Source organism: Gillisia sp. CAL575 (assembly GCF_000403785.1).
Lineage (GTDB): Bacteria > Bacteroidota > Bacteroidia > Flavobacteriales > Flavobacteriaceae > Gillisia.
Genome location: NZ_APHJ01000021.1, coordinates 576,713 through 634,383, shown reverse-complemented (window position 1 = coordinate 634,383; position 57,671 = coordinate 576,713). Strand labels below are relative to the sequence as shown.

The 57,671-nt window shown below is 34.0% G+C and carries 56 protein-coding genes (2 of these 56 running past the window's edge); 38 read left to right on the top strand and 18 right to left on the bottom strand.

Features of this window, described 5'->3' with window-relative positions; translation table 11 throughout:
* The 7 genes in view from I130_RS05600 to I130_RS05570 are tightly spaced (at most 13 nt apart) and all read left to right on the top strand, a layout consistent with a single transcriptional unit that may run on beyond the window.
* On the top strand, nucleotides 1-9 hold the final stretch of the coding sequence (locus I130_RS05600; RefSeq protein ID WP_034920323.1) for a M23 family metallopeptidase. It extends 861 nt beyond the left edge of the window; the window shows 9 of its 870 coding nt (coding positions 862-870); its start codon lies off the left edge, out of view; its stop codon occupies nucleotides 7-9.
* A 6-nt stretch (nucleotides 10-15) separates the two neighbouring features.
* Nucleotides 16-1,506, top strand: a complete 1,491-nt coding sequence (locus I130_RS05595) for a GH3 auxin-responsive promoter family protein (protein WP_034920321.1) — start codon at nucleotides 16-18, stop codon at nucleotides 1,504-1,506.
* Nucleotides 1,507-1,517: 11 nt separating this feature from the next.
* Nucleotides 1,518-3,203 (top strand): DUF6909 family protein, encoded by a 1,686-nt coding sequence (locus tag I130_RS05590; RefSeq protein ID WP_034920318.1) that lies wholly within the window; start codon nucleotides 1,518-1,520, stop codon nucleotides 3,201-3,203.
* A gap of 4 nt (nucleotides 3,204-3,207) precedes the next feature.
* Complete coding sequence (rfbC, locus tag I130_RS05585; RefSeq protein WP_034920316.1) at nucleotides 3,208-3,753, top strand: dTDP-4-dehydrorhamnose 3,5-epimerase; 546 nt, start codon at nucleotides 3,208-3,210, stop codon at nucleotides 3,751-3,753.
* Nucleotides 3,750-4,601 carry a dTDP-4-dehydrorhamnose reductase gene (gene rfbD / locus I130_RS05580; protein ID WP_034920315.1) on the top strand — a complete coding sequence of 284 codons (852 nt, stop codon included), beginning with the start codon at nucleotides 3,750-3,752 and terminating at the stop codon, nucleotides 4,599-4,601. Before rfbC ends, rfbD begins: the two co-directional genes overlap by 4 nt.
* A 13-nt stretch (nucleotides 4,602-4,614) precedes the next feature.
* Nucleotides 4,615-5,604, top strand: a complete 990-nt coding sequence (locus tag I130_RS05575; protein WP_034920312.1) for a UDP-glucuronic acid decarboxylase family protein — start codon at nucleotides 4,615-4,617, stop codon at nucleotides 5,602-5,604.
* A 10-nt stretch (nucleotides 5,605-5,614) separates the two neighbouring features.
* Nucleotides 5,615-6,388 carry a glycosyltransferase family 2 protein gene (locus tag I130_RS05570; protein ID WP_034920311.1) on the top strand — a complete coding sequence of 258 codons (774 nt, stop codon included), beginning with the start codon at nucleotides 5,615-5,617 and terminating at the stop codon, nucleotides 6,386-6,388.
* On the opposite strand, the gene I130_RS05565 is transcribed toward I130_RS05570, so the two are convergent.
* Entirely contained in the window at nucleotides 6,381-7,688 is a 1,308-nt protein-coding gene (locus I130_RS05565) for a phenylacetate--CoA ligase family protein (protein WP_034920309.1), read from the bottom strand. The two genes, I130_RS05570 and I130_RS05565, sit on opposite strands and share 8 nt — an antisense overlap.
* A 90-nt stretch (nucleotides 7,689-7,778) precedes the next feature.
* Here I130_RS05565 and purD point away from each other — a divergent pair, with 90 nt between their 5' ends.
* Complete coding sequence (purD, locus tag I130_RS05560) at nucleotides 7,779-9,053, top strand: phosphoribosylamine--glycine ligase (protein WP_034920307.1); 1,275 nt, start codon at nucleotides 7,779-7,781, stop codon at nucleotides 9,051-9,053.
* Here the strand turns inward: purD and I130_RS05555 are convergent.
* Entirely contained in the window at nucleotides 9,045-9,275 is a 231-nt protein-coding gene (locus tag I130_RS05555; RefSeq protein ID WP_034920306.1) for a DUF6341 family protein, read from the bottom strand. The genes purD and I130_RS05555 overlap by 9 nt on opposite strands.
* Before the next feature lie 45 nt (nucleotides 9,276-9,320).
* Between I130_RS05555 and I130_RS05550 the strand changes: the two genes are divergently transcribed.
* From I130_RS05550 to I130_RS05540, 3 genes are all read left to right on the top strand, one after another.
* Complete coding sequence (locus I130_RS05550; RefSeq protein ID WP_034920304.1) at nucleotides 9,321-10,247, top strand: DUF6427 family protein; 927 nt, start codon at nucleotides 9,321-9,323, stop codon at nucleotides 10,245-10,247.
* Nucleotides 10,248-10,501: 254 nt separating this feature from the next.
* Complete coding sequence (locus tag I130_RS05545) at nucleotides 10,502-11,110, top strand: DUF4254 domain-containing protein (protein WP_034920301.1); 609 nt, start codon at nucleotides 10,502-10,504, stop codon at nucleotides 11,108-11,110.
* A gap of 2 nt (nucleotides 11,111-11,112) precedes the next feature.
* Nucleotides 11,113-12,210, top strand: a complete 1,098-nt coding sequence (locus I130_RS05540; protein WP_083932864.1) for a glycosyltransferase family 9 protein — start codon at nucleotides 11,113-11,115, stop codon at nucleotides 12,208-12,210.
* Between the two features lie 130 nt (nucleotides 12,211-12,340).
* Here the strand turns inward: I130_RS05540 and I130_RS05535 are convergent, their stop codons facing one another.
* Entirely contained in the window at nucleotides 12,341-13,387 is a 1,047-nt protein-coding gene (locus I130_RS05535; protein ID WP_034920299.1) for a ferredoxin--NADP reductase, read from the bottom strand.
* A gap of 96 nt (nucleotides 13,388-13,483) precedes the next feature.
* Here I130_RS05535 and I130_RS05530 point away from each other — a divergent pair, with 96 nt between their 5' ends.
* The 11 genes from I130_RS05530 (at nucleotide 13,484) to atpG (ending at nucleotide 24,539) form a co-directional block, all read left to right on the top strand.
* A complete protein-coding gene (locus I130_RS05530) occupies nucleotides 13,484-14,968 on the top strand; it encodes a DUF5687 family protein (protein ID WP_034920296.1) in 1,485 nt (494 codons plus the stop codon).
* A gap of 10 nt (nucleotides 14,969-14,978) precedes the next feature.
* Nucleotides 14,979-15,698, top strand: coding sequence for an ABC transporter ATP-binding protein (locus I130_RS05525; RefSeq protein WP_034920293.1), 720 nt, complete (start codon nucleotides 14,979-14,981; stop codon nucleotides 15,696-15,698).
* 105 nt (nucleotides 15,699-15,803) lie between these two features.
* Nucleotides 15,804-18,362: a tetratricopeptide repeat protein gene (locus tag I130_RS05520; RefSeq protein WP_034920292.1), complete on the top strand. Its 2,559-nt coding sequence runs from the start codon at nucleotides 15,804-15,806 to the stop codon at nucleotides 18,360-18,362.
* Nucleotides 18,363-18,366: 4 nt separating this feature from the next.
* Nucleotides 18,367-18,795 carry a polymer-forming cytoskeletal protein gene (locus tag I130_RS05515; protein ID WP_034920290.1) on the top strand — a complete coding sequence of 143 codons (429 nt, stop codon included), beginning with the start codon at nucleotides 18,367-18,369 and terminating at the stop codon, nucleotides 18,793-18,795.
* On the top strand, nucleotides 18,743-18,985 hold the full coding sequence (locus I130_RS16415; protein WP_034920287.1) for an AtpZ/AtpI family protein: 243 nt from the start codon (nucleotides 18,743-18,745) through the stop codon (nucleotides 18,983-18,985). Before I130_RS05515 ends, I130_RS16415 begins: the two co-directional genes overlap by 53 nt.
* 503 nt (nucleotides 18,986-19,488) lie before the next feature.
* On the top strand, nucleotides 19,489-20,625 hold the full coding sequence (gene atpB / locus I130_RS05500; protein WP_034920283.1) for a F0F1 ATP synthase subunit A: 1,137 nt from the start codon (nucleotides 19,489-19,491) through the stop codon (nucleotides 20,623-20,625).
* A 45-nt stretch (nucleotides 20,626-20,670) separates the two neighbouring features.
* Nucleotides 20,671-20,865 (top strand): ATP synthase F0 subunit C, encoded by a 195-nt coding sequence (gene atpE / locus I130_RS05495; protein ID WP_034920281.1) that lies wholly within the window; start codon nucleotides 20,671-20,673, stop codon nucleotides 20,863-20,865.
* 82 nt (nucleotides 20,866-20,947) lie between these two features.
* Entirely contained in the window at nucleotides 20,948-21,448 is a 501-nt protein-coding gene (locus tag I130_RS05490) for a F0F1 ATP synthase subunit B (RefSeq protein ID WP_034920280.1), read from the top strand.
* 4 nt (nucleotides 21,449-21,452) lie between these two features.
* The gene (atpH, locus tag I130_RS05485; RefSeq protein ID WP_034920278.1) at nucleotides 21,453-22,007 is read left to right on the top strand and encodes an ATP synthase F1 subunit delta; all 555 of its coding nucleotides are present in this window, start codon (nucleotides 21,453-21,455) and stop codon (nucleotides 22,005-22,007) included.
* 46 nt (nucleotides 22,008-22,053) lie between these two features.
* A complete protein-coding gene (gene atpA / locus I130_RS05480; RefSeq protein ID WP_034920276.1) occupies nucleotides 22,054-23,634 on the top strand; it encodes a F0F1 ATP synthase subunit alpha in 1,581 nt (526 codons plus the stop codon).
* Between the two features lie 44 nt (nucleotides 23,635-23,678).
* Nucleotides 23,679-24,539 (top strand): ATP synthase F1 subunit gamma, encoded by an 861-nt coding sequence (gene atpG, locus I130_RS05475; protein ID WP_034920275.1) that lies wholly within the window; start codon nucleotides 23,679-23,681, stop codon nucleotides 24,537-24,539.
* 220 nt (nucleotides 24,540-24,759) lie between these two features.
* On the opposite strand, the gene I130_RS05470 is transcribed toward atpG, so the two are convergent.
* Genes I130_RS05470 through I130_RS05455 form a run of 4 tightly spaced genes read right to left on the bottom strand, consistent with a single transcriptional unit; the run spans nucleotide 24,760 to nucleotide 31,146 of the window.
* Entirely contained in the window at nucleotides 24,760-26,472 is a 1,713-nt protein-coding gene (locus I130_RS05470) for a hypothetical protein (RefSeq protein WP_034920273.1), read from the bottom strand.
* A gap of 15 nt (nucleotides 26,473-26,487) precedes the next feature.
* On the bottom strand, nucleotides 26,488-27,645 hold the full coding sequence (locus I130_RS05465; protein ID WP_034920269.1) for a DUF4249 domain-containing protein: 1,158 nt from the start codon (nucleotides 27,643-27,645) through the stop codon (nucleotides 26,488-26,490).
* Between the two features lie 16 nt (nucleotides 27,646-27,661).
* Entirely contained in the window at nucleotides 27,662-30,412 is a 2,751-nt protein-coding gene (locus tag I130_RS05460) for a carboxypeptidase-like regulatory domain-containing protein (RefSeq protein ID WP_034920268.1), read from the bottom strand.
* Between the two features lie 2 nt (nucleotides 30,413-30,414).
* Entirely contained in the window at nucleotides 30,415-31,146 is a 732-nt protein-coding gene (locus I130_RS05455) for a hypothetical protein (RefSeq protein ID WP_034920264.1), read from the bottom strand.
* Nucleotides 31,147-31,319: 173 nt separating this feature from the next.
* Between I130_RS05455 and I130_RS05450 the strand changes: the two genes are divergently transcribed.
* From I130_RS05450 to I130_RS05420, 7 genes are all read left to right on the top strand, one after another.
* Nucleotides 31,320-31,763 (top strand): hypothetical protein, encoded by a 444-nt coding sequence (locus I130_RS05450; protein ID WP_034920262.1) that lies wholly within the window; start codon nucleotides 31,320-31,322, stop codon nucleotides 31,761-31,763.
* A gap of 149 nt (nucleotides 31,764-31,912) precedes the next feature.
* Nucleotides 31,913-33,373, top strand: coding sequence for an oligosaccharide flippase family protein (locus I130_RS05445; protein WP_034920259.1), 1,461 nt, complete (start codon nucleotides 31,913-31,915; stop codon nucleotides 33,371-33,373).
* On the top strand, nucleotides 33,370-33,804 hold the full coding sequence (dut, locus tag I130_RS05440; RefSeq protein WP_034920504.1) for a dUTP diphosphatase: 435 nt from the start codon (nucleotides 33,370-33,372) through the stop codon (nucleotides 33,802-33,804). The genes I130_RS05445 and dut overlap by 4 nt, the downstream gene beginning before the upstream one ends.
* Nucleotides 33,805-33,932: 128 nt before the next feature.
* The gene (locus I130_RS05435) at nucleotides 33,933-34,943 is read left to right on the top strand and encodes a sugar phosphate nucleotidyltransferase (RefSeq protein ID WP_034920258.1); all 1,011 of its coding nucleotides are present in this window, start codon (nucleotides 33,933-33,935) and stop codon (nucleotides 34,941-34,943) included.
* Nucleotides 34,944-34,961: 18 nt separating this feature from the next.
* Nucleotides 34,962-36,332 carry a tetratricopeptide repeat protein gene (locus tag I130_RS05430; protein WP_034920255.1) on the top strand — a complete coding sequence of 457 codons (1,371 nt, stop codon included), beginning with the start codon at nucleotides 34,962-34,964 and terminating at the stop codon, nucleotides 36,330-36,332.
* Nucleotides 36,333-37,100, top strand: a complete 768-nt coding sequence (locus I130_RS05425) for a DUF4292 domain-containing protein (RefSeq protein WP_034920253.1) — start codon at nucleotides 36,333-36,335, stop codon at nucleotides 37,098-37,100. It abuts the gene before it with no gap.
* Nucleotides 37,100-38,323: a murein hydrolase activator EnvC family protein gene (locus I130_RS05420; RefSeq protein WP_034920249.1), complete on the top strand. Its 1,224-nt coding sequence runs from the start codon at nucleotides 37,100-37,102 to the stop codon at nucleotides 38,321-38,323. Before I130_RS05425 ends, I130_RS05420 begins: the two co-directional genes overlap by 1 nt.
* A 406-nt stretch (nucleotides 38,324-38,729) precedes the next feature.
* Here I130_RS05420 and I130_RS05415 read toward each other — a convergent pair whose 3' ends face one another.
* Together I130_RS05415 and I130_RS05410 are read right to left on the bottom strand one after the other, a co-directional pair.
* Nucleotides 38,730-39,239, bottom strand: coding sequence for an acyl-CoA thioesterase (locus I130_RS05415; protein WP_034920246.1), 510 nt, complete (start codon nucleotides 39,237-39,239; stop codon nucleotides 38,730-38,732).
* 59 nt (nucleotides 39,240-39,298) lie between these two features.
* Entirely contained in the window at nucleotides 39,299-40,231 is a 933-nt protein-coding gene (locus I130_RS05410; RefSeq protein WP_034920245.1) for an SPOR domain-containing protein, read from the bottom strand.
* Between the two features lie 176 nt (nucleotides 40,232-40,407).
* Between I130_RS05410 and dprA the strand changes: the two genes are divergently transcribed.
* On the top strand, nucleotides 40,408-41,508 hold the full coding sequence (gene dprA / locus I130_RS05405; protein WP_034920244.1) for a DNA-processing protein DprA: 1,101 nt from the start codon (nucleotides 40,408-40,410) through the stop codon (nucleotides 41,506-41,508).
* Here the strand turns inward: dprA and trpS are convergent.
* The gene (gene trpS, locus I130_RS05400; RefSeq protein ID WP_034920243.1) at nucleotides 41,505-42,473 is read right to left on the bottom strand and encodes a tryptophan--tRNA ligase; all 969 of its coding nucleotides are present in this window, start codon (nucleotides 42,471-42,473) and stop codon (nucleotides 41,505-41,507) included. The genes dprA and trpS overlap by 4 nt on opposite strands.
* Nucleotides 42,474-42,545: 72 nt before the next feature.
* Here trpS and I130_RS05395 point away from each other — a divergent pair, with 72 nt between their 5' ends.
* Nucleotides 42,546-43,286, top strand: coding sequence for a lysophospholipid acyltransferase family protein (locus I130_RS05395; protein ID WP_034920241.1), 741 nt, complete (start codon nucleotides 42,546-42,548; stop codon nucleotides 43,284-43,286).
* Nucleotides 43,287-43,298: 12 nt separating this feature from the next.
* On the opposite strand, the gene I130_RS05390 is transcribed toward I130_RS05395, so the two are convergent.
* The 4 genes from I130_RS05390 to recA all read right to left on the bottom strand — a co-directional run bounded on the left by I130_RS05390 (nucleotide 43,299) and on the right by recA (nucleotide 46,755).
* Nucleotides 43,299-44,624 (bottom strand): hypothetical protein, encoded by a 1,326-nt coding sequence (locus tag I130_RS05390; protein WP_034920239.1) that lies wholly within the window; start codon nucleotides 44,622-44,624, stop codon nucleotides 43,299-43,301.
* A gap of 2 nt (nucleotides 44,625-44,626) precedes the next feature.
* On the bottom strand, nucleotides 44,627-45,169 hold the full coding sequence (locus I130_RS05385) for an RNA polymerase sigma factor (RefSeq protein WP_034920237.1): 543 nt from the start codon (nucleotides 45,167-45,169) through the stop codon (nucleotides 44,627-44,629).
* Between the two features lie 23 nt (nucleotides 45,170-45,192).
* Entirely contained in the window at nucleotides 45,193-45,612 is a 420-nt protein-coding gene (locus tag I130_RS05380) for a hypothetical protein (RefSeq protein ID WP_034920236.1), read from the bottom strand.
* A gap of 126 nt (nucleotides 45,613-45,738) precedes the next feature.
* Nucleotides 45,739-46,755, bottom strand: a complete 1,017-nt coding sequence (gene recA / locus I130_RS05375) for a recombinase RecA (RefSeq protein WP_034920233.1) — start codon at nucleotides 46,753-46,755, stop codon at nucleotides 45,739-45,741.
* 367 nt (nucleotides 46,756-47,122) lie between these two features.
* Between recA and I130_RS05370 the strand changes: the two genes are divergently transcribed.
* The 7 genes from I130_RS05370 to I130_RS05340 all read left to right on the top strand — a co-directional run bounded on the left by I130_RS05370 (nucleotide 47,123) and on the right by I130_RS05340 (nucleotide 54,199).
* Nucleotides 47,123-48,154, top strand: coding sequence for a rhodanese-related sulfurtransferase (locus I130_RS05370; RefSeq protein WP_034920229.1), 1,032 nt, complete (start codon nucleotides 47,123-47,125; stop codon nucleotides 48,152-48,154).
* Between the two features lie 117 nt (nucleotides 48,155-48,271).
* A complete protein-coding gene (locus tag I130_RS05365; RefSeq protein ID WP_034920227.1) occupies nucleotides 48,272-49,438 on the top strand; it encodes a stage 0 sporulation family protein in 1,167 nt (388 codons plus the stop codon).
* Nucleotides 49,431-49,916, top strand: coding sequence for a gliding motility lipoprotein GldH (locus I130_RS05360; protein WP_034920224.1), 486 nt, complete (start codon nucleotides 49,431-49,433; stop codon nucleotides 49,914-49,916). The genes I130_RS05365 and I130_RS05360 overlap by 8 nt, the downstream gene beginning before the upstream one ends.
* A 13-nt stretch (nucleotides 49,917-49,929) precedes the next feature.
* A complete protein-coding gene (locus I130_RS05355) occupies nucleotides 49,930-52,251 on the top strand; it encodes a penicillin-binding protein 1A (RefSeq protein WP_034920221.1) in 2,322 nt (773 codons plus the stop codon).
* Nucleotides 52,252-52,423: 172 nt separating this feature from the next.
* Nucleotides 52,424-53,122, top strand: a complete 699-nt coding sequence (locus tag I130_RS05350) for a CoA transferase subunit A (RefSeq protein WP_034920219.1) — start codon at nucleotides 52,424-52,426, stop codon at nucleotides 53,120-53,122.
* Nucleotides 53,123-53,154: 32 nt separating this feature from the next.
* A complete protein-coding gene (locus tag I130_RS05345; RefSeq protein WP_316928444.1) occupies nucleotides 53,155-53,385 on the top strand; it encodes a four helix bundle protein in 231 nt (76 codons plus the stop codon).
* A 160-nt stretch (nucleotides 53,386-53,545) separates the two neighbouring features.
* On the top strand, nucleotides 53,546-54,199 hold the full coding sequence (locus I130_RS05340; RefSeq protein ID WP_034920216.1) for a CoA transferase subunit B: 654 nt from the start codon (nucleotides 53,546-53,548) through the stop codon (nucleotides 54,197-54,199).
* A gap of 78 nt (nucleotides 54,200-54,277) precedes the next feature.
* Here the strand turns inward: I130_RS05340 and I130_RS05335 are convergent, their stop codons facing one another.
* From I130_RS05335 to I130_RS05320, 4 genes are all read right to left on the bottom strand, one after another.
* Nucleotides 54,278-55,270: an acyl-ACP desaturase gene (locus I130_RS05335; protein ID WP_034920214.1), complete on the bottom strand. Its 993-nt coding sequence runs from the start codon at nucleotides 55,268-55,270 to the stop codon at nucleotides 54,278-54,280.
* 152 nt (nucleotides 55,271-55,422) lie between these two features.
* Nucleotides 55,423-56,151 carry a metallophosphoesterase family protein gene (locus I130_RS05330; RefSeq protein ID WP_034920212.1) on the bottom strand — a complete coding sequence of 243 codons (729 nt, stop codon included), beginning with the start codon at nucleotides 56,149-56,151 and terminating at the stop codon, nucleotides 55,423-55,425.
* Nucleotide 56,152: 1 nt separating this feature from the next.
* Nucleotides 56,153-57,289, bottom strand: coding sequence for an ATP-binding protein (locus tag I130_RS05325; protein WP_034920209.1), 1,137 nt, complete (start codon nucleotides 57,287-57,289; stop codon nucleotides 56,153-56,155).
* Nucleotides 57,290-57,331: 42 nt separating this feature from the next.
* Nucleotides 57,332-57,671: the final stretch of an SDR family NAD(P)-dependent oxidoreductase gene (locus I130_RS05320; protein WP_034920207.1), read on the bottom strand. It continues 416 nt past the right edge of the window; the window shows 340 of its 756 coding nt (coding positions 417-756); its start codon lies off the right edge, out of view; it ends in the stop codon at nucleotides 57,332-57,334.

The following is a 57,671-nucleotide window of genomic DNA, read 5'->3' as shown; positions in this document are numbered from 1 at the left end:
TTTGATTAAACTTTTATGTCTATAAAATCCATTGCTGCAAAGATCTTTGCAAAGCACATTCGAAATAAAATTAATAAGTGGGCTTCTAATCCAGAAGCTACACAGAAAAGAGTTTTTAAAGAACTTTTAGATAAAGCAAAGAATACTCAGTTTGGCATAGATCATAATTTTAAAAACATAAACACCTATAAAGAATTTGCATCTAATGTTCCTATTCGAGATTATGAGGAACTAAAGCTGTATGTAGATAAAATGGTTGCTGGAGAGGAAAACATTTTATGGCCAGGAAAGCCACTTTATTATGCGAAAACCTCTGGAACTACAAGTGGAGCTAAATATATTCCTCTTACTAAGGAGTCTATGCCTACACATATTAACGCGGCTAGAAATGCCATTTTGTGCTATATAGCCGAAACTGGTAAGTCTAAATTTGTAGATGGTAAAATGATCTTTCTACAAGGAAGCCCAGAATTAACGGAGAAGTATGGAGTGAAATTAGGCCGTTTATCTGGTATTGTTGCTCATTTTGTTCCTTCCTATCTTCAGAAGAATAGGTTACCTAGCTTAAAAACTAATTGTATTGAAGATTGGGAAACAAAGGTAAGCGCCATAGTTGGTGAAACTAAAGATGAAGATATGACCGTGATAAGCGGAATTCCTTCTTGGGTACAAATGTATTTTGAAAACCTTCAACAAACTACTGGGAAAAAGGTGGGAGATCTGTTCAAGAATTTCGATCTGTTTATTTATGGCGGAGTAAATTACGAACCTTATCGAGCAAAGTTTGAAAATTTAATAGGAAGAAAAGTAGATAGTATAGAATTATATCCAGCTTCTGAAGGTTTTTTCGCTTTTCAGGATAAGCAAGGAGATAAGGGCATGCTACTACAATTAGATTCCGGAATCTTCTATGAGTTTATAAAATCTGAAGAATTTTTTGATGATAACCCAAAACGATTAACTATTGGAGAAGTAGAGGTAGGGGTAGATTATGTAATGATAGTTTCTAATTCAGCTGGTTTATGGGGGTATAATTTGGGTGATACCATTCAGTTTACTTCTGTAAAACCTTATAAAGTGATTGTTTCAGGAAGGATTAAACATTTTATTTCGGCATTTGGAGAACATGTTATTGCCAAAGAAGTAGAACAGGCAATGCAAGAAGCAACAGCAATGACGGGAAGTAGAATTACAGAATTCACAGTAGCTCCTCAAATAACACCAGATGGCGAGCAGTTGCCTTATCATGAATGGTTTGTAGAGTTTGAAAAAGAACCTGAGGATTTTCAGCAGTTTTCAGAGCTTTTGGACAAGTCTATGCAAGAGCAAAATTCTTATTATTTGGATTTGATAGAAGGTAAGATCCTTCAGCAATTAAAAATTAAAAAAATTCCCCAGAATGGATTTCAGCAGTATATGAAATCTATTGGAAAACTGGGAGGACAGAATAAATTACCAAGACTTTCTAACGACAGAAAGATCGCAGAAGTATTGGAAAAAATATAAAGCAATAATATATGGTGAATTTGAAATTGATGGGAAGAACCCGGGCGCAAGAAAGTACTAACGCAATAGAGCGAATGTATATAACAATGCGACATTTATTTAATCGCGGATTTTATAAACCCATGGGAATTTCTGGAGAAACCCTAAGAGAATCTTTGCTCACATTAAGACCTGAAATCTACGGAACTATTGCAGAAGAAAAAGTAGAATTAGACGGGCTTTTATATGTAATAGAGCGCTTACCCGTGGGAATTGAACAGTGTAGATTTATTAATCTTACAAGTGATGAGGGTTATGCAAACTCTCACTTTACACCAATTGTTCCACCAAAAAGAAGACGAAACTGCTATAGAATAGATGAAGAGCAAATGAATATTGAGGTAACTCGTGGAAGATCTGAGATCTATGATATTCTTACCCACCTTACTTTCCTTTTTATAGAATCACATAAAATTATGCGCCGCGTAATTATAGATGAGGAAGGCAGTGTTACAAGAGATTGGATGAAGCTTGAGGCAGCTGTTTTAAAGCCCAGCTTAACTCAGATTGAGCGTGAAATAGCACTTACACATACTGCCAATATTTTGGGAAGAACCTTCAAAGAGGTAACTACCATGTATCCGAAATTTATGATCCCAGAAAATGAAGAGCGTTTTCTGGAAATAATTTATTGGTTAGGAAAACTTGCCATAGACGAAACTATAAATAACAATAAGCGTATTGTAACCTTTAGCCCTGTACTTAGAGAGCGTTTAGGGCATCATATTCATGGAGAGATCTGGGCAGACTCTATCAAACAATATTTGGTAGAGAATAATTTAATGTATAGGCCAATACATATAATTAGTGCGAATATGCACAGTGTGATGAATACTCTTTTTAGTCCAATTGCTTTAGAAAAAGAGTTGAAGGAAAAGAGCTCAATGCAAGTTTATGAGGAACTAAGTAATAGCGGAAATGGACAAATTCGAAATAAAGTAATGAAAGTTGCTTTAGATAACGGAATGAAATTCATTGAAGACACCAGCGGAACCAACATTGATGTGCAGGTTTTTGATACTGCAATGATCAAAGACGGTTATAAAAGTCCAAAGTTTAACGATAAGTCTATTAATGATAAACCTGTTATTGTAGTAATGGATTATGCATTTGGAGAACAAGCCTATGAGACCATGGATGAATTATTAAAACCTTACAGGTATAATGAAGAGGAAATTCATTTAAATGTAGACTCGGTTTCTATTATGGGGAAAGCTGGAATTCTGGATGGAGGAAAAGGAGATATCATGATTCCTTCTGCTCATTTATTTGAAGGAACTGCAGATAACTATCCGTTTTATAATGAACTTAAAAAGGAAGATCTTGAAGGGAATGGGATTAACGTGGTAGATGGTTCTATGATCACGGTACTTGGAACATCGCTTCAGAATCGTGATATTTTGAAATTCTTCCAAGAATCTACTTGGGATGTGGTAGGATTGGAAATGGAAGGAGTACACTATCAAAAAGCAATTCAATCTGCATCTAGATTAAGAGGAAATATTAAGGAAGATGTAAAAGTGAGATATGCTTATTATGCTTCAGATAATCCTCTTAAGACAGGGAGTACATTAGCATCTGGTGGTTTAGGAACTACAGGTGTAAAGCCAACTTATTTGATCACCGAAAAAATATTAGAACAAATTTTTAATTCTTAGTTTAATGAAGTTTGAAAAGACACCTCTAAAAGATTGTTTTATTTTAACTCCGGAGGTTTATCCAGACCATCGTGGTATTTTTTTAGAGAGCTATCATAAAAAGAAATTTAATGAGATCACAGGCTTAAATTTAGAGTTTGTGCAGGATAATCAATCCGTATCTAAGAAAGGGGTGTTACGCGGCTTACATTTTCAATCTGGGGAATTTGCTCAGGCTAAACTCGTGCGTGTAATTTATGGTGAAGTTTTAGATGTTGTGGTAGATTTAAGGCCAGATTCTCCAACGTTTAAAGAGTCTTATAATATTATCTTATCAGATCAAAACCAGCATCAGTTATATATCCCTCAAGGCTTTGCACATGGATTTATCACCTTGTCTGAAACTTCTGTTTTCTCTTACAAGTGTGATCGGTTTTACTATCCAGGCTCAGAGTCTGGAGTGATTTATAATGATCCAGACCTTGCTATAGATTGGAAATTTCCTGAAGATGAGTTAATCCTGTCAGAAAAAGACACTAAATTACCAACACTCAAAGAATTATTTCCATGAAAACTGTATTGGTAACTGGAGCATCTGGACAATTGGGTAAATGTATTCAAAAACTTGCCGCAAAGGAAAACGCCATCGATTGGCTTTTTATGGATTCTTCAGAAATCGATATTACTTCAATTTGTGACCTTAGTATGTGCTTTGGAAGCAAACAAATAGATTATTGTATTAATTGCGCAGCCTATACTAATGTTGAAAAGGCTGAATCTGATAAGGAGAGAGCTTTTGAAATTAATGCTGAAGCAGTAAAAAATTTAGCTGAAATCTGTCGAAAGCATAAAACGGTACTTATTCATATCTCTACAGATTATGTTTTTGATGGTACCAGTACTAACCATTATAAAGAAGACGATAAAACAAATCCAATCAACGTCTATGGCGCTTCAAAATTAAAAGGGGAACAATATATTCAGAGTACAATAGGCTATCATTTTATATTTCGGACGTCTTGGTTATATTCTGAATTTGGTCATAATTTTTACAAGACCATATTAAAAAAAGCTGCAGAAAAGGCTAATTTAAATATTACCACAGCTCAAAAAGGAACACCTACCAACGCAAATCATTTGGCAGAATTACTTGTTCAAATTATAGAAGATGAGAATAAAAACTATGGTTTGTATCATTATAGTAATGCAGGAGAAACGACCTGGCACGGATTTGCAAAAGAGATCTTGAAACTTTCCAATAAATATGATGAGGTTATTTTAAACGAGGATAATTCTTATAAAACTATTGCAGAAAGGCCGGAGTATAGCGTTTTAGATAAAACTAAATTGAAAGCGAATTTCAGGGTAGATATTGCATCCTGGCAAGTTGCAGTTTTAGAATTATATAATAATAATTAGATAAAGATTTTAGATGTCTAAAAGGATATTAATTACTGGAGCGGCTGGATTTTTAGGCTCTCATTTGTGCGATAGATTTATTAAAGAAGGTTATATGGTAATTGGGATGGATAACCTGATTACCGGAGACATGAAAAATATCGAACATCTTTTAAAGATGGAAAACTTTGAATTTTACCATCATGACATCACTAAATATGTGCATGTTGCAGGTGAGCTAGATTATATTTTACATTTTGCTTCACCGGCAAGTCCAATAGATTATTTAAAAATTCCAATTCAGACTTTAAAAGTAGGCTCTGTAGGAGTTTTGCACTTATTAGGATTAGCAAAAGAAAAGAATGCACGAATTTTAATAGCTTCTACTTCAGAAATTTATGGAGATCCATTAGTTCACCCACAAAGTGAAGATTATTATGGAAATGTGAATTCAATTGGTCCACGAGGGGTTTATGATGAAGCAAAGCGTTTTCAGGAATCCATGACTATGGCTTACCATCGTTTTCACGGATTGGAAACCAGAATTGCCAGGATCTTTAATACCTACGGGCCACGAATGAGGTTGAATGATGGTCGGGTAATTCCTGCATTTATTGGCCAAGCTTTACGAGGAGAAGATCTTACTGTGTTTGGAGATGGTTCTCAAACTCGTTCTTTTTGTTATGTAGATGATCAGATAGAAGGAATTTATAGATTGCTTTTAAGTGACTATTCAGATCCAGTGAATATTGGTAATCCTGATGAAATCACCATTAGAGAATTTGCAGATGAAATTATCAAACTTACTAATACCAATCAAAAGATAGTTTGTGAGCCATTGCCAGAGGACGATCCAATGCAACGGCAACCAGATATTACCAGAGCTAGAGATATTTTAGGCTGGGAACCAAAGGTCTCTAGGGAAGAAGGAATGAAGATCACCTACGATTATTTTAAGGGGCTTACTCAAGAGGAATTGTTTAAAAGTGAGCATAAGGATTTCGCTAAGCATATTAGACGCTAAAGATAGCTAAATGGAAGAAACGCCATTGGTATCGGTAATAATGCCCGCATATAACTCGGCTAATTTTATTGCTGAAGCGATTCAATCTGTTTTGCAACAATCATATCTTTATTGGGAACTATTAATAATAGATGATTCTTCTGAAGATAGTACAGTTCAAATTATTGAAAAATTCATATTAGCCGATCCCAGAATTCAACTTTTTCAGAATAAAACAAACCATGGCGCAGGAGTTAGTAGGAATATTGGAATAAAAGCAGCTCAGGGCTCGTTCATTGCATTTTTAGATGCCGACGACCTTTGGCTTACAAAGAAGTTAGAAATTCAGTTAGAGTTCATGAAAAGCCATGATCTGGACATGACCTTTTCTAGTTATTATCTAATAAATGAATCTGGCCATGAGCTTCATAAAAAAATTCAAGCTTTGCCTATTCTTACCTATAAAAAATTACTCAAATCTAATTATGTAGGGAATCTTACTGGAATTTATAAGGTTGAGAAACTGGGGAAGATCTACAGTCCTACATTAAGAAAAAGGCAGGATTGGGCATTATGGCTAAGTATTTTGAAGAGGGTAGAATCTACAAAAGGAATTATAGAACCACTTGCCAAATATCGCATTCGGGAAAATTCAATATCTAATAATAAAAGCTCCCTATTAAAATACAACTACCTAATATACAGGGAATTTTTGAAATATAATAAGCTTAAGAGCTTAGTGAAAATGGGAGTTTTTTTAAAAGAACATTTCTTTGTAAAGAAAAAACAGGAAGTTTCTAAATAAGTGAAGTAAACTGCTTTAATTTTCCGCTTTTATTTCTTTTTAAAATCGGCATTTTTTCAAATTCTACTTGAAGATTTTTACCTACGAAAGTCTCAATCGCAGCTAATATTTTGTGAACCTGCCCATCAGTAAGTACATTATCACTTACATATTCTATTTTAAATTTATCTAAGGCAGTTTGTACAATTAGAAATTCTTTAATACTTCCTGCATCCTCAATAATAGATTTTGTCACATAATAAAAAGTAAGTCCAGGGACTACTTTTCCATCTGCCAAGCGCGCTACATCATTAGTTCGCCCCGTAAGATTTAATAGTACAGGATGTTTATATGTGCTTTTTATGGATAAGGTTCCAGTATCTCCAATATCATATCGAATCATTGGATGTGCTTTATTGTACAAAGAGGTAATAACAATTCTTCCTTCCTCTCCGTGCGCTAAGTTGTTATTATTATCGTCCAAGATCTCTATAAACAAGCTCTCTGCATTTACTATCCATTCGTTGTGAGTATTTTCAAAAGCGATAAGTCCTACTTCGCTTGCTCCATACTCGTTCACGACAGGGATCCCAAAGGTTGCTTCAATAAGCTTCTTATCATTTTCAAAAAGTTTTTCTGAAGTAACAATGCAAACTTTTAATGAGGGACAGATTTCTTTTAAAACAACATTTTGTTTCTTTAAATATTTTGCAAAAAGTAAAATTGCGCTGGTATATCCATTAATATAGTCGAATTCAGATTTTTTAAAGCGAGTTAAGAACTCCTCCATCTTTTTTTCGCTAAGATCGAAGACATTAAATCTTCTTCGCAAGCTCACCTGATCTTTAAAGCGTTCCGTTAAATTTCCGTAAAGATCTAAAGGGATTCCATAAAACCTTGCTTGTAAAGATTTGTTGAGGTCTATCTTTATCCACTTGTAGCGGTCTATAAATTCTGCCCAGGTTACCGCATGGCAAAATCTATCTTTTGCAAAAATAAATGGATGACCGCTAGATCCGGAAGTCTTCCCAACATAACTGTTCTTTTTATTATAATTCTCGCTAAGCCTATCGTTTAAAGGTCTCTGTAAATCTGATTTTTGCATTACCGGCACCTTTTCCCAATTTGAAAACTCCATATTTCCGAAGAAATCTTTGTAATACGAGTTATGGGATAGATGATAATTTACAATAGCTTTCCTTCGATTATGAACATAATCTTCGAATTCCTCCTCTGGGATATCCTGAATTTCTTGTAATAGCTTTTGAGCCCTATTTATAGGGAATTTATTTAGCTGAAGTGAGATTTTAAACCAATTCAAAGGCTGGGAGTACTTTAATTTATTCGAAATTATTAGTGCTTCAATTTACAAACATTTATTTTTGACGCAAGAATTTAAAACAACTTCCACATGAATATTTTGATATTAGGTGCCGGTGGCCGTGAACATGCATTTGCTCACAAGATTTTAGAGAGTGAACATTGCGACCAACTTTTTGTTGCTCCTGGTAATGCAGGAACAGCCAAAATAGCGACTAATGTGGATTTGAAGGTAACTAATTTTGAAGCAATCAAGAAGTTTGTTCTTCAGGAAAATGTGACTATGGTAGTTGTGGGGCCTGAAGATCCTCTAGTTATGGGAATTGCAGATTTCTTTTCCAATGATGAGAACTTAAGTGAAGTAGCTGTTGTAGGACCTTCTAAAAGAGGAGCTTTACTAGAAGGAAGTAAAGAACGAGCGAAGGAATTTATGTCTATGCATAATATTCCAACAGCTGCATATCAAAGTTTTACTGCTGAAAGTCTGGAAGCCGGGAAATATTTTCTAGAAACCTTAAAGTCGCCCTATGTGCTCAAAGCAGACGGCCTTGCCGCAGGGAAAGGAGTTTTGATCCTGGAAGATCTAGAGGAAGCTAAAATAGAATTGGAGCACATGCTTGTTAATAGTAAATTCGGAAATGCGGGTGAAAAAGTCGTGATAGAAGAGTTTCTAGACGGGATAGAATTAAGTGTTTTTGTTTTAACCGATGGTAAGAATTATAAAATTCTACCAACGGCCAAAGATTATAAGAGAATAGGAGAAGGAAATACAGGTTTGAATACAGGGGGGATGGGAGCGATTTCTCCAGTTCCTTTTGCAGATGAAGTATTGATGAAAAAAATCGAAGAACGAATCGTTAAACCAACGATTAACGGACTTCAAAAGGAAAACATAGACTATAAAGGATTTGTGTTTATAGGATTGATAAAAGTTGGCGAGGAACCTTACGTTATAGAATATAATGTAAGAATGGGAGATCCCGAAACCGAAGTGGTTTTACCAAGAATAGAAAGTGACTTGGTAGAGCTCTTTCAGTCTTTAAAAAATCAGAAACTGAATGAAGTAAATGTGAAGATCTCTCCAAAAACTGCTGCTACTGTGATGTTGGTTTCTGGAGGATATCCGGAAGCTTACGCAAAGGGTGCTGAAATAACTGGATTACATGACGTTGAGGATTCCCTTGTTTTTCATGCAGGAACTACCCAAAAAGATGGTAAAGTGATTACTAACGGAGGGCGAGTTATTGCGGTAACTTCCTTCGGAAAAGATTACCAAGAGGCATTAAAAAAATCTTATCAAAATGTAGATAAACTTCATTTTGATAAGATGTATTATAGAAAAGATCTAGGTTTTGACCTAGCCTAGGAATGAATGTGCTTTAGGATCACGATTTTCTTCATCATTATCATTGAACTTTTTCAACTGTAACATCCAGTAAACCAAAGCTGCAACACATATGATCATAAAAACCCAGTTCATTAAATTTGCTAGAGCCCAAGACTCATCTTGTAACTCTCTTAAGGCATCATAAGGAATAAATAATATTTCTGTAAAAAGCCAAGCGATTCCTTCAAAAAGATCTTTCATTGTATAACTTTGTTATATTATGCCACAAAAATATAAAAAACCAACATGCTAACAAGCTTTTTTAGCAAATCTAAACCGGTAATTTTGCTAACGGTCATTCTTTTTATGACTGTTTTTTACATTTTGGCTAATTTACAACCAGTATTTCAAGAATTTGAAATGTTCACGCTCCTTACTAAATTTGGAGTGTTGGTAAGTTTTTTACTGAGCGCAATGGTACTGGACTTTATTGCGAAGAAGAATGAGCTTACTAAACGAAGCGGTTTTAAGATCTTAATATTTGCAGTTTGCTCGGTTTCTTTTTGGGCAATATTAAAGGATAATCAAATAATTGTGGCCAATCTTTGTATTCTACTTTCTTTAAGAAGAGTAATAAGCTTGAGATCTAGAAAAGATATTGCTTTAAAGATCTTTGATGCCACTTTCTGGATTTGCATTGCATCACTGTTCTATTTTTGGTCTATACTTTTCATTTTTATTGTCTATTGCGGCATATTATTTCATGCAATAAATTATTTTAAAAACTGGCTGATTCCGCTAGTAGCAATTTCAATAGTTTTTATATTGGTTACAGCTTTTCACCTTTTGGTTAATGATGAGTTTTATACCTGGGCCGCTTGGTACCAAGAGAGTTCTTTTAAGTTCGAAAATTATCAAAATCTAAGAGTTTTAATTCCTGTTAGCATCATTTCAGCATTAAGTATTTGGACATTATCTCATTATTTTAAACTCTATCAAAAATCTGGAATTAGATCCAGACCCACTTATATGTTAGTCTTTATTACACTCTTAATTTCTATTGTGGTAGCGATCTTATCACCTGTGAAGAATGGCAGTGAGTGGATGTTTTTCTTTGTTCCATTTTCAATAATAGCCTCTAATTATTTTGATAGTAAGAAAGAGAAAGGTTTTAAAGAAGTGCTGTTAATAGGTCTCATTTTAATGCCAATTTTACTTCCAATTTTTATATAATTCAGCTTTTTTAGAATATTTTGATATAAGTTGATTCAGGTTTTCCACTATTTCAAAATATAATACCTTTGTTTTTCATTCGGAGTTTCGGGAATAAACTTCAGTAGTAATATTAATATCAAGATTATAATATTCAGAAGGATGTCAGGTTGAGCGGAGTCGAAATCTCCTTTCTATGCTAAAAAGTTCTCGGCTGCACTCGAATAGACACAACACGAATTTGCATTTTTTATAATTAAAACCATAAATCAAACATGTTTTCAGCAAAAGCAAATAATATCTTTAAAGAGGTAATAAATAAGTATCATTTGGTTAATTCTGTAGATCAATCATTTGAAAACCCATACAATAAAGACTCTCAACTTATAGAACATTTACTTTTTAGAAAATCTTGGATAGATACTGTACAGTGGCATTATGAAGATATCATTCGCGATCCTAATATAGATCCAGTTGCAGCTTTAACTCTAAAGCGGCAAATAGATGCTTCTAACCAAGATCGTACAGATATGGTTGAGTTTATTGATAGCTATTTTTTGGAAAAATTCAATGCAGTAGCTGTTAAATCTTCTGCAACCATTAATTCTGAAAGTCCTGCTTGGGCAATAGATAGACTTTCTATTTTAGCTTTAAAGATCTTCCATATGGATGAAGAGGCGAATAGGGGAGATGCTTCTGAAGATCACCGTAATAAATGTGAAATTAAACTGAATGTTCTTTTGGAACAACGAGTAGATCTTTCATCAGCAATAGATAGATTACTTGAAGATATCCAAAATGGGGATAAATATATGAAGGTGTACAAGCAGATGAAGATGTATAATGATGACGAATTGAACCCTGTTTTAAGAAAGAAGAACTAGTTGTGAGTTGGAAGACCAATATATCAAAACCATCTAAAGACAAAGGCAATTTGCCACAATCTGAAGGAGCGCATATATTGGTTATTAGACTATCTGCTCTTGGGGATGTTGCTATGTTAGCTCCCATCTTGCGTGTAGTCGCCGCGACTTATCCTAGCTTGAAAATAACATTACTTACTCGCGCTTTTTTTGCTCCTATTTTCAAAGACATTTCAAATGTAAGTGTTTACGAAGCCGATATTAATGGGGTTCATAGTGGCGTTTTTGGATTAAGCAGATTGGCTAAAGATCTTAGAGATATTGATATTGATGTTGTTGCAGATATGCATGATGTTTTGAGGAGCAATGTTTTAAAATCGGTTTTTTATTTCTACGGAATTCCAGTTAAACAAATAGATAAAGGAAGATCTGAAAAGAAAGAGTTAACTGCAGCCAACAATAAAGTTTTTAAACAGTTAAAAGCAACACATGAGCGCTATGCCGATGTTTTTGCTGAATTGGGATATCCAATAGATCTTAGTCTTCATGAATTTCCAATAAAGCAAAAGATCTCAGCGAATACCAAAGAAATTACTGGGAAGAACCCTTTAAAATGGATTGGTGTTGCTCCCTTTGCACAACACAATTCTAAGGTTTATCCTTTAGACCTTATGGAAGAGGTATTGTCTCAATTAAACAGCGGAGGAAAGATTCAGGTTTTTCTATTTGGTGGAGGAAAAAACGAAGCTGTAATGTTGGGAGAACTTGCAGAAAAATATGAACGAATTGCTTCACTTGCAGGAAAATTAAAGTTTGACGAAGAATTGGCACTTATCTCTAATCTAGATGCTATGCTTTCTATGGATAGTGGGAATGCTCACTTGGCAGCTATGTACGGAATTCCTGTGATTACACTTTGGGGAGTTACTCATCCTTACACAGGTTTTAAACCTTTTGAACAGCCTATAGAGAACTGTATTTTACCAGATCTCAATAAATACCCTCAAATTCCTACTTCAATTTACGGGAATAAAGTTCCAGAGGGCTATGAAGATGTAATGCGAACGATCTCTCCAGAATCGGTGGTTCTAAAGATCAACTCGATTTTAAATATTTCTTAAGAATCTGATGGAATTTGAAGAAAGTCATGCTGTATTCATGCGGTGAATTCAGACTTCTTGGGAGGAAATATAGAAAACAAAATCCCCAGCTTGATATTTGTCAGGCCGGGGATTTTTACATTAATGAGAATTATACGTCATCGTAATCTACTTTTAACGTAGGTGTTGTGGGATGTGCTTGACAAGTAAGAATTAAACCTTCTTCGATCTCGCTATCTGTTAAGATTTGATTTTTTGCCATCTCAGCTTTTCCTTCAGTAATTCTTGCGATACAGCTGCTGCAAATTCCACCTTGACATGAATAAGGAACATCCAAGTCTTTCTCTAGGGCTGCATCTAGAACAGTATCTTTTTTGTTCATAGAAAAAGTGGTTTCCTCATCGTCTACCAACACCGTAAGTTTTGTTTGACCTTCTAAATTGGCTTCAATTTCTCCAGAATCGCTAGAAGTAAAAAGCTCGAATAAGATCTTTTCTTTTTCTATTCCATTTTCCAACATGACTTCAGAAACACTATCAATCATGACTTCTGGACCGCACAAATAGAATTTTTCGAAGTTTAAAGCGTCAAATTTATTTTTCAGTACGTAGTTTACTGTACTGTTTTCAATTCTTCCGAAATGAGCATTCTCTTCTTGAGTTCTACTGTAAACAAATTCAATAAATAATCTTTCTGGATATTCTAATTGAAGCTCTAATAGTTCTTTGAAGAAAATAGTGTCATCTGGAGTTTTGTTTCCATATACTAAAACGAATTTACTTTCGGTTTCCTTAGTAAGTACCGTTTTAATAATAGATAATACAGGAGTAATTCCACTTCCGGCAACAAAAGCAGCGTAGTTATGTTTGGAATTACTAGGCTCAAAAATAAATTTTCCTTCTGGCGGATGCACTTCTAAAACGTCTCCAACTTTCAGTTTGTTATTTGCTAAAGCAGAAAAAGTTCCACCCTTAACTTCTTTAACCGTAACTTTATATTCGTTTGTATTAGGAGCAGAACATAGAGAGTAGGCTCTACGGACTTCTTTTCCATCTATGTTTGTTTTAAGAGTGATATATTGACCTGCTTTAAAAGAAAAAATCTCTTTAAGATTTTCTGGCACCTCAAAAGATAAACTAACCGCTTGTTCTGTTTCGCGGATAATTTCTTTTATATTTAGGCTATAAAATTTATTCATAACATTCAATTTGGCTGTAAAAATACAAAGTCTATCCTTTTTTATTTGTAACAAATTGGTAAATTTCCACACTTCTATATATAAACACAAACTATTATGTTCAAGCGCTTATTCTCGCTAGAGTGGAAATCATTTTTTAGATCGGCAAGCTTAGGCAAGAGTATTGGCCTCAAAATTCTAATGGGGTTTTTAGCCTTGTATTTTATTGTTGCATTTTTAATGTTTGGTATTGGGCTGTATCCTCTTATTATAAAATATTTCCCTGGAGAAGAACCTTTATATTTAGTTAACAGGTTTATTTTAGTGTGGCTAGTTCTGGAGTTAGCATATAGGTTTTTACTTCAAAATTTACCCATTCTAGATATAAAACCATTGATGCTCTTACCTATTAAAAAACGGAAAGTGGTGAATGTCGTGCTTTTAAAATCTCTCTACTCTTTCTTCAATTTTCTTCCCTTGCTTATTATCATTCCCTTTGGAATCTATAATATTTATAAACAAACCTTTAGCACAGGAGCAATAATTGCATGGATGATCGCTATGATAGGGCTTACGCTTTCTGTGAATTATGCAAATTTTATTATTAAAAAGAACTTCACAGATAATATAAAAGCACTTATTCCTGTAGTTGTTGGAATTGTCGTGATAGCATCCCTAGATTATTTAAAGATTTTTGAGAGTATTGTGTGGTTTGGAAAAGGGCTTAATGCGATTCTGGAATTTCCAATACTTGCGCTTATTTCTATTCTGATAGTAGCTATATTTTATAAGTGGAACCAGAAAGATTTAGAAAGTAAATTTTATCTGGATGCCTCTTTAAAAGATGAAATTAAGGCTGCTAATACCAATGAATTCCTTTGGACAAAAAGATTTGGAGATATAGCGCCTTACCTGCAATTAGATCTAAAAATGATCTGGCGGAATAAAAGACCTAAAACAACTGTATACATATCTATTTTATTTTTGGCTTATGGCCTTATCTTTTATGGTAATGATACTTATCAAGAGTTGCCGGCGTTCTTTGTTTTTGTGGGGATTTTTATAACTGGTATTTTTATGATCAATTTTGGACAGTTCATTCCTGCTTGGGATGCAGGTTATTATCCGCTTATAATGGCACAGAATATTCCGTTAAAAAAATATTTAACAGCTAAAGCAGGATTAATAACCTTTAGCGTAGTGGTATTAGCAATTCTTTCAACCCCTTATTTGTACTATGGTTGGAAGATTTTTTTAATCAATATAATATGCGCAATTTATAATATAGGAGTCAATATTCCCATTTTACTTTATGCAGGTTCTTTCAATAGAAAAAAGATAGACTTGGATAAAAGTCCGTTCATGAATTACCAAGGAATGGGAGCCACACAGTGGATAGTAGGACTTCCTCTTTTGCTAATGCCATTGTTTATTTTCTGGATTATCAATAAGTTCATTTCTTTTGAAACTGCAGTGTCAGTATTATTGGGTCTGGGAATAATAGGCTTAATACTAAGAAATCGGGCTATCAGCTTTATTGCACAACGTTATAATAGACAAAAATATGCCATGATTGAAGGTTTTAAACAATCTGGCGAATAAAATCACAAACATGATCACAGCAACAAATCTTACAAAAGTATACAATGGAACCAAGGTTCTAAATATAGGACATTTGGATATTCCTACAGGTCAAAGTCTGGGATTGGTAGGAAATAACGGTGCAGGAAAAACTACATTTTTTAGCATGTTGTTAGATCTTATTCAGCCAACAACAGGAAACATTTTTAATCACGAAATTACCGTGAGCCAAAATGAAGAATGGAAAGAGTTTACAAGTTCTTTTATTGATGAAAGTTTTTTGATAGGATATCTAACTCCTGAGGAATACTTCTATTTTATTGGAGACCTTCGGAAGCAAAACAAAGCTGATGTAGATGCACTTCTTTTAACCTTTGAGGACTTTTTTCATGATGAAATTCTTGGAAAACGGAAGTATTTGAGAGATCTTTCCAAAGGAAATCAGAAGAAAGTGGGAATTGTTGCAGCTCTTATAGGAAGCCCAAAAGTGATAATTTTAGATGAACCATTTGCAAATCTAGATCCAACTACTCAAATAAGACTTAAAAAGATTATTAAAGATCTTACCGCCCAAAAAGAAACTACTATTTTGATTTCTAGTCATGATCTTATTCATATTACAGAAGTTTGTGAAAGGATTGTTGTCCTAGATAAAGGAGATCTTGTAAAAGATCTTATGACATCTACAGCTACTTTAGATGAATTAGAAACTTATTTCTCGAAGGATTTAACTTTGAAAGAAGAAGTTTAGTTTTTAGATCACTTTACAAACTTAACAATATCTAAAAAGAAACGTATTTTAGCATACTAAATGTAAAGCACTTCTGTTATTTATAATATCAAGAACTTATTGATTTTGAATAGATTTACACACGTATTTGGTTGCCTTTTTTTGGTGATTGCAATTTCTGGTTGTTCCAGGAAAAAAGATAAGTTTATTAACAGGGGTTGGCATGCTGTAGGCACAGAATATAATATTCTTTATAATGGCGGACTTGCTCTAGAGCAAGGGAAGCAGGAAGTTGCAGCTTCTTACAACGAGAATTTCTGGGATATTCTGCCTGTGGAAAGAATGCAAATTTCTGAAGAGATCTCTTTGCCTGGAACGGTGAAAAATGAATCTTTTAGGCTTGCTGAAGAAAAAGCAACTAAGGCTATTCAAAAACATTCTATGCTTATTGAAGGCAAAGAAAAAAATCCACAAATAGATGAAGCTTATTTAATGCTTGGTAAAGCTCGTTATTTTGATCAACGATTTTTCCCCGCATTAGAAGCCTTTAATTATATCCTGCATAAATATCCTGCTAGTAATACAATAAATCACGCGCAGATCTGGAGGGAAAAAACCAATATCCGACTTCAAAATAATAAACTGGCAATAAAGAATTTAAAAAGAATTCTTGAATTTGAGTCTTTAAAGCACCAAGATAAAGCAGATGCCAGTGCGATGTTGGCACAGGCTTATATCAATATCAATCACCTAGATAGTGCTGTTGTACCTATTAGAACGGCGGCAAAATTTACGAGTAATAATGACGAAAAAGGCCGTTATTATTACATCCAAGGACAACTTTATAATTTATTAGTACAAAGAGATAGTGCTAATTATGCGTTTGATGAGGTAATAGAGCTTAACAGAAAAAGCCCAAGAGAATATTTAGTGAATGCTCAAATTGAAAAGACTAGAAACTTCAATTTTAAAACTGAAGAATCTTCAGTATTGCTAGCGAGGTTGAAGGAAATGGAAGAGAATCGTGAAAACAGACCTTTTCTGGATAAAATCTATTTTCAGTTAGCCGAATATTACAGTCATATAGATTCTACTCAGCTTGCAACCTCATATTATAATAAATCTCTTAGAGAACCTTCCAGAGATAATTATTTAATTTCCCTGAATTATGAAACGCTGGGAAATATAAATTTCGATAAAGCTTTGTATAGAGAGGCTAGTGCTTATTATGATAGTACTTTAACCAAGATTCCAAATACTTCACGAGATTATTTCTTTGTTGAACGCAAGCGAGATAACCTTAAGGAGGTGATTTTTTATGAAAGCATAGTAGAGAAAAATGACAGCATCCTACGCTTTGTGGCAATGCCAGAAACCGAACGTGTAGATTATTTTACCAGATATGCTGAAGGATTAAAGGAATCTGCTATAGCCGAGGCTAAAGAGGGAGCAATCCCAGAAACTGTGCAACCCGCAGCACCTTCTTCCCGAAACACTCCAGGAGCACCACCTGCGATAGGGGGAAATGATATTGCGAACACTTTTTATTTTTATAATCCACGAAGGGTTTCCTCAGGCTTAGAAAATTTTGTTAGAACTTGGGGTCCAAGAGAATTAAACGATAATTGGAGGTTAAATTCGAGCAGTTTTGCTAGCATAGATAACAATAGAATAGATGAGGTTTCAGGACTTATTATTTCTAATAATCCTAAATTTTCAGCCCAATCCTATCTGGACCAAATTCCAAGTGATCCGCTTCAGATTTTGGAAATAGAGAAAGAGCGGAATGATGCCTATTACAGCTTAGGATTAATTTATAAGGAGAAATACAATAAACCAGACCTGGCTTCAGAAAAACTTACAGCCTTATTAGGTTTCACGGAAGAGGAACGTTTAGTAATTCCTGCAAATTATTATTTATATAGAATAAACCTTGAAAGAGGAAATAATTCAGAAGCAGAAAGATTTAAGCAAGTTGTCTTAACTGAATTTCCAGATTCAAGATATGCCTCTAGAATTAATAATCCAGATCTAGCCATAGCTAGAGAAGATGAAGCTGAAAATAAGTACAGGAAACTTTATGATCTTTTTGAAAAATCAGAATTTTTAGAGGTGATAGAAGAGTCAAAGCTTTATATAGATGAATATCCTGAAGAAGAATTACTACCGAAAATTGAATTACTAAGGGCTAGAGTCATGGGAAGAATTTATGGAGTGAATGCTTATAAAGAACAATTATCTTTAATTGCAGGTAACTATCCTCAAACTCAGGAAGGAATTACTGCTTTAGAATTGTTAAATACTGCAATTCCTGAAATGGAGAAGAGCAAATTAGAAATTAATAGCAGTGCCACAAGCAATTTTAAGTTAGTTTATTCGCTTGAAATTACAGAAGAGCAAAAGATAAGTGATTTAAAAGAAGTACTCGAAAAAGCTATTTTAGATTTAGATTATGCAGGATTATCTGTTTCTCAAGATGTCTACAATAATAAGCTCTTTTTTGTGGTAATTCATGGAGTGGATACTTTAAGCAAAGCAGAAGGTTTTGCAGAATTGCTGAATACCAATAAGAAATATAACGTCGAGATTATCCCAGATATAATTTCTTCAGAAAATTACAGAGTAATTCAGCTGAAGAAAAACCTGGATGCCTACAAAGAATTAATTAATAAACAAGAACCCTAGATCTATGTTTAAAAGCCCTACAAAATCAAAAGATAAAACAGAAACCAGTAAAGAGCAAAATAGAATATCAGCAGGAACCGTAATTACTGGAGATATTGAAGCCAAAGGAGGTTTTAGAATAGAAGGAAGCCTTATTGGTAATTTATCTACTTCTGGAAAAGTGGTTATTAGCAAAGGAGGTTTCATAAAAGGAGATCTAATTTGCAAAAATGCCGATTTTGAAGGATCTTTTGATGGGAAATTGAACGTTGAAGAAACTTTATCTCTAAGGTCTAGTGCTGTTATTGATGGAGAAGTGAATGCAGGAAAATTATCTATTGAACCTGGTGCTTCTTTTAATGCTACATGTACAATGAAAGGTGCTGTAAAATCTCTACAAAATGGAAGAAAAGAAGGAAGAAAAGAAGGAAAACGAGAAGAACGGTCAGCTTAGAAATTGGGCGATCTTTTCAGGAATTGCCTTTCAAATGGGTGGAACTATCTTTGCTTGTGCTTGGGTAGGCAAAAAGTTAGATGAGAGATACCCGTCTAATAAAAATTGGTTCACTATTGGTTTTGTATTATTTGGAGTTGCTGCCTCTTTATATATCGTTTTAAAACAATTAAAAAGCCTCAATAAATAATTAATGATTTCCAAGTTTCTAAAGTTCACGCTTATAATTAGCTTTTTGCTAGGCCTTGCTTATTTAATTCAAATAAATATTATACAATCCACCCTTACAGATAAAGAAGCTAATCTTATTCAATTTAGCTATCTTTTCAATTTTGCATTTACGTATATATTAATGTTGAATATTCTAGTTTTTAAAAAGATATTAGAAGACAAACTGGGATTTGTATATCTAGGAATTAGCACGCTTAAATTTGTGCTTTTTTATTTTTTAGTGAAATCTAAAAACATTGAAATTAATAAATCCGACTTCTTGCTCTTTTTTATCCCTTTTGTGTTGTGTTTAGGTATTGAAATTTTCTATGTTTCTAGAATTTTGAACAGTGTTAACTATAATGAAAACAGTTAGTTACATTGAATTTAAAGTCCTTAAACTTATTGAAAGTTTTTAGGATTGAATTTTATTTAAATTGTGTACATTTGCACCGAAATTTATAGACCGAAACTATACCTGGAATGAAAAAGGATAATACTGTTAGAATTTTATTGGCTGTTTTTATAGCACTTTTTTCTGTAAATACCTTTGCTCAAGATCACGAAGTAGAGCAGGGGGAGAATACAGAATTAGAGTCTCATGAGGGGCCTGGAGCAGTTGATACAAAAGAAGAAGTTGCTAATTATATAGATCATCACTTACAGGATTCTCATACTTTCAATTTCTTTTCAGATGGTGCTACTGGAGATCATTATGGTTTTCCATTGCCAGTAATTTTATGGGATAATGGTTTAAAAGCATTTTCTTCTTCTGAATTTCATCACGGAGAGACTTTAGCAAATATAGACGGACAGAACTATAAATTATATCACAACAAAATATACAAAACCAATTCTGAAGGTACAATTACCTACGGAGAAGATGGTTATCCTACAAATGTTAAACCATTAGATTTTTCTATTACTAAGAATGTTCTAGCGATGTTATTGGTTTCTTTGCTAATGTTTGTGATGTTTAAAGGTTTAGCTTCTTCTTACAAGAACAAGGATATTCCAACTGGTTTTGGAAGAGTTTTAGAGCCTTTAGTTATATATGTTAGAGATGATATTGCTAAGCCAAACATTGGTCCTAAGTATAGAAAATACATGGGCTTTTTGTTAACTGTGTTTTTCTTCATTCTTATTCTGAATTTGCTTGGATTAACACCGCTAGGAATTAATGTTACAGGAAATATCGCTGTTACTTTTTGTCTTGCATTAGCAACATTTTTTATAGTTCAGTTTAGTGGGAACAAACACTACTGGAAACATATATTTTGGATGCCAGGAGTGCCAATCCCTATGAAAATAGTTTTAATGCCTATCGAGATCTTGGGAATGCTTACTAAGCCATTTGCCTTGATGATTCGATTGTTTGCTAACATGACTGCGGGGCACGTAGTTGTAATGAGTCTTTTAGGACTTATTGTAATATTCCAGAATTGGATAGCAGGTCCAGCATTTTTCGGATTTACTCTATTTATTTCAATAATAGAATTATTAGTCGCATTTTTGCAGGCGTATATTTTCACCCTGTTAAGTGCATTGTATATTGGAATGGCTGTAGAAGATCACGATCATCATCCTAATGATCATAGTGATGATATACCAGTTATTTAGAAAAATTTTATCAATAAGTAAGTTTAATTTTTAACAAAGTAGTTTATGGAAGTAATGGATGTAAGTTTGATTGGTAAGGGTCTTATCATCATTGGTGCAGGTATCGGTCTAGGTATGATTGGTGGTCGCGCGATGGAAGCAATTGCTCGTCAGCCAGAAGCAGCAGGTAAAATCCAAACAGCAATGATTATTGTTGCTGCATTATTGGAAGGTGTTGCATTCGCAGCGTTATTCGCTTAATTGAAACTAATCAAACTTTGTAACGGTTGGTTGCAAAGTTTGATTTTATTTTTAAAAACTAGTTTACTTATAAAAAAGATATATGGAAAAGTTAATAAATGATTTTTCTTTTGGGTTATTCTTCTGGCAAACAATGGTACTTGTGGTGCTAATATTGCTTCTAAGGAAATTTGCTTGGAAACCAATTTTAGACTCATTGCATAGTCGTGAAGAAGGAATTAAAGACGCTTTACTTTCTGCGGAGAATGCAAGAAAGGAAATGCAGAATCTTCATGCTGATAATGAGAAATTATTGAATGAAGCAAGAGCTCAAAGAGATGAAATGCTTAAAGAAGCTCGTGAATTAAAAGAGAAAGTAGTTCTTGAAGCAACTGAAGAAGCTCAAGCTAAAGCAGATAAGATTGTAGCAAACGCTCAGATAATTATCGAGAATGAGAAAAATGCAGCGATGGTTGACCTTAAAAATCAAGTTGCAACTTTATCTATTGAGATCGCAGAAAAAGTAATTCGTGAACAACTATCTACTACAGAGAAACAACACAAGTTGGTTGAGGATATGTTAGCAGATGTTACCTTAAAATAAGTTTATGAAAAGTACCAGAGCTGCACAGAGATACGCGAAAGCAATTTTAGATTTGGCAAAAGATCAAGATGCTGCAGAAGCTGTGAATAATGATATGGTTTCTATAAACGAAACTATTTCATCTAGTGAAGAACTTCAAGAAGTTTTAGCTAGCCCGGTTGTAAAAGACAATGTTAAGAAGAGTGCTTTAAAAGAAATTTTTAAGTCTGTTCATACCATAACTTTGGGAGCTTTTGATATTCTTGTAGACAACAATAGAATTATCCAGCTACAATCTGTAGCTAAAAGATATACTGCATTATTTAACGAAATGAACCACATTCAAGTTGCACATGTAACTACAGCGGTTCCTTTAGATGCTAACTTAGAGGTTAAGATACTTGATAAAGTAAAAGAGCTTACAGGAAATGTGGCAACTTTACAAAGTAAGGTAGATCCAAGTATATTAGGAGGTTTTATCCTTAGAGTAGGAGACCTTCAATACAATACAAGTGTTGCAAAAAGCCTTAGTAATTTAAGCAGAGAGCTTACTAACAACACGTATATTTCAAAAATTTAATGAAAACAGATACACTTTAGGTGTATCAATTTTATTCTAAATAATTATGGCCGAAGTAAATCCAGCTGAAGTTTCAGCAATATTAAAAAAACAACTTTCAGGTTTTGAAGCAAAAGCTACTTTAGATGAAGTAGGAACAGTACTAACCGTTGGGGATGGTATTGCACGTATCTATGGTTTAGCGAATGCTCAATATGGAGAATTAGTTGAATTTGAAAGTGGATTAGAAGGAATTGTACTTAACCTTGAGGAAGACAATGTTGGGGTAGTACTTTTAGGACCTTCTAAAACAATTAAAGAAGGAACTGTAGCTAAAAGAACTAAACGTATTGCTTCTATCAAAGTTGGTGAGGGAATTACGGGTAGAGTTATAGACACTTTAGGAGCTCCAATAGATGGAAAAGGTCCTATCCAAGGTGAAACATATGAGATGCCATTGGAGCGTAAAGCACCAGGTGTAATCTACCGTGAGCCAGTTACAGAGCCTATGCAAACGGGGATCAAAGCTATTGATGCAATGGTACCAGTTGGAAGAGGGCAAAGAGAATTAGTTATTGGTGACCGCCAGACAGGGAAAACTGCTGTGTGTATTGATACTATCTTGAATCAAAAAGAATTTTACGATGCAGGACATCCTGTACATTGTATATATGTTGCTATAGGGCAAAAAGCTTCTACTGTTGCAGGAATTGCACAAAAATTAGAAGCAAAAGGTGCTTTAGCTTATACTACTATTGTTGCGGCTAACGCATCAGATCCTGCTCCAATGCAAGTGTATGCTCCTTTCGCAGGTGCTGCAATTGGTGAATATTTTAGAGATACTGGTCGTCCAGCACTTATTGTGTTTGATGATTTATCTAAACAAGCTGTTGCTTACCGTGAGGTTTCGTTATTATTACGTCGCCCACCGGGACGTGAAGCATATCCTGGAGATGTATTTTTCTTACACTCTAGATTATTAGAACGTGCTGCAAAAGTGATAAACAATGATAAGATCGCTTCAGAAATGAATGATCTTCCAGATTCTATTAAGCATTTAGTAAAAGGTGGTGGTTCTTTAACTGCATTGCCAATTATTGAAACTCAAGCAGGAGATGTTTCTGCATATATCCCTACCAATGTAATTTCTATTACAGATGGTCAGATCTTTTTAACATCAGATTTATTTAACTCTGGAGTTCGTCCGGCGATTAACGTAGGTATTTCTGTATCTCGTGTGGGTGGTAACGCTCAGATCAAGGCGATGAAAAAGGTTGCAGGAACTTTAAAATTAGACCAGGCTCAATTCCGTGAATTGGAAGCATTTGCTAAGTTTGGATCTGATCTTGATGCCGCTACTTTGAATATTATTGAAAGAGGAAAGCGTAACGTAGAGATCTTGAAACAAGCAGAGAATGATCCTTATCCGGTAGAAGAGCAAATTGCAATTATCTTTGCAGGTGCTAAGAACCTTTTAAGAGATGTTCCGGTAACCAAGGTGAAAGAATTTGAAACTGAGTATTTAGAATACTTGAATGTAAAACATCGTGCAACCTTAGACGGTTTAAAAGCTGGAAAACTTACAGATGAAATTACAGATACATTGGTGGCAGCTGCAAAAGAGATTTCATCAAAATATAAGAACTAATTTAGAATTCAGAATTTTAAATTCAGAATTTATAATTACATAATATGGCAAACTTAAAAGAATTACGTAGCAGGATTACCTCGGTTTCATCAACCATGCAAATTACCAGTGCCATGAAATTGGTATCGGCTGCTAAGTTGAGTAAAGCACAGGATGCCATTACTGCAATGCGACCTTATTCTGAAAAGTTAACAGAATTGCTACAGAGCCTTAGTGCCTCTTTGGATGCAGATAGCGGAAGCGCTTATGCGGAACAAAGAGATGTTAAAAAGGTTTTGATAGTTGCTATTTCTTCTAACAGAGGATTGGCTGGAGCTTTCAACACTAATATTGTTAAAGGTGCTCGTGCAGTTGCTGCTTCAAAATACAGCGATAAGAACGTAGAGATCTTAACTTTAGGGAAAAAGGCGAATGATGTTTTAAGTAAGACTTATACGGTTGCAGAGAACAATAATGCTATTTTCGACGATCTTAAGTATGATAATGTAGCTGAAATTGCAGAAAACATCATGCAATGGTTCTTGGATGGGAAGTATGATGAGATCTCAATTGTATATAATAAGTTTATAAATGCTGCAACTCAAGATGTAATAACAGAACAGTTTTTACCAATTGAGAAATTTGAAACTGAAGAGAATGTAACTTTAGATTATATTTTTGAACCAGAAAAGGAACAGATCGTAAAAGATCTTATCCCTAAATCTTTAAAAATGCAGTTGTTTAAAGCGATGAGTGACTCGTTAGCATCAGAACATGGGGCTCGTATGACGGCGATGCACAAAGCGACAGATAATGCAACAGAATTAAGAGATTCGCTTAAATTGTCTTATAACAAAGCGAGACAAGCAGCTATTACGAACGAGATCCTAGAGATTGTTGGTGGTGCTGAAGCATTGAATAATTAAAAACTCCTTTTCACTCTGAGTCTATCGAAGTGTGAATATGCGAGCTAAGACTGAAAAAAGAATTATTTCAAAATATAAAAAAACCCTTCAGATTTCTGAGGGGTTTTTTATTGTTATGAGTGTGTACGGCATTCAGGGTGTTAAATTAGTTATAACCTTCTATAAGCTCATATTTAGGATGAGGATTCCTTAAAATAAAAGATAAAATTATATCTGAAACTTATTCTACCCAAAAAGTTTTAGTAATAGATACAGCTTCTCCATCCTTTGTGAAACCTTCTAGGTTTATCTCAAAACTCCCCTCAAGATCTGAAGTGAAAAACCGAAACTCATTTCCCTCTGTTCTAAAGTTAAGTTCAGGATTCCACACCAATTGATATCTATAATCTGGAATTCTCTCTAGGTTTTCATTAATATAATCTGGGCTATAATATTTTTTTGTTATTTGGGTCACAATAACTTCATTAGATTTCATAGAATCTTCTCTAAATTCCAGAGGAAAATCTCCATTTTTAGTTTCTACCACCACCACACCCTGAAATATTTCAGGGCCAAAAAAGAATTTACTTCTAAGAATTCCTATGCTTTGAATTCTTTGAGCATCAAAGGAAATTAAATTATCGTGGTTCTGTATCACCACTCCATCTACTATCACTAAAGCAGGTAGCGTAAATTCACCATTTGTGTTTTGATTTCGCACTAAAATGCTATGTGTTCCATCCTTATTGCTTTTAACTCTTCCATATTCAATTATTTCAATAAAGGTTTGTGTAACATCAGGAAACCTTTTGTAATCATCTAGGTTGAATTTTAATAGTTCGTTTTTAAAGAAATATCCTCTATCCTTTGTATAAATAGAGCTGTCTGCTTTAGTGGAGGAGTACGCATTTTCAATTTGATTATTTACACTTTTCTCCAATATATATTCTTTAAACCCACCAGCGATGACTGGTTTTTTAAAATCTAATTGAGTAATATCTGGTTGAATAAATTGTTTTAGCTCTACGTTAAAATTTTGCTTCTTATGATCTACCAATTGTAATAAAACCTCATCTTCAGCCAGATCATTACTAATAGTTAAATTAAAATTACCATTCTCATCTACAGATATTATATTTACCTGACTTTCTTCTCCGGGAAAGGATGCTATTAAACTTTTGCTCTTAAGTATTTGATTGTCTCTATCTGTTATTTTACCTCTAATCAGCGAACCTCTTACTTCTGGAAGGATTAAAGTATCAGAAAAATCCCAATTAATATTCTGGTACAGATCACGGAAATTGGTGCTATTAATTCTTTTAGGTTTACTTAAACTATCGACTCTCCTTACTGAAATTGAGAAATCACCCATTATTTCAGTAGAGGTTTCCAAATTCAGAACAACTTCTTCTCTGTGAGAAAAAGAATTTTTATTTATCTTTAACTTAAAATTAGATGATGCTTCAGGCTTTATAGTTTGCAGCAAATCTTCAGGATTTTCTTCAAGAATAAGACCTTTGTTTTCCTTTTGATATGGATTTAAAATATGAATGTCCTGTTGAAAATAATTTTTTTCTGCATTCAACATCCATGAAGAATAAGCTAAAATTTTATAAGCTCCTGAAGGCAGGTTGGAAGGAATAAAGAAATCTGAATAAGATTGCCCTTGATTTAGTTTCAATTTGTGTCTAAATACTTCATCTTTATCTGAATTCACCAGAATCACCCAACCAATTTTGCTTAGATCACTTAATTTATTGGTTTCTTTCTTTAAGCAATAGAATTTATAAAGCAATTTTTCTCCGCTAAATAATAAACTACTATTTAAGTGAACATATACCTGCTCTTTATATACTTCATTTTGAAGAAAAATTTCATCTGTTATGCTCTGGGCATTAGAGGTATACGTTAATGCGATGTAAACTATGAATAATATAAAAATCTTTTTGATCATTCTTTTATTTTGAAATTAATCTACCCAAAATTCTGGTTTTACATTGGTGCCAAAAACGGTACAGTCCACACATCGTTTTGGGACCACTAATAACACCCCTCCTGGAGTAGTTTCAGACCATCTAACAGCATCTTGTTCTAATTGCACTATAAGAGTAGGAATACTTGGCGCTATTGCTTCGCATGCGGCAAAAGGCACGAATCGAGGTCTTATGCTTTCTGGTTCATAAAAATCCTCATAATTAAAAAAGATTCTTTTTTCGGAAACAGAGGATACATTAAAAAAGCCTATTACTTTTTCATCTGGATTATTAATGTTTGAGATATTACCGGCAAAAAAACCTGGCTGACTTTGAGAAAAAAGATTATCTGAACTCGACAATTCTTTAAGAATCTCATAATAGGTATAGGCTTCTCTACTAATAATAAATTGCTTTACAAGAAGGCTGTATCTATTAGAAACACCAGGATTGCTTGATTCTATAAATTTAATTAGCAAATCGTTTACACTGTTTTCAGAGAGGGAGTTTGTATTGGCCAGTATTATTTCTTGAGAATTGGTGGTACGGTAACATGTATACTCTTCTTTTTGTTTAGGCACTTCTACAGGCAGCCCATCTATAAGAATTATGTCATTGACTTTAAAATAATTCGAATTGAATTTAAAAGTCTCCACATATTCATACTTATAATAATTAGCAGTGCCATTGGAGGTTTGATTGTTCAAAGTGATCGCCACCCCATTTTCTCCCCTATAGTCTATTCTATTTGCTTCTAATTGATCTATGATGTTAGTTCCAAGCAATTCCATTAGCTCAGACTCATATTCTTTGCCGTTTGCTAAAATATTTAGCTGGTAATTAATACCTGGCTGGGCTGCAAAACTATCTCTGGATTTATAAATTCCCGACTCGTCTTCTTCGAAAAGATATTCGCTATTTCCTATTACTTTTACAGTAGCCCCAGATAAGGGATTGGGTCCTGTGGTATCTATAGCAAAAGCCTGAAATAATTTAATCTGTTGCTGCTTTACTTCATTGGTTATAGTTGCCTCTATAACAATTGCCTCCTCAAAACCTGAAGATTCTAAGGGGATTTCTTCAACACAAGAAACGACAAGCGCTATTACAGCGAAGAGGATCATGTATTTTCTATTTTTTAAAAGTAGTTTCATTAATTTCATTAATTATTTAAAACCTAAAATTATAGGTGATGGTAGGAATTGGAATGGAGAAAATAGAGCTTTGGTAGGCCTTAACTTCCCCATTATCAGTCACAAAAAATATGGAATATGGATTATTTCTTCCCAAAACATTGTAAATCGAAATATTCCAAAAACTATGGGCAAATTTTTCGATTTTATGGTTCCCTTCTACGTTAAAGCTTAAATCTAATCGGTAATAATCGGGGATCCTGAATTGGTTTCTATCACTATATAACACAAATTCCGAATTATTTGATGTGTATTTCCCAATAGGATAGGTTACTGGTCTACCAGTTTGGTATGCTAAGTTGGCTGAAAAGCTAAAACGTTGGGTGAGTTTATAATTTAACACCGCACTAAAATCATGAGGTTTATCAAAATTAGTCGGAAAAAATTCAGAATTATTTACTGTCTCCTCCCTAAAATTTCCGGCTAATTTTATGAAAGATCTAGAATAGGTATAGCCTATGTATCCATTTAATCTCCCCGTATTTTTTCTAATTAGAATTTCTGCACCGTAGGCTTTACCTTCTCCTTGTAAAACTTCGGTTTCAATATTTTCATTTAGGAATAAATCTGCACCAACTTTATAGTCTAAGAGATTGTCTGAATTCTTATAATAACCTTCCAAACTTAGTTCGTACATATTATCATCAAAATTTTTGAATAAGCCTGCAGAAAATTGATTTGCCCTTTGCGGTTTTACAAAGGAGTCTGAAAGTTTGTACGTGTCGGTTGGAGCTGCAGTTGTATTATTGGATAAGGTATGAATATATTGATAGGTATTATTATAGCTTAATTTAGCAGAAAATGTGGGTGTTAAAAAGTACCTCCCGGAAACTCTTATCTCGGGCCCACCGTAAGTTTCTATAACTTCTCCACTACCAAAAGTTTCCACCCCTGTAACCGTATTTTCATTTCGGGGCAAATTTTCTTCATAGGTATTTTTTTGAGCTGGTCCAAAAGCGGCGTAGAAAGAATATCTTAGTCCCGCATTGATTAAAAGTTTTTCGCTTATTTCAAAACTGTCTTCAATATAAATAGCACTTTCTATAGCTCTTTCTTCAGGAATACTAAGTTGTTCAATTAGAGATTCTGCGCTTCCGGGATTAATTTCTCCTGGGGAAACCATATAATATTTTCCGCTTATACCATAGTTAAAAGTATGTGCTTTGCTATAAAAATATTTCATTTTCAATTTTAATTCAGATTCATTAATCGTGTACCCCGATTTAAAATCATTGTTAAAATCACTCTCGAAATCTAAATTAAAATCATAATTGCTGTTGGTTGCCACAATTTCTCCTTGGTGTTTTTCATTGAAATACTTATTATAAGACAGTGAAACCAACCTGTTAGTATAACTAAACAAGGAATCTGAAGTGATGCTAAAAACATCATCACTGTAATAACCGCTTACATTTAACTCGTCATTATTGTCAAATTTATGGTTGTATTTTGCAACAACATCGTAAAAGGAGGCCTGGCTATCTTTTAAGGATTCATCTTCCAAAAGATTTAAGATCCAATCTGAATATGTTCCACGCCCACCAACAATTAAACTCGATTTACCTTCAACAATAGGGATCTCAAGGCTTACATTTCCTGTTACTGGCCCTATGGAAACCTCCCCGGCAAGTTCTTCTTTATTACCTGTTTTGGTATTTAGGTCAAAAACAGAGGACAACCTTCCTCCATATTCGGCGGGTATACTTCCTTTATAAATACTCACATCGCCGGTGGTAAATGGGTTTAATCCAGAAAATATTCCGAAGAAATGAGTGGGATTATAAATGACACCCTCATCAAGTAAAATTAGATTCTGATCGGTTTTTCCTCCTCTTACATTATATCCACTTGCAGCTTCACCGGCGGTGGTAATTCCGGGTAGGGTGGTTGCTACTTTTAAAATATCACGTTCACCCAAAACCAAAGGAATGTTCTTAATATTGGCAACATTTATTCTCTCTACTCCCGTAAGTGCTGAGCGTACATTTTCCCTTGCATTAGTTGCTACCAAAACTTCACCTAGTTCCTCAAAACTCTCTTCCAGTTGTAGATTTAAAACACCGTCATTATAAACTATAAGGCGCTTTTTAACCTTATCTACTCCAAGGGCTTGAGTTTCCAGAATATTTATTCCTTTAGGAAGCCTAATTTTATAATTTCCATTAATATCTGTAACTGTTCCTATATTTTGATCAGCAATTAATATATTTAATCCTGAAATGGGTTCTCCTTTTTCTGAAATCACCCTACCAGAAAGTTGATACGAATTATTGTTAGATTGCCTATCTTCTTTACCTATTAAAACGGTTTCAACTAATTCAGCCTGCTCCACATTATCATTATAAAATAGAGGATCTGTGTTTTGAGTTTCTCTAACAATTTTTACTTCCTTCGGAGTTTCTAAAAACCCTTCTGGCAGGCTATCATAGATTATACTTCCATGTGTAAGAATGATGCGTTGCCCTTTGATAAAGAAATTAATATTAGTTTCTTCCAATATAGTTTCTAATATGTTAGTCACATTAATTTGTGAATATTCCCCAGAAAACTTTTGGAAACCAAACCATTCTTTTTCGAAAAAGAATTGATACCCGGTTTTTGCTTCAATTTCAGTTAAAATTTCGGGTAATTCTTTATTTTCAAAGCTTAAAGATATCTTTGGATCGGTAGTTTGTGCGTAAGAGAAATGAAAAGATATAAGTATTATAAGAAGTAAAAATTTTCTCATTCTTAAATTTGGTTTTTAGAATTAGAAATAAGGGAATTCATTTTATCGGCCAAGTTATTCATAAAAATATCTGGATTATCCTTGTATTGCTTCCTGTATTTACTATAATAATTTTTTATTTCACCTTTTAGATTTGGAAATTGAGCCAGTAGATCTCTTCGGTTGGCCAACTCGAAAAAATCATTTTTAAATTGAAAAATATAATGAGGATCTGCGACACTAAACTCTGTATAAGCTACACTTCTATCTCTAATTTCCATTCTGTTCTTAAGATGTTTTTTAAAGATCTTAAGTTGACATTCCTGATTAATCACTTCATAAAAACCTTTGATATTTAAATTATTATCAGCTTTTAGAAACCTAAATTTATGTTCGTTAATTTGAAATTGATTCACTTTACCACTAAATAGTTGAAAAAAGGTATTTGCTCCGTCATTCTGGAGATTCACCAAAATTAGATCATCATAGACATTATATTTTAATGGCACCTTGAAAAAAAGTTGACCATCATATGTCAAAGAGCCATTTTGAAATTTTTGAGATTCGAAAAATTTATGCTTTTCATTTATCATTCTATCCGTTTCCACATACTCCACCCCTCTAAATAAAATAGAATTTTCAATTCCGGTTTGCTGGTCATACCAAGAATAAAGCTTTTCTTTCGAATAATTTTGGGAAAAAGTGGAAAGAGAAATTAAGAAAGTTGAAAAAATAAGAAGGTAAGTTTTATACATTCAATAAGTAATAGATAAATAATTTTGAATATTTTTAGAAAACTACAAAATAATATTTTTATTCCTTCCCATTTTATCTTTTAATTCATTCCGTAAAAACCCTTCAGATTTCTGAGGGGTTTTTCTTTTGGCACTCATTTTGTTTTATAGATAATAATTAAAACAAAATATTCATGAAATATCTATACCTACTTATAAGTGCCACTTTGGTAACTGCTCTATTTGCAAACTGCGCTGGCAATAAAGATCTACAAGAAAAAGCTCCCGTAAAAATGGATAATGCTTACTATACTTCTCAAGGAGATATTATTAAATTATTCATACCTGTAACTACTATTCAAACAAACATAGTGAGTTTGGATAGCGTTTACTTCAGAAATAAAAAAACAGCCTTAATTGAGAGTCCAAATTCACCAGGAGTTTATATGGCGACTGTTATAATGGAAAAGCCAGATATGATAATGAGTTCAGATCCTAAAGAGGAGTATGGAAACAAAATGCCACAAAAAATGAAGAAAATGGACTTTGAGTTGAAGGATGATGAAGCCATTTTAATATTCACTCAGAATTCTAAAGTGAAATATTATAAGCTTACTGGCGTTAAAGAAAGAGTATAATCTTATATTTATTAACCACTAGAAACGGAGTGAAGCTTTTTTCACTCCGTTTTTTATTGAATTTAAATTCAAAATTAAGTGTGTGTGGATTTAGTTGTGCCATATCACTTAATTGAATAAATTTATCCCCTCTAACTAGTACAACCTCATTGGGTTCATTAAAAAAACTTTTTCAGCAAACCTTTATATACGGTCTGGCAACAGTATTGCCCAGAATGTTGAGCTTTATACTGGTTCCACTTTATACAGATATACTTCCAAAAAAGGAATATGGAGAAGTTTCCATCATTTTTTCATGGATCATTCTTTTTAATGTGATCCTGTCCTACGGGATGGAAACCGCCTTTTTTAGATTTTTTAATAAGGAAAAGGATAAAAAGTCGGTTATTTCTACTGCCACGGTTTCCTTAATTATAAGTTCACTTTTATTTCTGGTTTTAGCTTTTTCCTTAAAGGATCAACTAGCAAGTTGGTCAGGTATCAAAGCTGAATATATTTCATATACCATCATCGTACTTGCTTTAGATGCTCTGGTCATTGTTCCATTTGCGTGGTTAAGAGCAAATCAGCAGCCAATGCGCTTTGCAGTCATGAAAATATTGAACGTTGCAGTAAATTTAGGATTGAATGTATTCTTTTTATTGCTGCTTCCCGAAATAGCTTCAGAAACTTCTACGGGAATTCTAGATTCAATTTATCGACCAGACTTTAAGCTTTCCTATATTTTTATTTCAATGCTTATAGCAAGCGCCATTAACTTAATAATACTTATTCCGTTTTATTTTAAGATCAAATACACTTTCAGTAAAACTTTGTGGAAAGAAATGCTCAAGTATTCTTATCCCGTGCTTTTTGCAGGAATTGCCTTTGCTATAAATGAGTCTTTTGATAGAATTCTATTAGGTTGGTTGTTGCCAAGTAACATTGCTGAAGGAGCGGTAGGAGCATATTCAGCTTGTTATAAATTAGCAATTTTCATGGCTTTATTTAGCACTGCCTTTAGAATGGGCGTAGAACCCTTTTTCTTTAGTAAAGCTACAGATGAAAATGCTCCGGAAACTTATGCCTTAATTACTCGCTATTTTGTAGCATTTGGATCTATAATTTTATTAACGGTAATAATATTTTTAGATCTCCTAAAAGAGCTAGTTATTAGAAACAGTGATTATTGGGAAGCCATGAAAATTGTCCCTCTTATACTTCTTGCAAATTTTTGTATGGGAATTTATCACAATCTTTCCGTTTGGTATAAAGTTACAGATAGAACCAAAATGGGAGCTTATATCTCAATAGTTGGCGCTGTAGTTACTCTTGGCATCAACTATGCTTTAATTCCTACTATGAGTTATGTGGCTTCTGCCATTGCAACTGTTTCCGCTTATGGGATTATGATGTTTCTTTCATATTATTTAGGTCAAAAATATTATCCAATTCCGTATAACCTTAAAAAAATAAGTTTGTACTTTTTGGTTTCAGTAATATTCTCTGGAATTTCTTTTTATCTTTTTAGAAGTAATTATATTGTAGGAATTGGGTTATGGCTTGCTTTTATAATTTTGATATATACCCAAGAAGAAAAAGCATTAAAAAAAATAATATTAAGAAGATGAAAGTGAAAATTATAAATAAGTCGGCGCACGACTTACCAAATTATGAAACTGCCTTCTCTGCAGGGATGGACATAAGAGCCAATATTTTGGAACCTATCACGTTAAAACCTTTGGAGAGAGCTATTGTTAAAACTGGACTTTTCATGGAATTGCCCTTAGGCTTTGAAGCTCAGGTAAGACCTAGAAGTGGCCTAGCAGCTAAAAAAGGAATTACAGTATTAAATTCTCCAGGAACTATAGATGCCGATTACCGCGGGGAAATAGGCGTAATTCTTGTAAACCTTTCCAATGAAGATTTTGTTATTGAAAATGGCGAGCGAGTAGCACAAATGATCATTGCTAAGCATGAGCAGATCGCCTGGGAGCAAGTAGAAGTTTTAGAAGATACTAGTAGAGGAGCCGGAGGCTTTGGAAGTACTGGAAATAAATAAGATTCATATCAAAATAATATTGGAGTAAGGAGGTCAGGTTGAGCGGAGACGAAACCTCCATTTTACGCTAAAAAGTTCTCGACTGCGCTCGAACAGACAAAACTATAATTTAGAATTAAAAATATAAAATGAAGATAATAGTACCAATGGCCGGTCGTGGCTCAAGATTAAGACCTCACACTTTAACTGTACCTAAACCATTAATTCCTATTGCTGGAAAACCAATCGTACACAGACTAGTTGAAGATATAGCTAAAGTTTTGGATGAAAAGATAGATGAAATAGCTTTTATAATTGGACGGGATTTTGGCGAAAAGGTGGAAACCGATTTAAAAGCGATTGCAGAGAGTTTGGGTGCAAAAGGCACTATCTATTACCAAGATAAGCCATTGGGAACTGGGCACGCTATAATGTGCGCTAAAGATTCACTTTCTGGTCCGGCAGTAGTTGCTTATGCAGATACTTTATTCAAAGCAGATTTTACGCTGAATAAAGATGCAGATGCGGTGATATGGGTAAAACAAGTAGAAAATCCTAATGCATACGGAGTTGTGAAATTGAATGATAAGAACGAGATCACCGAATTAGTAGAAAAGCCTGAAGAATTTGTTTCAGATCTTGCAGTGATAGGGATCTATTATTTTAAGGATGTTGCAGTACTAAAAGGGGAACTTCAAAAAGTATTAGATCAAAATATTATTCGCGGTGGTGAATATCAAATAAATGATGGTATTAAAGCGATGCAAGCCAATGGAAATGTTTTTGTTCCTGGAAAGGTGGACGAATGGATGGACTGCGGAAATAAGCAAATTACAGTAGAAACCAATGGTAGAATGCTTAATTTCTTGCATCAGGATGGCGATAAATTAATCTCTGATTCTGTGAAGATCACAAATTCTGAAATCACCGAACCGTGTTTTATCGGTGAGAACGTTGTGCTTACCAATGCTAAAATAGGTCCAAATGTTTCTATTGGAAATGGAACAAAAGTTGAAAATTCAACTATAAAAAATAGCCTTATCCAAAATGAATCTGTTATCATGAATGCTAACCTTGATAACGCCATGATTGGAAGTCATGCGAAGTTTGATGGGAATTTTACTCAAATCAGTATTGGAGACTACTCTGTTTTAGAATAGTATAATTAAATAATTCTAATGAAGCATTTACTCGTCTATTTTTTCCTTCTGGTTGGATTTTGGACTTCTAAGCTCAGTGCTCAGGAAACCCAAGATCCGATGCAAGAAGTTGCGGTAGACGATCTAGGAGAGGTAAGTGATGCATTTCAGGAATATTTTTTTGAAGCACTAAAGCAAAAGGCAATTGAGAATTATGAAAAAGCAATTGTTGCTCTTCAAAAGGCTGAAAAAATACAGCCTAACAATCCTGTTGTATTTTTTGAATTAGGGAAAAACTATAAGATTCTTAATGATCTTGATAAAGCTATTGCTAATTTTCAAAAGGCAAACAGGTTACAACCAAATAGAGAGTGGATTCTTCAGGCATTAATGGAATCTTTTTATTTGAATAAGCAATACGAACCGGCTATTTTGATTAATAAAGAATTAGTTTCTTATAATGAGAAATATTACGATGATTTAGCTAAGATGTATTTTGAACTTCAGCAGTTCGATAAATTGATCGCTTTATTAAACCAGTTAGATATTGAGCTTGGTATTACAGAATATAGGAATAGCTTAAGGCAACAGATTTATGCACTTACAAATAATACTTCGGCACAAATAAAGACTTTACAGGAATCTATAAAGTTGAATCCTGAAAATGAGATGAATTATCTCAATCTTATCTATGTGTACAGTGATGAAGGATTAGAGAAAGAGGCTTTCGAAGCTGCGCAGAAAATGCAGCAAGTCTTTCCTACTTCAAAAGTGGTACATCTAGCACTCTATAAGTTTTATTTGAATAAGAATAGAACTGAAGATGCGTTAAGTTCTATGAGATTAGTATTGCAATCTGAAGAAATTGATGCTGCTTCAAAGTTTAAAGTTTTAAATGATTTTTTATTGTTTGTAAATGAAAATCCGGAATATGAAGATGAGTTAAAACAAGTCGCTGCTTTATTTTCAGAAAAAGAGAATACTCCTGAAATCTTTCAGAAGTTCGGAGATTACTTTCTGAAGAAAAACGAAAAAGTGCAGGCACTTGCTTTTTTTGAAATGGGAATTGTAGATAACCTTGATAATTATGAGCTGCTTAGAAATACATTATTACTACAGCTGGATTTATCAAAATTTGAAGAGGCTCTGCAATTAAGTAGTTCTGGGTTGGAGGTATTTCCTGCACAAACCTTATTATACCTTATTAAAGGAGCAACTTTAAATAATTTAAAGAAGTACAACGAAGCACAAGAAATACTTACATTTGGCCTGGATTATTTAATAGATGACAAGGATATGGAACGTGATTTTTATGGGCAATTATCAGTTGCGTATTTGGGATTAGGAAATTCATCTAAAGCCTCTGAGTTTAAAGAGAAGGCCAATTCAATTAAAAAAACAGAAAATTAAATGATCAAGAATATATTCACTCTAGCGCTTGTTTCCCTTTTATTAATTGGATGTGGAAGTAAGAAGAAAGCATTGGTTATAGAGGATGCTGCAGTTAAAAAGGTTGTAGCTATGCATTATAGTAGCGAACCAAATTTCAAAACCTTAAATAGTAGGCTAAGATTACATTACCAGGATGATGATCGTTCACAATCTGTTACAGTAAGTTTTAGGATGCAAAAAGACAGTGCGATCTGGATGAGTGCACAATTATTAGGGATTCCTTTGGCAAAGGTTCTAATTACTCAGGATAGAGTGAGTTACTACGAGAAAATAGGAAAAACATATTTTGATGGAGATTATAGTTTAGTTAGTAAGTGGTTGGGAACGCCATTGGATTTCCAAAAACTTCAGAACTTATTAATAGGACAAGCGATCTATGACCTTAGAGAAGATAAATATGTGTTAACAGAATCTACCCAAGGATATCAATTAGTCCCATCTAATTCTTTAGAATTGGTGAAAAAGCTATTCTTATTAGATGCGAAAAACTATAATGCACTTGCACAACAATTAGCTCAGGTAAAGGAAAACAGAAATGTAACAGTTACCTATCTAAAGTATCAAAAAATCAATAATCAGAATTTTCCTGAAGAAATTAAAATTGTTGCCAATAGTGATGGTAAAGGCACCCAGATAGATATTGCGTATAGATCTGTTACGTTTAATGAATCTGTTAGCTTTCCTTTTGAGATCCCCTCCGGTTACGATGAAATTCAGATAGAATAATGAAATTACATACCTACTCCAAGCATATTTTTATAACTGCATTTCTATTAATTGGATGTGCCAAGATTTATTCTCAGGATACTCGTGAGAATTTAGAAGAGCGTAGAATAGAACTTCGTGAGGAGATTCAAAAAATAAATAGTTTACGATCTTCCAATAAGAAGCAGGAAAAATCTGTACTTACAGAAGTTGAAGATCTGGATAGACAAATTCGTACAACAGAGAATTTGATTAAAGTTACCAATCAGCAAGCCAATATTCTTACTCGAGATATAAGTTCTAATACCAGTAAAATTCAGACACTTCGAAAGGAACTGGAGAGTTTAAAAGAGGATTATGGTAAAATGATCCAGAAATCTTACAAAAGTAAATCTCAGCAGAGTAGGATCATGTTTCTCCTATCTTCACAGAATTTTCTGCAAGCCTACAAGAGATTGCAATATATGAAGCAGTATGCTAATTATAGGAGGAAACAAGGAGATGAGATAAAATTAAAATCTGAAGAATTACAGGTGCTTAATGCAAATTTACTAGATCAAAAGAAAGTGAAAGAAAAACTAGTAATAGAGAATAGAACTACTAGAGCGCAATTGGAACAAAATAGAAAATCTCAACAAGTACTCATTAAAAGTATTCGTAGTAAAGAAGGTGTTTTTGCTGCTCAAATAAAGAAAAAGCAGCAAGAAATAAACGCTATAGATAGGCAAATAGATGAGATTATTCGAGCTTCTATTGCAAAAGCGAATAAAGAAAGTGGTTCTAGTTCTCGTGATGTTTTCGAGCTTACTCCAGAGGCTAAAGCATTAGCCGCTAATTTTGCTAATAATAAGGGAAAACTGCCTTGGCCTGTACGATCTGGTGTTATAAGCATGAGATTTGGAACACAGCAACACCCAATTGTAAAATCTACCACTATAGAAAGTAATGGTGTGCGAATAGACACAGATAAGGGCGCTAAGGCACGTGCAATTTTTGGAGGAACAGTGAGTGAGGTTCAAGCTGTAAAAGGCGCAAATAAAGCTGTTATGGTTCGTCATGGAGATTATATTACAATCTATAACAACTTATCTAATGTTTATGTTACCAAAGGAGACGTAGTTTCTTTAAAACAAGATATTGGAGAAGTTGCTACAAGCTCAAGCTCAGGTAAAACCACATTGCATTTTCTAATATATAAGAACACAGATAAAATGGATCCTGAAGTTTGGATTGGGAAAATGTAATTACACAGATTTCTAATGCCAAATATGTTAAAAAACTGCTAGTTCCAGAAGCGTGGATTATGATCTTCTATATTGACTGTCTGGAATTAGAGAATAAACATTAGCGCTATTTTCTATTTATATCTATGTTTTATGCCTGTTCGGCTATCTAAAGTTGTAGGCTTGAAAATCGAATTGCAGGAGAGTAGGGCTAAATAAATTCTTAATTAAGAAATTATTTCTCTTATTAAAATAAGTGAAGTAGAGATTTTAGAAAAGAAAAACAAATTCATTTTGTTAATGCACAACCAGAGCGCTACGCACTAAATCAATATAAAATTTATTGAAATTAAGCTATATCTAGAAGACCAGAAAAATTTCGAAAATTCTTTCAGCGCACAAGAAGCTGAAATAAACTTAAAGCATCTTACTCAAACAAGGCTTTGAGCTCTGTAGCATCTTTAGGTTTCATTTTACCAGCTAGAACCAGACTTAATTGCTTTCTACGCAAAGCAGCTTCATATCGTTCTGTTTCAAGCTCAGTTTCGGGAGTTAATTCAGGTACATGAACAGGAGTTCCGGTTTCATCTACCGCTACAAAAGTATAAATTGCTTCATTTGCTCTGGAGCGTTTTCCGCTCTCACGATCTTCCACCCAAACATCTATAAAAATCTCCATAGAACTTTTAAAAGCTCTGGAAACAGCAGCTTCTACGGTTACAACACTTCCTAGCGGAATTGCTTTATTAAAAGCAACATTGTTCACAGATGCAGTAACTACAATTCTGCGGCTATGTCTACGGGCAGCAATACTTGCAGCTCTATCCATCCGTGCCAAAAGTTCCCCTCCAAAAAGGTTATTTAATGGGTTGGTTTCACTTGGAAGTACCAAGTCTGTAAGAATAGTTCTGGAATCTTTCGGGTTCTTTGCTTGCATTTGCGCCAATTTTGGGCAAAGGTACTGCCCTAATCTAGTCTAAACAAGTTAATAGATTCTTAAAGTTCTTCAACAAGCAACCAAGAACCTGAATTGGTTCTTTGAACTTTATAAAGTGCATTTATAGCATCTCTTCTTGTAAGGTAACTGCTATAAACTACTTGATGCAAACCATATTTGTTCTCCCCAATGTATCTAGCCTTGTGGCCTTCTGCACGTAATTCTGTTACTTTTTGATGCGCATTTTCTTCTACCCGGAAAGCTCCAGCAACTATATGGTAATTTCCACTTTGATTGGTAACTGTAAAAGTGATTTCCGGTAATGGATTATCTATAACAAATGTAGCTTGCTGTATTTTTTGCTGAAGTTGAGATTCTGCAGCTTGTTGCTCTGCAATATTGTGATTGCTCACCTGATTGCTATATAATTTCAATCCTGTAAATCCGCTTAGTCCTAATGCTAATATTCCAATAGCGGCATATTTTAAATAAGGAGTTTTACTTCTTCTCTCGGGAGTAAATAAAATTGGTGCTTTTTCCTCTAAGTCTTCAACCTGTTTTTTAAGCTCTTCTCTAGATACAGAAAGCGCCGGTATGGAAGATAATCCAAAAGAATCTGCTAAAAAGTTAGTAGCAGTTAACGGCTCAAATTGTAGTTTTCCTTCAATAGAGACATCAAAAGTTCCTATATTTTTTATCGTAAAATTTTTGTCTTTTTCTAGTTGTAATTGAAGCTGCTGTACATATTCTTCAATTTTATAGACAGCCTTCTTATATCCTAAGCTTTCTACTTCGGCAATATAATTGGCCAATAAGCCATCATTTTTCTTTAATTGAGAGTTAAAAGAAAGTTGCTTTTTTGGAGGATAGAAATTTTGCTGCTTTTCATCGAATTCAGCTGAAACCTTTTGAGATAAAAAGGCACCGAATCCAGGCAAAATTACGCACTCGTATCTGTAAAGTAAATCGGAAATGTAAGTAGCTATAGTCATCAAAACAAAAATAAGGATTTATGTGATACTCTAAAAATAGCCAAAGATATCTTATTAACAAATCTTTTTAATGAATATTTATCGAGATAACCTCTTCGGAAACAATTGTTTATCAGTTAAAAAACGTAATATTATTTTAAATATAATAAAAGATAAATTAGGGAAATATTCTGTTTATGACTGATTCTGAATTACTTTCAATCTTAGCCTTACAAAACGCTCCAAATTTAGGAGACAGTACAGCTAAAAAATTGATCAGACATTTTGGTTCTGCGGAAGCGATTTTTGACACCAAGAAAGAAAGTTTATTGAAGATCGAAGGAATTGGAAAAATCAAGCTACAAGGTTTATTTGATGCGGAGAGATTTAGATTAGCAGAATCTGAATTGAAATTTATCCATAGAAACGGTATAAACACTCATTACTATAAAGATCTGGATTATCCTGAAAAACTGAAGCATTGTAATGATGGACCAATTCTTTTATTTTCAAAAGGAAATATTAATCTTCATAAAAAGAAAATACTTAGTATCGTTGGTACTAGAAAGATTACTTCTGCCGGAGCTATTTTTTGTGAAAAACTTATTGAAGAACTTGCAATACTAGAGCCAGTGATAATTTCTGGATTTGCTTATGGCGTAGATATTACCGCTCACAAAGCTGCTTTAAGAAATGGACTTCAAACTATAGGTTGTTTAGCCCATGGTTTCAATCAAATATACCCAAAGTCACATGCTAAGTATTGTGCATCTTTAGAAGAAAATGGCGGTTTTTATACTGATTTTTGGAGCTCAGATAATTTTGATAGGAATAATTTTTTAAAGAGAAATAGAATTATTGCGGGATTAAGTGAGGCAACAGTAGTTATAGAAAGTGCTAATAAGGGTGGTTCTTTGGTTACTGCAGATATCGCTAATTCTTATGACAGGGAGGTTTTTGCAGTTCCTGGGAGACCAACTGACTCGCAAAGCTCTGGATGTCTCAATTTAATTAAATCTCAGAATGCCCATGTGTTAACTTCAGCGGCAGATCTTGTTTATATCTTAAATTGGGCAGATCAAAATAAAACAGCTTCTGTACAAAAGCAGTTATTTATAGAGTTGGAAACCCAAGAACAATTGATCTATGATTTTTTACAAGACGCAGGAAAGCAACAACTAGATACAATTGCTTTAAATTGCAAGATGCCCACTTATAAGGCAGCGGGCATTTTGTTAGAAATGGAATTAAAAGGGGCTATTCGCCCGCTTCCCGGAAAATTATTCGAGGTAATTTAATATCCTAATTTGGTTCTTACTTTTGCTAGAACTGTGTTGGCAACTTCTGTAGCTTTTGCAGCTCCTTTTTCTAAAGCAGCATCTATTTCAGACAAATTATTCATATAATAAGTATATTTCTCTCGTTCTGTGGAATATTTTTCAACTATTAGCTCATATAAGGCTTGCTTAGCATGCCCATATCCAAAATTACCAGCCAGATACTTTTGTCTTAAATCTTCAACCTTGGTTTTGTCTCCCAATAATTTATAGATTGCAAAAACATTACAAGTATCCGGATTTTTAGGAGCTTCCATGGGAGTACTATCAGTTTCAATACCCATGATTTGTTTTCTTAACTTTTTATCTGTCTGGAATAAATTAATCACATTATTCTTGGACTTGCTCATTTTTGCACCATCTGTTCCAGGTATGTACATAGAATGTTCTTCCACCTTAGCTTCAGGAATCACAAAAGTTTCACCCATTTGCGCATGAAATCTCGAAGCAACATCTCTAGTCATTTCTATATGTTGCAATTGATCTTTCCCTACTGGAACAATTTCCGCATCATATAAAAGGATGTCTGCTGCCATTAGCATTGGATAAGAGAACAAACCAGAATTTACATCTTCTAACCTATCTGCTTTATCTTTGAAAGAATGGGCAAGCGTTAATCGCTGGTATGGAAAAAAGCAACTTAAATACCATGAAAGCTCAGTTACCTGGGGGATATCACTCTGTCTATAAAAAACAGTTTTTTCAATATCCAAACCAAACGCTAGCCAAGTTGCTGCAGTAGAATATGTATTTTCTTTAAGCAATGCTGCATCTTTAATTTGGGTTAGCGAATGAAGGTTCGCAATAAACAAAAACGATTCATTTTCAGGCTTATTGGCCATTTCTATCGCTGGAATTATTGCTCCAAGTAAATTTCCTAAGTGGGGAGTTCCCGTACTTTGTACGCCGGTAAGTATTCTTGCCATGGAATTTTTAAATTTTCACAAAGGTACTTCTTTTGTTGAATTCGCTTAATTCATTTTAGTATTTTTGGAACTATGAATATATTAAAAGCGGGTTTAATTGCATTGTGGAGAATCTGGTTCTATATTCTTATGGGACTTCCAATAATTGTAATGCTTCCTTTTTTATTAGTTTTTTCATCTTCAGAAAAATTTTATTCTCAATATTTCTATTGTACCCGAATTTGGGCTAAATCTATTTTATACGGAATGGGTTTTATTCCGAAGAAATTGAATGCTGCCACATTAAGAAAGGGTGAAAGCTATATGTTCGTTGCAAACCATACCTCGATTATAGATATCATGATGATGCTTGCCGTGATAGATCATCCCTTTGTTTTTGTTGGAAAGAAAGAACTTACTAAAATACCATTATTTGGATTTTTCTATAAGCGAACATGCATAGTTGTAGATAGGGGAAACCTGCAAAGTAGGCTGCGAGTGTTTAAGGAATGTCAACGAAGATTAAATCAAGGGAATAGTATATGTATTTTCCCAGAAGGTGGAGTGCCGGAGGATAAGGCTAGGGAACTGGTTGCATTTAAAGACGGCGCTTTTAGATTGGCCATAGATCATCAAATTCCTATTGTGCCTATTACCTTTCATGATAACAAAAAACGCTTTTCTTACACCTTCTTTTCTGGTAGTCCAGGAATTATGAGAGCAAAAGTACACGAAATAATACCTACAGTAAATCGGACCCAAGAAGGCAAAAGGGATTTGAAAAAAGAGGTTTATGAGGTGGTTTTAAATGAATTAAGAAATCCATCTTTATAAGTTATTCAATTTCTAGAATTTGAAACTAAATCCAGAATACACACCAAAATAATACGGATTTACACTTCCTGTAGTTTTGGTAAAAGTATTTAGCTGATACTTAAAAATTGGTTCAAAATTCAATTGAAACTGAGGAGAAATGTTATAATCTAATCCAACTCCAAGATTTGTAGTAAAACTTATATTATTTAGATTATTGGCTTCCCCAAGGTTTGTGGAAAAGTCTGAAGAATTTAAGGAGATCATATTATTATTAAGGAATAAAGTACTACCCCCACCAATAATATTTAACCCTATTTTTTTGTCTATAATAACATATTCTATTTCCAGAGGCACTTCTATAAAGCCTAATTTCTGATTTAAATATCCAGCAGTTGGTGATGCCAAACTAGCGCGATTGAATTCTGCAGAGGCAGTTAAATTACTAAACTGTCTAACTGTTCTATTTTCTATTCTGAAGTTAGGTACATTTCCATCAGAATAATTAATACTACTTAAGGCCGTAGGATTTACAGCTGCGGTGAAAGCAATGTTATTTGTATTATAACTTAGATCTACTTTACTAATACCAGACCTTATTTTGATCTTCTCTGAAATTTGGTAGGCTAGATTAATTCCATAGGAGATTGATATCTCCCCACTACTCGCATTGTTTTTAAATTGCGAATCTATAGAAGTACCGCTTCCAAGATTATCGTAATAAATTGGAGCCGCCATAGTGGACACTCGAATTTTTTTGGTTGAAAGTGTATTTTCTGCTAAAGAAATGTCTTCAGTTTTTTCAGATGGAATTGGAAGATCTTTTTTACTCTCTAAAGTAGTTTTATTTTCTTCTATGCTAGCGCTTGCATCAGTGGTATTAAAATCTCTATAAGAATATTTATCACTAGCAACCATAGAAATCACTTTTGTATTTCTTTGCTCTTCTTTTAAATTAGAGCTCTCAGCAATACTCCTTCCTTTTGTTACTATAGTTCTATCTGCTTGTTTATTATTTGTGTCCTGAATTATAGCCTTAAGTATGATAGAAGATCTAATCATATTTTGGGTGTATTGTTGGGAGGCTAAACTAATATCTAAAGAACCATCACTAACCACTGTAGATATAGATGGAGAACTGGATGTGGTATTTTTGAATAAACCACTTGCATAATTAATGAATAATGCAAGTAATGCAGCTACACCTGCAATTTTATACCAAATAGGTAAAATTCTATTCTTTCTTTTGTTTTCATTTAATCTTGAAGAAATATTTTCCCACACCACCTCGCGCGGAGTAGCGTCAAAATCCTTAAATTTTTCTTGGAAAATTCTATCTATGTGCTTTTTTTCCTCCATTCTCAATAAGACTGGGCTGCAGGCATAATTTGACTGGCCTCAATCTTTTCTTTTAATATAATTCGTGCTCTGGCTAAATTAGATTTAGACGTACCTACCGAGATTTGCATCATTTCTGCTATTTCTTTATGAGAATATCCATCTAATGCATAAAAATTAAATACCTGCCTATATCTATCTGGCAGTTCTTGTATAATCTTTAATAAATAATCTACGGAAACTAATTCATCATCAATTTCTACTTCTGGTTCTTTTAGATGTTCTTCATTAACAATTTCAAAAACCGTTTGTTTTCTATATTTCTGAAGAGTGTTATTAATCATAATACGCTTCATCCAACCTTCAAAAGAACCTTTATCCTGATACTGTTTGATTTTATTGAATATTATAATAAAGCCATCCTGCAGATTGTCTTCAGCCTGCTGGTAGCTATTAGAATATTTTAAACAAACAGAAAACAACTTATTGGCGTATAGCCTATACAATTGTTCCTGCGCTTTAATATCCTGTTTCTTACAGTTATGTATGAGTTTTTCTAAACTCAATAGTTGGGGTAATTTGTTAATATTTATAATCCTGACGAACTAATTGGAACCTCTTTTGTTAAAAAAATGTCTTCACCTACTGAAGATTTTCCCTGCCAGAACTTAAAGATATAAAAATCCTCCCGTTCTACAACAAAATTTAATTTTGCTGTTTCCTGTAAATTTCCGTTTGTACTACAATTATTAATAACTGAACTGTAATTGTTTACAACACCAACAACAATCGTATTCACATTTTTAGAGACATCAAATCCCGAAAAATAATGACAATTAGTCGTTTTTCTATAAAGAACATCAAACACGTAAGACTGTCCGGTTTTCAAACTATCTGGGATGTTTACAGCTATTGTTGAAACTAATTCCTGATTTAAAGAATCACCATCATCTTTTGAACAACCTAAAATTAAGGAAGCAACAAGTGTAAATAACAGTAGTCTTTTCATATTAATAACCATCAAACCTTACAGGTTCTATAGTTTACAGATGCGTTTTTAGCTAAAGGGTTGCGTATAAACATAAAAAAAACCCACAATTGCGGGTTTTTTTTTAAAAGTCTTTAAAAATGCAGTTTATTGCTCCTTTGCAATTTTAATTGCATTTGTAATTTTCACTTCCAACTCATCCATTAGGTCTGGATTATCTTTAAGGATTGCTTTAACAGCATCACGACCTTGGCCTAACTTAGTTTCTTCATAACTAAACCATGAACCACTTTTTTTAATGATCTCATAATCTACTCCTATGTCTATAATTTCTCCAATTTTAGAAATTCCTTCTCCGTACATAATATCAAACTCTGCCATTCTAAAAGGAGGTGCAACTTTATTTTTAACAACCTTTACACGAGTTTTATTACCCAACACATTACTGTTGCTATCTTTTATCTGAGTAGATCTTCTTATATCCAATCTTACAGAAGCATAGAACTTAAGAGCATTTCCTCCAGTAGTTGTTTCGGGATTCCCAAACATTACTCCAATTTTCTCTCTAAGTTGGTTAATAAATATTACAGTACAATTGGTTTTGCTAATGCTCGCAGTAAGTTTCCTAAGTGCTTGAGACATTAGTCGTGCATGCAATCCCATCTTAGAATCACCCATTTCCCCTTCAATCTCACTTTTAGGAGTAAGTGCAGCAACAGAATCTATCACTATAATGTCTATAGCACCAGAGCGAATTAAATTATCGGTTATTTCTAGCGCTTGTTCTCCGTTATCTGGTTGAGAGATAATTAAATTTTCAATATCTACACCAAGATTTCCAGCATACGTTCTATCAAATGCGTGTTCTGCATCAATAAATGCGGCAATACCTCCCGCTTTTTGAGCTTCAGCAATGGCATGAAGTGTAAGAGTTGTTTTTCCGGAAGATTCTGGACCGTAGATCTCTATTACTCTTCCTCTTGGATATCCGCCAACACCTAAGGCAACATTAAGACCTAAAGATCCAGTGGAAATAGCTTCTACATCAGAAACCGCTTGGTCGCTCATTTTCATTACCGTTCCCTTTCCATAAGTTTTATCCATCTTATCTAAGGTAAGCTTCAGGGCTTTTAACTTTGCTTCTTTTTCTTTTTCGTTGCTCATTTCTTCTTTTTTATTTGCGTGCTGCTAAAATAGTACAAGTTTTCATTCACTACAATTTTAACACGCAACCTTTTTGTATAATCTACATCTTATTTATAGTAAGACCAATAACTATGCGTTTTATATAAATAAGTTTAATCTTGAATGGAGTTGATTCTGGCGTTTCTATACTTGGGGTTAGAAATGTTAGAGTTGATGGTGGATAACGTTATTTAATTGTTTTAACGAAAAATTAAAATTTTAAATAACGAATTAGCCATTCAAAAAAAATGCCTTGAAAAATGAATTTCAAGGCATTTTTTTGTGCTTGACTTTAATGTTTTACCTTTGCAAAAATTATTCTTTAAACTTAAAATATTAGTATAGCATGCAACTGTACAATAAACTAAGCGCAAAGGAAAGAGCTACTCTTATCGAGGAAGCCGGGGAAGACCGGTTAACACTTTCTTTTTACGCCTACGCCAAAATTGGAAATCCAAAATTATTTAGAAATTATCTTTTTATTGCCTGGGATGCAATGGAGGTTCTTGGACGGATCTATGTTGCCCAAGAAGGTATAAATGCGCAACTTTCCGTTCCAGCAAAGAAATTCGATGAATTTAAAGAATTTTTAGATAGCATTTATTTTCTTGAGACCATAAGACTGAATATTGCTATTGAGCATGATTTAAAATCTTTTCTCAAGCTTAAAGTGAAAGTTAGAGATAAGATCGTTGCAGATGGTTTGGAAGACGAAAGCTTCGATGTCACCAATAAAGGGGTGCATGTTGATGCCGATAAATTTAATGAGCTTCTTAATGATCCCGACACTATTTTGGTTGATATGCGTAATCATTATGAGAGTGAAATAGGCCATTTTAAAGGGGCTATCACTCCAGATGTGGATACTTTTAGAGATTCTTTATCTATTATTGAAGAAGATCTAAAAGAACATAAAGAAGACAAAAATCTGGTAATGTATTGTACTGGAGGAATTAGATGTGAGAAAGCTAGTGCATATTATAAACACAAAGGTTTCAAAAAGGTTTTTCAGTTAGAAGGTGGTATTATTGAGTATGCCAGACAGGTTGAAAATCTATCTTTGGAAAATAAATTTGTGGGTAAAAACTTCGTTTTTGATCATAGACGAGGGGAGCGCATTACAGATGAAGTTATTTCCAATTGCCATCAATGCGGAAAAGCTTGTGATACACATGTGAACTGCGCGAATGAAGCCTGCCATTTGTTATTTATTCAGTGCGAAGAATGTTCTAAATCAATGGATACATGCTGCTCTAACACGTGTAAGGAAATAAATGCACTCCCTTTTGAAGAGCAAAAAGCACTAAGAAAAGGGATACCAAATAGCAATAAAATCTTTAAAAAAGGAAGGTCAGAAGTCTTAAAGTATAAGCATTAAGTAATCTGGGGGAATTTCCACGAGACCAATAAATATTGGTATATTTACTTTTTGAGAATTAATAATAACTCCAAATCCAACAAGCCTTGTTTTGTTAGGGTTTTCAATATATATAGTATGGGATGTAGCACTTGCGCGACCGGGAAAGATGGTCAGCCAAAAGGATGTAAAAATAACGGAACCTGTGGTTCTGATGGATGTAATAAATTAACTGTTTTTGATTGGCTTGCTAATATGACTTTACCAAATGGGGTAGAGCCTTTTAACTGTGTTGAGATTCGATTTAAAAATGGCAGGAAGCAGTTTTTTCATAATCCAGAAAATTTAACTTTAAGCATTGGAGATGTAGTTGCTACAGAAGCTTCACCAGGTCATGATGTTGGTGTAGTAACCCTTACCGGAGAATTGGTAAGAGTTCAAATGAAAAAGAAGAAAGTTAAAGAGGATAGTGAAGAGGTACTTAAAATATATAGAAAAGCTTCCCAAAGAGATATAGATGTTTGGCAAGAAGCAAGAGATAAAGAAGATAAAATGAAGGTTCGTGCTAGAGAAATAGCTATTAGGCTAGATCTTCGCATGAAAATAAGTGATATTGAATTCCAGGGGGATGGTTCTAAAGCCACTTTTTATTATACCGCAGAAGAGCGAGTAGATTTCCGTCAGTTAATTAAGGAGTTTGCACGAGAATTTAATACTCGTATAGAAATGCGCCAAATTGGATTCCGTCAGGAAGCAGCTAGGTTAGGTGGAATTGGGTCTTGTGGGAGAGAATTATGTTGTTCCACATGGTTAACAGATTTTAGATCTGTAAACACTTCTGCAGCGAGATATCAACAATTATCTTTGAATCCCCAAAAATTAGCGGGTCAATGTGGGAAGTTGAAATGTTGTTTAAATTACGAGTTAGACACTTATTTAGATGCACTAAAAGTTTTCCCGAAAACAGACACTAAACTTTATACTAAAAAAGGAACAGCTGTTTGCCAAAAAATAGACATTTTCCAAGGGGTGCTTTGGTATGCTTATGAAGGCGAATGGATGAATTGGCATAAACTAACTGCAGAGCAGGCATCCAAGATTGTGAAAGCCAACATTGCAAAAGAAACTATCGCTAGTTTAGAGGAATATGAAGTTTTAATAGAGGTTGAAAAAGCCTCAAAAACAGATTACACCAATGTTGTTGGTCAAGATAGTCTTACCAGGTTTGATACACCAAAATCAACAAATACTAAGAAACGAAGAAAAAATAAACGTAAAAAAGGAAAACCGTCCAATAATGACTAGATCCTTTTTATTGATTTTTTTATTGGCTGTTGTTTTTATTGGCTGCGATAAAGAACGTGTGTTCGACGAATATAAAAGTCTTCCTAATCAATGGAATAAAGATTCAGTTTTAACGTTTACTCTTAAAAACATAGATACTTTACAAAGCTATAATTTGTTTATCAATGTTAGAAATAATAATGATTTGGAGTATAGTAACCTTTTTTTGATTTCAGAGATCCAGTTCCCACAGGGTAAAGTGATTACAGATACATTGGAATATGAAATGGCAGCTCCAAATGGTAAATGGCTTGGCGAAGGATTTGCTGATGTAAAAGAAAATAAACTCTGGTATAAAGAGCAGGTTAAGTTCCCAGAATCAGGAAAATATAAGGTTTCCCTTCAGCATGCTATGCGTAAGAATGGAAACGAAAAAGGTATAGAAAATCTTAAAGGGATCACTGAAATAGGTTTCCGAATTGAAAAAACTCCCAATTAATGTAATGGCACTCATGGCAAACCCTTCAAAAAAAACAACCCCTAAGAATTCTAAAAAGCCCACTAGTTTTAGAAAATATATTATAGGTTTCTGGACTCTATTTGGAGCAGGGATATTAGTGATTGTTCTCTTGTTCTTGCTTGCTGGATGGGGCGCTTTTGGGAAAATGCCGAAATTTGAAGAGCTGGAAAATCCTGAAACTAATTTAGCTACAGAGATTTTTTCTTCAGATGGCGAAACACTTGGAAAATATTATAGTGAGAATAGAACTCCAATTAAGTTTGATGACCTTCCAGATCACCTAATTGAAGCTCTTGTTGCTACAGAAGATGAACGTTATTATCAGCATTCTGGAATAGATGCTCAAGGGACATTGAGAGCAGCTATTTTCTTGGGTTCTCGCGGGGGTGCGAGTACAATTACCCAGCAATTAGCTAAACTTTTGTTTACTGAAGATGTTTCTAAAAACTTCTTTGAAAGGGTAATTCAGAAGTTTAAGGAATATATTATCGCTATTCGTTTGGAACGTCAGTATACCAAAGAGGAGATCATTACGATGTATTTCAACAAGTACGATTTTATTTATCAAGCAGTAGGAATTCGTTCTGCGGCTAAGATTTATTTTGATAAAGAAGCGAAGGACTTAAAACTGGAAGAATCTGCAGTTTTAGTTGCCATGCTGAAAAATTCTGCACTTTACAATCCTGTGAGAAGGCCAGAACTTGTAGAACAAAGAAGGAATCAGGTTTTCAAGCAAATGGAGAAAAATGGATTTCTAACTACTGAAGAAAAGGACTCCTTACAACAAACCCCGATGAAGATCAGTTTTACGCCTCAGGGTCATGATGAAGGTATCGCTACTTATTTTAGAGTATACCTTCAAGGTTTCATGAAAGATTGGATCGAGAAAAATCCGAAGGCAGATGGTACTAATTATAATATTTATCGAGATGGATTAAGAATCTACACGAGTATAGATTCTAGAATGCAAGAATTTGCAGAAGATGCAGTTGCAAAGCATATGGCTAATCTTCAGAGAGAATTTGATAGGCAGAATAAAAATAATAAAACAGCGCCATTTAGAGATGTGAATGAAGATGAGGTTGCAAATATTATGAAAAATGCCATGAGAGTTTCTGAAAGATGGCATAAAATGGAAGCCCAAGGAAAATCTAAGGATGAGATCTTAAAATCTTTCGATGAAAAAAGGGAAATGAGAGTTTTTAGCTGGAAAGGTACCAGAGATACTATTATGACACCAAGAGATTCTATTTTGTATTACAAATCTTTTCTTCAGGCTGGGATGATGTCTATGACACCACAAACAGGAGAAGTTAAAGCTTGGGTTGGTGGAATAGATTTCAAGAGTTTTAAATACGAACATGTTAAGCAAGCAAAAAGACAAGTTGGATCTACCTTTAAGCCTTTTGTTTATGCTACAGCAATAGAACAACTAAAATTATCTCCTTGCGATACCTTGCCTAGAAATCATTTTACTATTGAAGCTGGTAGAATGGGCGCACAAAACGACTGGTCTCCTGCAAATAGTGATGGTAAATATGAGGGTATGATGACTCTTAAAAATGCACTTGCAAATTCTGTAAACACTATTTCTGCAAGATTGATTTCTAAAACTGGTCCAAGGCCCGTAATAGAATTACTAAGCAAACTAGGAGTAGACACTAAAGATATTCCAGCAGTTCCTTCTATTGCTCTAGGAACTGCAGATATGAGCTTATTTGAGATGGTATCTGCTTATTCAACCTTTGCAAATGAAGGTGTTTATGTAAAACCAGTTATTGTAAATAGAATTGAAGATAAGAATGGAACGGTTCTATACCAGCATGTACCAGAAACTAAAGATGTTTTAAGTAAAGAAACAGCTTTTGTTACCGTTAATCTTATGGAAGGAGTTACTCAATTTGGAACCGGAACCAGATTAAGAGGGAGTTGGGGAGTAAATAATGATTTTTATCAAAAAACAATGACTGGCTATCCGTATGATTTTAAAAATCCAATCGCGGGTAAAACAGGTACCACTCAAAATGGGAGTGATGGTTGGTTTATGGGAATGGTTCCTAATTTAGTAAGTGGAGTTTGGGTTGGTGGAGAAGATCGTGCGGTGCACTTTCCAGGAATCACTTATGGGCAAGGAGCTACCATGGCTTTACCTATTTGGGGAACGTATATGAAAAATGTATATTCTGAAAAGGATCTAGGAGTTTCTAGCGGAGCTTTTCCTAGACCAGAGAACTTATCAATAGAAATTAATTGTGACACTTATAAAAGGGGACAGAACGACTCTCAAAACATTCCAGACGAGTTGGATTTTTAGAGAACTCAGATTCAAAATAAATATTCAAAACGAGAGCTATTCTAAATAGTTCTCGTTTTTTTAATTAAAAAGCTTAGAATCTTTAATTCTTATGCCACTTTAAGAAAATTGCCTTAATGAAATCGTTGTAGTAAGTTTAAACTTTTTGTAAATTTCCACAAATGAAATTTCAATGATTAAAAAAACTGTAAAGAACGTTCAGCATGCACTAGAAGGTGTAAAGGACGGGATGACAATGATGTTAGGTGGATTCGGACTTAGCGGAATCCCCGAAAACTCTATTTCAGAATTAGTAAAACTCAATGTCAAGGACCTTACTTGTATTTCTAATAATGCAGGGGTAGATGATTTTGGATTAGGTCTACTACTTCAAAAAAAGCAAATTAAAAAAATGATCTCTTCCTACGTGGGTGAAAATGCTGAATTTGAGCGGCAGATGCTTAGCGGTGAGTTGGATGTAGAATTAACCCCTCAAGGTACGTTAGCTGCGAAATGTCAGGCAGCACAGCAAGGATTTCCTGCAGTTTATACTCCTGCTGGATTTGGAACTGAGGTTGCTGAAGGTAAGGAAACTCGAGATTTCGATGGGAAAATGTATGTTCTGGAACATGCATATAAAGCTGATTTTTCCTTTGTAAAAGCATGGAAAGGGGATGAAGCTGGAAATCTTATTTTCAAAGGAACAGCGCGAAACTTCAATCCTCTAATGTGCGGTGCAGCAACAATTACTGTGGCTGAGGTTGAGGAATTAGTGAAACCCGGAGAATTGGATCCTAATCAAATTCATATTCCAGGAATATTTGTTCAGCGAATCTTTCAAGGAAAGAATTATGAAAAGAGAATTGAACAGAGAACAGTTAGACAAAAATAATTTGAAAATTGGCTAATCTGAAAATTTGAAAGTTGAGAGATGATAAGGAAAATATTATTGTTAATAAGACTTATGAGTTTTCTCTAAAAGTAATTTCATTTGCAGAAGAATTGAGGAATGATAGAAAATTCGAAATGGCTTCACAGCTATTTAAACGCGGTACGTCCATAGGCGCTGATGTAAGAGAAGCACAGAATTCTGAAAGTACCGAAGACTTTATTCATAAATTTAAAATTGCAGCTAAAGAGGGCGATGAAACTTAATATTGGTTAGAATTATGCGATAAATCAACATTTCTACCTCAGCCAAACCCACAACTATTAAACGACTTAAATATTATAATGAAGATTATTTCCAAAATAATAAGTTCAGCAAAAAAGAGATAATTTTCAAATCAACACATTTTCAAATCAACACATTCTTATGTTAGATAAAAACGGAATTGCACAGCGAATAGCTCAAGAAGTTCAGGACGGATATTATGTAAACCTTGGTATTGGAATTCCAACATTGGTGGCCAACTTTGTTAGAGACGATATAAATGTTGAATTCCAGAGTGAAAACGGAATTTTAGGAATGGGTCCTTTTCCCTTTGATGGAGAAGAGGATGCCGATCTAATTAATGCAGGAAAACAAACTATTACTGCCTTGCCAGGCGCTAGCTTCTTTGATTCTGCCATGAGCTTCGGGATGATTCGAGGTCAACATGTAGATCTAACAATTTTAGGGGCAATGGAAGTATCCGAAAATGGAGATATAGCCAATTGGAAGATCCCAGGAAAAATGGTTAAAGGCATGGGTGGTGCTATGGATCTTGTGGCCTCTGCAGAAAACATTATAGTTGCCATGATGCACACCAATAGAGCTGGAGAGTCTAAATTGCTTAAAAGATGCTCTTTGCCATTAACTGGAGTTGGTTGTGTTACTAAGATAGTTACAGAACTGGCAGTGATCGAGGTTACAGATAAGGGATTTAAATTATTAGAGAGAGCTCCAGGAGTAAGTGTAGAAGACATCAAAAAGGCTACTGAAGGCACTTTAATTATTGAAGGCGACATTCCAGAAATGAAGTTATAACAGTTCTAAAAATCATTTTATATGAAATAATAAAACCCGAAATTTTTCGGGTTTTATTGTCTTAAATTATTATGGAGATTATAGAATTCCGTTGGCAGCAACCCATTTAAATTGGTGTTGATCTTGAGGTACAGAAATTCTACTTGCAATACGTGTCATTCTATCTGGTAATGCCATAAGATAATCTCTAGCTTTCTCTGCTTCATCTGTTAGAGACGTAAACTTATCAATTTCCCAATAATCATTTAATTTCTGTAGTATGTCTATATAATCATATGTTGTATAAACACCTAAACGTTGCGCCGCATTGGAGAAATTTTCAAACGCTGTTGCAATCCCTTCCCCAGATTCTCTAATAAATTGAGCCGGCATTACAATTTTCTTTTTCATCATGTCTTGGAAAGCCAACATCATTTCACTTGGATCATGTTCAAAAATGATATTTACAAACTCCCTGTAAGCCAAATGGTGTCTCATTTCATCACCAGCAATAACATTACACATTTTAGCAAGCATTTTATTTCCTTTATTCTTAGCAAGTTGTCCAACTCGCTTATGGGAAATATTGGTTGCTAATTCTTGAAAACTGGTGTAAATAAAATTTCTGTAAGGATCACGTCCGGTTCCAATATCAAAACCGTCACTAATAAGATATTGAGTAGTTTTTTCAATCTCACGCATATCTACCCTTCCAGATAAGTAAAGGTATTTGTTCAAGGTGTCACCATGTCGGTTTTCCTCTCCAGTCCAGTGTCTAATCCATTTAGACCATCCATCTTGTCTTCCATGTTGTTGAACACCTTCCATGTCCATTAACCAGGATTCGTAAGTAGGCAAAGCTTCTTCTGTAACCATATCGGCTACGAGTACTACCCAAAAATCATAACCTAATTCTTTGGACTCTTCACGGATCTGTTTAATTTCATCTAAATAATTTTCGTTTTGTAGATTTGGCAATAGGTCTGTTGGCTGCCAAATTTCTTCAACGGGTATCAAATACTTATCTACGAAACTATCTACCTGTTTCTCGACAGTTTTCATTACTTCTAAACGGATATTATCTAAAGCCATAGCATACTTTTTTTAGGGTTTCCATACATTACAAAAACTGAATTCTGTAAAGCGCTGGCGTATCTTTTCAATATTAAACATCAAAAATGATGCTTAGATCATAATAATTTCAAATATATGAAGTTATTCAGGTTTGTATGCCAAATTTTTTCTTAATTTCTGCCGTCCTCTTCAGGATATAGTTCATGCACAGGGTCACTTTGCCAAATTTCTTTGGTTTTTATATCAATTGCAGAAATTTTCCCCTTAAAAGCAGCACCAGTATCTATATTCCAAACGTTTGCAATATTTACCGGTTTATCTTTTCCAATTCGGGTTACAGGGGTATGTCCAATAAAGATCTCGTTATGAATAAGCAAACGTTTGGGATAATAGTCATTATCCTTGGCCATTTTTTTATCCAGAGAAAGAACCATTTCCCAAAGTGTTCTATCCCAAAATAAAGTTTTTGGAAAATATTCTTGTTCGGGTCCTCTAATATTGGTGAATCCTGCATGCACAAATAAATTATTATTTTTATCTATATGATAATTAAGCATTTGAGAATAGAAATTAAGATGTGCTTCCTTTTCTTCTGAAGAAAAATTTCTATAAGCATCTATACTAGACTGACCGCCATGTTGAAGCCATTGCTCATTTAAATCTCCTGATTTTAACCATGCTTCAGTAAGATCATCATGATTACCTCGAATAAAGATGCAGGTGTTTTGCTTAGCCAATTCAATTAAATAAGTCACAGTATTTGCAGAATCACTCCATCCATCTACATAATCTCCTAAGAAAATAAGAGTGTCGTTTGGTGTAAGATCAATTCTTTGCAGTAACTGGATCAAGGCTTTAAGTCCACCGTGTATGTCGCCTATAGCAATCGTCCTTTTCATCTTAATTATATTTTACCTTTCTAAGGATCCTGATACTTTCTTTATAAGTTTGATATGCCTTAGTGCTATGAGTTTTTAAGTATTCTTTTGCTTCTTCTAATTTATCTATGGAATTATCAAATTCATTGAAATAACATATTAAATAAGCCGCGGGCATTTTAAGCAGGTCTTTCTCTTCATTTTTACTAAGTGGAGAAGCATTTTTTAGTTTTGCTAGTAATGCATTGTTTGAATTATAAATATGATAAAGAATTTTTTTGTCGAATTGTGGTGGTTTAAATAACAATTTACTTTCCATATCATATCCCGCATTATCTTTAAAACTGATACTCACTTCCTCCAGCGGATAGTATTGGTATTTATCTTGAAGCCCTAAATGCACATATTCCACAATCTTAAAATAGTCCTTATCAATGCTTATGCTTACAACGTCCAGTTCAGAATAAAATAATTTCACCTGTTCATTTATTAATTCTATATCCAATCTGGAATAGTAGGTTTCTCCTTTGATTTGCTTAGTTTTCCCTGCCCAGCAAACCACAAAATATTCCTTAAATACTTTATACGTAGGGTGAAAATCTTTACGTTTATTCATAAAATCGAAAACCCCGTCTAAAGTAAGCTCAATATTATTTTGAGCGTGATTTTCTATTGAATCGACAAGTTTAGAATTAATGTCTTTTAGTTCTATTCCAAAATTCTTAGGCATGCTAATACTTCCTTCTCTAATATAAACCGCTCCACCATAATATTTCCAAATATTCTTACGCAAGGCACATACTTTCCCGTTATTAGGTCTAATAGTAACTAATCCCACTACCAAATGATCTGGAAGATGAGGAAACGGAATGTTCTCATAAGAAACTAATGGAGGATTATTTAAGTAAGCATTAATTAAATTCTGAATTTTACTGTCATCAAAAAAATCTACACCCGTAATAAAGTTGTCTTCATCTTCTACTCCAATCACTATATATGAATTGTTCTTAGGATTCGAATTTGCCAACGCACATACATGCTTTAAGAATTTAGCTTTTCCTTCTTTTTGACCAATATTCAACGTACGCTTTTTATCATAAAAGCTATTCTCGTCATTATGGGCGAGTAAGTTTTTTATTAAAAGCCGTTTGTTGATCATTATAAAATTCTTAATTTTCTATTTCTATTTTTTTATTAAAAGTTAGATGTTTTTATTAAGAATAGTACTACTCGCTTGTGCTGAAGGCATTACAGTAAGGTCTGCAATATTTACATGATAAGGTCTGGAAACCACAAAAGAGATAATATCTGCAATATCTTCTGGCTGAAGTGCTTCAAAACCTTGATATACTTTTTCTGCTTTTTCTTCATCTCCCTTAAAACGCACTTTACTAAAGGCTGTTTGTGTTAAGCCGGGATTTACTGCACCCACTTTGATTCCTGTTTTATTAAGATCTATTCGCATTCCTTGGTTAAGAGCATCTACGGCAAATTTACTGGCGCAATACACATTTCCATTTGGATATACTTCTTTTCCGGCA

Bases quoted from the DNA above. Each gene is read 5' to 3' on its own strand.
- I130_RS05595 (WP_034920321.1), top strand. From the start codon at position 16: ATGTCTATAAAATCCATTGCTGCAAAGATCTTTGCAAAGCACATTCGA.
- I130_RS05590 (WP_034920318.1), top strand. From the start codon at position 1,518: ATGGTGAATTTGAAATTGATGGGAAGAACCCGGGCGCAAGAAAGTACT.
- rfbC (WP_034920316.1), top strand. From the start codon at position 3,208: ATGAAGTTTGAAAAGACACCTCTAAAAGATTGTTTTATTTTAACTCCG.
- rfbD (WP_034920315.1), top strand. From the start codon at position 3,750: ATGAAAACTGTATTGGTAACTGGAGCATCTGGACAATTGGGTAAATGT.
- I130_RS05575 (WP_034920312.1), top strand. From the start codon at position 4,615: ATGTCTAAAAGGATATTAATTACTGGAGCGGCTGGATTTTTAGGCTCT.
- I130_RS05570 (WP_034920311.1), top strand. From the start codon at position 5,615: ATGGAAGAAACGCCATTGGTATCGGTAATAATGCCCGCATATAACTCG.
- purD (WP_034920307.1), top strand. From the start codon at position 7,779: ATGAATATTTTGATATTAGGTGCCGGTGGCCGTGAACATGCATTTGCT.
- I130_RS05555 (WP_034920306.1), bottom strand. From the start codon at position 9,275: ATGAAAGATCTTTTTGAAGGAATCGCTTGGCTTTTTACAGAAATATTA.
- I130_RS05550 (WP_034920304.1), top strand. From the start codon at position 9,321: ATGCTAACAAGCTTTTTTAGCAAATCTAAACCGGTAATTTTGCTAACG.
- I130_RS05545 (WP_034920301.1), top strand. From the start codon at position 10,502: ATGTTTTCAGCAAAAGCAAATAATATCTTTAAAGAGGTAATAAATAAG.
- I130_RS05535 (WP_034920299.1), bottom strand. From the start codon at position 13,387: ATGAATAAATTTTATAGCCTAAATATAAAAGAAATTATCCGCGAAACA.
- I130_RS05530 (WP_034920296.1), top strand. From the start codon at position 13,484: ATGTTCAAGCGCTTATTCTCGCTAGAGTGGAAATCATTTTTTAGATCG.
- I130_RS05525 (WP_034920293.1), top strand. From the start codon at position 14,979: ATGATCACAGCAACAAATCTTACAAAAGTATACAATGGAACCAAGGTT.
- I130_RS05515 (WP_034920290.1), top strand. From the start codon at position 18,367: ATGTTTAAAAGCCCTACAAAATCAAAAGATAAAACAGAAACCAGTAAA.
- I130_RS16415 (WP_034920287.1), top strand. From the start codon at position 18,743: ATGGAAGAAAAGAAGGAAGAAAAGAAGGAAAACGAGAAGAACGGTCAG.
- atpB (WP_034920283.1), top strand. From the start codon at position 19,489: ATGAAAAAGGATAATACTGTTAGAATTTTATTGGCTGTTTTTATAGCA.
- atpE (WP_034920281.1), top strand. From the start codon at position 20,671: ATGGAAGTAATGGATGTAAGTTTGATTGGTAAGGGTCTTATCATCATT.
- I130_RS05490 (WP_034920280.1), top strand. From the start codon at position 20,948: ATGGAAAAGTTAATAAATGATTTTTCTTTTGGGTTATTCTTCTGGCAA.
- atpH (WP_034920278.1), top strand. From the start codon at position 21,453: ATGAAAAGTACCAGAGCTGCACAGAGATACGCGAAAGCAATTTTAGAT.
- atpA (WP_034920276.1), top strand. From the start codon at position 22,054: ATGGCCGAAGTAAATCCAGCTGAAGTTTCAGCAATATTAAAAAAACAA.
- atpG (WP_034920275.1), top strand. From the start codon at position 23,679: ATGGCAAACTTAAAAGAATTACGTAGCAGGATTACCTCGGTTTCATCA.
- I130_RS05470 (WP_034920273.1), bottom strand. From the start codon at position 26,472: ATGATCAAAAAGATTTTTATATTATTCATAGTTTACATCGCATTAACG.
- I130_RS05465 (WP_034920269.1), bottom strand. From the start codon at position 27,645: ATGAAACTACTTTTAAAAAATAGAAAATACATGATCCTCTTCGCTGTA.
- I130_RS05460 (WP_034920268.1), bottom strand. From the start codon at position 30,412: ATGAGAAAATTTTTACTTCTTATAATACTTATATCTTTTCATTTCTCT.
- I130_RS05455 (WP_034920264.1), bottom strand. From the start codon at position 31,146: ATGTATAAAACTTACCTTCTTATTTTTTCAACTTTCTTAATTTCTCTT.
- I130_RS05450 (WP_034920262.1), top strand. From the start codon at position 31,320: ATGAAATATCTATACCTACTTATAAGTGCCACTTTGGTAACTGCTCTA.
- dut (WP_034920504.1), top strand. From the start codon at position 33,370: ATGAAAGTGAAAATTATAAATAAGTCGGCGCACGACTTACCAAATTAT.
- I130_RS05435 (WP_034920258.1), top strand. From the start codon at position 33,933: ATGAAGATAATAGTACCAATGGCCGGTCGTGGCTCAAGATTAAGACCT.
- I130_RS05430 (WP_034920255.1), top strand. From the start codon at position 34,962: ATGAAGCATTTACTCGTCTATTTTTTCCTTCTGGTTGGATTTTGGACT.
- I130_RS05425 (WP_034920253.1), top strand. From the start codon at position 36,333: ATGATCAAGAATATATTCACTCTAGCGCTTGTTTCCCTTTTATTAATT.
- I130_RS05420 (WP_034920249.1), top strand. From the start codon at position 37,100: ATGAAATTACATACCTACTCCAAGCATATTTTTATAACTGCATTTCTA.
- I130_RS05415 (WP_034920246.1), bottom strand. From the start codon at position 39,239: ATGCAAGCAAAGAACCCGAAAGATTCCAGAACTATTCTTACAGACTTG.
- I130_RS05410 (WP_034920245.1), bottom strand. From the start codon at position 40,231: ATGACTATAGCTACTTACATTTCCGATTTACTTTACAGATACGAGTGC.
- dprA (WP_034920244.1), top strand. From the start codon at position 40,408: ATGACTGATTCTGAATTACTTTCAATCTTAGCCTTACAAAACGCTCCA.
- trpS (WP_034920243.1), bottom strand. From the start codon at position 42,473: ATGGCAAGAATACTTACCGGCGTACAAAGTACGGGAACTCCCCACTTA.
- I130_RS05395 (WP_034920241.1), top strand. From the start codon at position 42,546: ATGAATATATTAAAAGCGGGTTTAATTGCATTGTGGAGAATCTGGTTC.
- I130_RS05390 (WP_034920239.1), bottom strand. From the start codon at position 44,624: ATGGAGGAAAAAAAGCACATAGATAGAATTTTCCAAGAAAAATTTAAG.
- I130_RS05380 (WP_034920236.1), bottom strand. From the start codon at position 45,612: ATGAAAAGACTACTGTTATTTACACTTGTTGCTTCCTTAATTTTAGGT.
- recA (WP_034920233.1), bottom strand. From the start codon at position 46,755: ATGAGCAACGAAAAAGAAAAAGAAGCAAAGTTAAAAGCCCTGAAGCTT.
- I130_RS05370 (WP_034920229.1), top strand. From the start codon at position 47,123: ATGCAACTGTACAATAAACTAAGCGCAAAGGAAAGAGCTACTCTTATC.
- I130_RS05365 (WP_034920227.1), top strand. From the start codon at position 48,272: ATGGGATGTAGCACTTGCGCGACCGGGAAAGATGGTCAGCCAAAAGGA.
- I130_RS05360 (WP_034920224.1), top strand. From the start codon at position 49,431: ATGACTAGATCCTTTTTATTGATTTTTTTATTGGCTGTTGTTTTTATT.
- I130_RS05355 (WP_034920221.1), top strand. From the start codon at position 49,930: ATGGCAAACCCTTCAAAAAAAACAACCCCTAAGAATTCTAAAAAGCCC.
- I130_RS05350 (WP_034920219.1), top strand. From the start codon at position 52,424: ATGATTAAAAAAACTGTAAAGAACGTTCAGCATGCACTAGAAGGTGTA.
- I130_RS05340 (WP_034920216.1), top strand. From the start codon at position 53,546: ATGTTAGATAAAAACGGAATTGCACAGCGAATAGCTCAAGAAGTTCAG.
- I130_RS05335 (WP_034920214.1), bottom strand. From the start codon at position 55,270: ATGGCTTTAGATAATATCCGTTTAGAAGTAATGAAAACTGTCGAGAAA.
- I130_RS05330 (WP_034920212.1), bottom strand. From the start codon at position 56,151: ATGAAAAGGACGATTGCTATAGGCGACATACACGGTGGACTTAAAGCC.
- I130_RS05325 (WP_034920209.1), bottom strand. From the start codon at position 57,289: ATGATCAACAAACGGCTTTTAATAAAAAACTTACTCGCCCATAATGAC.